This is a genomic window from Leifsonia sp. Y862, from assembly GCF_057669585.1.
The window spans coordinates 1,825,464-1,880,692 of sequence record NZ_JBYHFR010000001.1 but is presented as its reverse complement, the minus strand read 5'-3'; the positions used below and the strand labels follow the sequence as shown (position 1 = coordinate 1,880,692).

The window sequence follows — 55,229 nt, the reverse complement described above, 5'->3', positions numbered from 1 at the left end:
GAAGGCTGCAGCTCCCAAGGCTGCCGCTGAGAAGGCACCGGCCAAGGCAGCAGCAACCAAGGCTCCGGCCAAGGCTGCCGCTGAGAAGGCACCGGCCAAGGCCGCTGCCCCCAAGAAGGCCGCCGCGAAGGCTGAGCCCGCTGAGACCCGTGAGCACGTGCTGAAGGTACACCACCTTCGCCCCGCTCCCGGAGCGAAGAAGGCTAAGCAGCGCGTTGGTCGTGGTGAGGGATCCAAGGGTAAGACCGCGGGTCGTGGCACCAAGGGCACCAAGGCCCGCTACACCGTTCGTATCGGCTTTGAGGGTGGGCAGATGCCTCTGCACATGCGCACCCCGAAGCTGCGCGGATTCAAGAACCCGTTCCGCGTTGAGTACCAGGTTGTAAACCTGGAGAAGCTGGGCGAGCTGTACCCGAAGGGTGGCGACGTAACCGTTGCCGACCTGGTAGCCAAGGGTGCTGTCCGGAACAACGAGAAGGTCAAGGTTCTCGGTAATGGAGACATTACGGTTAAGCTGAACGTTGCAGTCGACAAGGTCTCCAGCTCAGCTGAGCAGAAGATCGTCGCCGCAGGTGGCTCAATCAAGTAAGTCCTAGACGCTGGTCGAGCTTGTCGAGGGCCACCTATCGAGTCATTCGGTGGTGGATTCTCGACAAGCTCGACTAACGCAATTAACTGGAGGCCTTTGTTGTTTAGCGCCATTGCGCGGATTTTCCGCACTCCCGACCTTCGCCGGAAGATCGGATTCACCCTGGGCATTGTTGCCTTGTTCCGTCTGGGCTCGTTCATCCCTAGCCCGTTTGTGGACTTCGGCAACGTTCAGGCTTGTCTTGCAGCCAACCAAAACGCCAGCGGCCTCTATGAGCTGGTCAACCTGTTCAGCGGTGGCGCACTGCTGCAGCTCTCAGTCTTCGCGCTGGGGATCATGCCGTACATCACGGCATCGATCATCATCCAGTTGCTCCGTGTGGTTATCCCACACTTCGAGACCCTGTACAAAGAGGGTCAGAGCGGCCAGAGCACGCTCACTCAGTACACCCGTTACCTCACGATTGCTCTCGCAGTCCTGCAGTCAACGACGCTGATCACAGTTGCACGAAGCGGTGCTTTGTTCGGCACGTCGTCTAGCGCAGAGTGCTCGCAGCTCATCACCAACGACGCCTGGTACGCGATCATGCTCATGGTCATCACCATGACTGCCGGTACCGGAGTCATCATGTGGTTCGGTGAGATGATCACCGAGCGCGGCATCGGTAACGGAATGTCGCTCCTCATCTTCACGTCGATCGCCGCTCGCTTCCCCGGCTCCCTGAGCTCCATCGGACAGCAGAAGGGTTGGGACATCCTGGCGATCACGATCGCCATCGGCATCCTGATCATCTTTGCCGTGGTGTTTGTCGAGCAATCGCAGAGACGCATCCCCGTGCAATATGCCAAGCGGATGGTTGGCCGACGCACGTATGGCGGCAACAACACCTACATCCCCATCAAGGTCAACATGGCGGGCGTGATCCCGGTTATCTTCGCCTCGTCGTTGCTGTACCTGCCCGCGCTCATCGCCCAGTTCAACCAGCCGGCTGCCGGCGAAGAACCTGCTGGCTGGGTCGTGTGGGTCACCAACAACCTCACCACGGGCAATCACCCGCTGTACATGCTCATGTACTTCCTGCTGATTGTCGGGTTCACCTACTTCTACGTCGCGATCACCTTCAACCCTGAAGAGGTCGCAGACAACATGAAGAAGTACGGCGGATTCATTCCGGGCATCCGTGCCGGACGCCCCACCGCCGAATACCTCGACTACGTGTTGACCCGCGTCACCCTCCCCGGTTCCCTCTACCTCGGTATCATCGCCCTGCTGCCGCTGATCGCGTTCACCGCGATCGGTGCAGACCAGAACTTCCCGTTCGGTGGCGCCAGCATCCTGATCATCGTCGGTGTCGGTCTCGAAACGGTGAAGCAGATCGACTCGCAACTGCAACAGCGTCACTATGAAGGGTTGCTGCGATGAGCGACACCACTACCGAACGTACCAAGGCACGCGGAGCACGACTCCTGATCGTTGGCCCTCCCGGAGCCGGCAAGGGCACCCAGGCCGCTTTCATCGGCGAAGCATTCGGAATCCCGGCCATCTCGACGGGCGATATCTTCCGGTACAACATCAAGAACGAAACCCCGCTCGGACTGAAGATCAAGGCAATCGTCGATTCGGGCGACTACGTCCCCGACTCGCTCACCAATGAGATCGTGGCCGAGCGTCTTGAGCACGACGACGCGAAGAACGGTTTCCTGCTCGACGGCTACCCGCGCACGCTTGATCAGGTCACCTTCCTGAACGAGCTGCTCGAGAAGCAGGGTCGCCCGCTGGAAGCCGTCGTGCGCCTCGTCGCCGACCAGGATGAAATTGTCGGACGCCTTACCAAGCGCGCGCTCGAACAGGGCCGCGTTGACGACTCCGAAGAGGCCATCAGGCACCGCCAGGAAGTCTACGTTCGCGAGACAGAGCCCCTCATCGATGTCTACCGCACGCAGGGCTTGCTGGTTGAGGTCGATGGACTCGGCGAGATCGACGAGGTCGCAACCCGTATCCGCGAGGCACTGGCCGCGCGCGGCATCGGCTCCGCCGAATAATCTGGCGTCACGCTATCAACCTGCAAGGAAAAGTAAGTTCATGAGTCTCCGTCGTTCGATTTACAAGTCGCCGGCGCAGATGCGCCTCATGATCGCGCCGGGGCTGGCCACAGCGGCATCGCTGCAGGCCGCCCGTCGCGTGATCAAGGCCGGTGCAACGCTCCTGGAGGTCGATGCGGCCGCTGAGGCCGCGATCATCGCCCTCGGTGGTAGTTCGAATTTCAAACTGGAGCCTGGCTACAACCACACGGTGTGTGCTTCGGTCAACGAGGATGTCGTCCACGGTATCCCGACGAATCGCGTACTGGTCCCCGGCGACATCGTCTCCATTGACAGTGGGGCGATCATCGAGGGCTGGAACGGCGACGCCGCATTCACCGTCGTCGTACCGGACCCGACGCGTCCGGAGCTTGTTGCAGAACGTGAGAAGCTCTCCGATGTGACCGAGGGATCCCTCTGGGCCGGAATCGCGCGCCTCGCGACAGCACGCCACCTCAACGAGGTCGGCCATGCGATCGAGGAGTACATCGAGGACCGGGGCACCTACGGGATCCTCACCGACTATGTCGGACACGGCATCGGTCGCTCGATGCACGAAGACCCGCCCGTCTTCAACTACCGGGTGCGCCAGAAGGGGCCTGACGTGAAGCCAGGACTCGTTGTCGCCATCGAGCCGATGGTGGTACTCGGGAGCATCGATACCCACGTGCGCGAGGACGACTGGACGGTGGCGACAGACGACGGATTGGCATCCGCTCACTGGGAGCACAGCGTTGCCGTTCACAAGGATGGCATCTGGGTGCTGACCGCAGAAGACGGCGGTGCAGCAGGGCTCGCAGCATTCGGCGTGAAGCCGACCCCGCTGGCCTGACCTGCGGTAGCGCCGTTCGGCGCCGCTACTGATCCATCACCCGCACGAGCTCGTCGATGAACGACGTGAAATCGTGGGTGCGTTTGATGAGTTCCTGCACAATGGTGCGGTCTGCGAAGACTTCGACGAACTGATCGAAGATGTTCTGGAACGTTTTGCGGCCAGACTCGCTGAACGCGATGAACGCGACGACATTGACCCTGTTCTCGCCCCAAGCCATCGGCACGTCATTGACGACGATTGCGATGGACGTGCGAACGGCGCTCATAGTCATGGAGTGCGGGACGGCGAGGCTGTCCGTGAACGCCGTTGACGACATCCGCTCTCGTTCGATTGCGCCGTCGATGTAGCGCTGGTCGATGATGCCGGCCGACATCATGCGGCTCCCGAGCGCGTTGATCATGGCGATCTCGTCCGTCGCGTGGAAATTGTGTAGAAACAGTCCGGGGTCGACGAACTGGCGCAGCTCGTCCCTGATCTGCGCACGCCTGCGCTGGCGCCGCACCCGACTACCGGCCTGCCTGATCCTGTCGACGTCGCTGTCGGTCAGGAACGGTTGAACCACGATCGTGTGCTCGGACAGGACAGGGGGAACGATCGTGGTGAGCACCAGGTCGGCGTCGAGCAGCGCCCAATCGACATCGGTGCGCGTGATGATCGTGACCACGTTCAACTCGGTGCCGAGGGCTCGCTCAAGACGCTGGAGGAACACGAGGTGCATGTCGTAGTAGTTCGGGATAACGATGGCGCAACTGATGAGCTCTGTGCGCCGTGACTGCTGCTCAAGGTGGGCGCCCACATGCATCGCGATGTACGCGATCTCGTCGTCGGTAATGACCACCTGCTGCTGGCGTTGGAGTTCGCTGGCGATGTAGACCGCCAATTCGTAGGTCATCGGGTATGCAGTCTTGATCGACCTGGTCAGCGGATTGCGGGAGTACGACTTCTCCTGGGCGCGATTGATGAGGTTGCGCACGTGCATGGTGAGCCGCACGATGAAGTCCTCGTCGGCGAGGTCGATGAGGTAGGCCTCGCTCGTCTGCTGCACGATGCGGCGCACGATGGCCAGGTCGCCCGGCGACACGAAACCGTCGACCAGCGAGGTGAGCGACAGATTGTTGCCTGGCGTGATCACCCTGCTCGTCAACAGCAACGTGAGGTAGTCCAGGTCGAGCGCGCTGAGTTCAACGGCGAAGTGGGTGGTCGTCAGCACCGCGAGCCCGCTGGCCAGCGAATCGCTGGGAATGTGCGGCGCTGCGGCATCAGGCCCTGACGCCTCCGGCGCGCGTTTCGCGACCCTGTCGAGCGCGATCGCAAGGTGGAGCAGCACATTGTCCAGACCGAATTCGTTCACAAAGTAGCCCTGCGACCCGAGCAGCTCGATGAGGTCGGTCTTGAAGTCGCCGAGCGCGTCGGCGGAGAACTCCCGTTGAATGGCCTCCAGCTGCACGAGCCCCCTGGCGCTCTCCTCGCGGAACATGCGACTGAGCAGACGGCGTCGCTCGGTCTCCGGACCACTGAGCGACACCACGCCGCCGCGCCGCTCCAGCGTGAGCGCTGTGTCTGGCAGGAGGGCGCGCACCTTGGCGAGGTCGCCCTCGATCGTCGATTCGCTCACGAACAGGGTTGCGGCCAGATCGTAGACGTCGAGCCCGGTCGGCGCATCGCTGAGGCGACGCACAATGTCGTACAGCCGAGCGTGCGGGGTAGGCACGTCTGTCGACCGAGACTCCGCCGCTGCCCTGAATGCGGCGTACGCGTCGCGGTCCAGACGGTAGCCGGCGGGGCCAGACTCGATGACATCGAGCGGATGCGCCGCAGCCTTCACACTCGTGACGTAACTGCGCACGCTTCGGGGCGTCACCCCGAGGTGGTCGGCAAGCTCGCCTGCCGTGACCCAGGCGGGCGCGAGGGTCAGGTAGTCCAGCATCCGTGCGCGTCTGTCGCTCATCGCGTACAACTCCAGTGTCGTAGCTGACAGTCAATCACTTTCGCTTGGGCCCCGCCCGAAATACCAGAAGTCTTCCGGGGGTGCGGAAGGAGAACTGGTGGCGTGGACACCAGCACGTTGCGAGGATCGATGTACCTGGTGAAAGGGCGATCGATGAAGATCATGGTGGTGTGCGGTGCCGGTGCGTCGAGCACCTTCGTCGCGCTCCGTATGCGGAGGACCGCAGCCGAGCGCCACCTGGCTGTTGAGATCTCCGCCGGCACGGAGGCCAACCTCCCCGCCGCATTCGGCGACCTCGACCTCGACGTCGTGCTCGTCGGCCCACACCTCGCAGACCGCTATGACGCCATCGCGGTGAGTGCTCGTGCGAGTGGGGTGGGGATTGCCCTGCTGCCTGCGACGGCGTTCACCGCCAGGGAAGGTGCCCTGGCTCTCGACCTTGCGCTCGCCTCTGTCTGGAGCGCATCGTGACCTCAGAGGAGAGCGGCCGCACGGCTGCCTGCATATGCCTTCTCGGCAATCATCGCTATGGTGAATCACAGATTGGACGTCCGGAATGGAAAGCCACGGAATGGTTGAACGCACTGTTCGAATCGGATCAGCGCACGGGTTGCACGCCAGGCCCGCGAAGCTCTTCACCCAAGCCGCAGCCGAGTCTGGAGCATCAGTCACGATCGCCAAAGCAGAAGGAAAGCCGGTCAACGCGGCCAGCATTCTCGGTGTCATCTCACTGGGAATCGACCACGGCGACGAGGTCACCCTCGTGGTCGAGGGCGACAGCGCTGACGCGGTTCTCGACGACCTCGTTGAACTTTTGCTCACCGATCACGACGGATAGCACCAGCACTCTCGCCGGCACGGCCAGCTCACACCCGACAGTCTTAGAGGAGCTGTGATGGAACTGCGTGGAATTGGAATTGGCCAGGGCATCGTCATCGGGCCGGTGGTGCGGATGTCAGACCCGTTGCCTGAACCGAGCGACGAGCCGAGCCTCCGTACGCCGCAGGAGGAGACCGACCGCACACACGCGGCACTCTCCGCCGTCGCTGCCGACCTCAACGATCGCGGCGCTCGTGCCGGTGGCGCTGCTCAGGACGTGTTGGAAGCCCAGGCTATGATGGCCGAGGATCCCTCCCTTGCCGACGATATCGCAGCTCGGCTCTCGACGGGCAAGACCGGCGAACGTGCAGTTTTCGAGGCATTCGCCGCCTACCGCGACCTGCTCGTTGGCATGGGCGGCTACATGGCAGAGCGAGCCACTGACCTCGACGATGTCTCACAGCGCGTTGTCGCTGAGTTGGCCGGTCTGCCGGCGCCTGGCGTTCCGGACCCCGGCCACCCGTTCATCCTCGTTGCCCGTGACCTGGCGCCTGCCGATACCGCACTCCTCGACCTCGACACGGTGCTCGGGTTGATCACGATCGAGGGTGGCCCGACCTCACACACGGCCATCCTGGCCAGGGAGAAGTCGATCGTCGCCCTTGTTGGCGTGCAGGATGCCGGCAAGCTCTCCAACGGAGACAACGTCATCCTCGACGCCGCGAACGACGTCGTGGTGACCGCACCCGGTTCGGCCGAGGTGGCCGATACTGAGGCCCGAATCGCCGCTCGCGCCGCTCGTATCAACGCGCCGCTCAGCCCTGGCGCGCTTGCAGACGGAACTCCAATTCCGTTGCTGGCCAACCTCGGCTCTGCCGATGGTGCTGCCAACGCGGTTGAACTCGGTGCAGAGGGCGTCGGCCTGTTCAGGACCGAGTTCCTCTTCCTCGGCGCGACGTCAGCCCCGACGGCCCAGGAGCAGCAGGAGCAGTACACCCGCATGCTGACGAACTTCCCGGGGAAGAAAGTTGTCGTTCGTGCCCTCGACGCCGGCGCGGACAAGCCGCTGGCCTTCCTGAACGACGCCCACGAGGAGAACCCGGCCCTCGGCCTGCGGGGGCTCCGCGCCCTGCGGATCGCTGAGGGCATCCTGCGCGACCAGCTCACGGCACTGGCGAAGGCCGATGCAGAGACGGATGCCGATGTGTGGGTGATGGCGCCCATGGTGTCCACCGTCGAAGAGACACGCTATTTCGTAGCTCTTGCCCACGAACTCGGCCTGAAGACGGCCGGCGTCATGGTGGAGGTTCCCGCACTGGCACTCCTGGCCGACCGGGTACTGGCGAACGCCGACTTCGCCTCCATCGGCACCAATGACCTGACCCAGTACACCCTGGCCGCCGACCGGATGCTGGGCACCGTGGCCGCATTCCAGGACCCCTGGCACCCTGCCGTGCTCCGTCTCGTCGCAGAGGTCGGCGCCGCTGGCGCCGACCTCGGGAAGCCTGTCGGAGTCTGTGGCGAGGCTGCCGCAGATCCCCTGCTCGCCGTCGTGCTCGTCGGCCTCGGCGTGACCTCCCTCTCGATGTCGCCCCCAGCCCTCGCCGACGTGCGCGCAGAGCTGGCCAAATACTCACTGGATGAAGCTCGACGCTTCGCCAGGATCGCGCTGGACGCCGAAGACGCGGCCAGCGCGAGAGCCGCGGTGCATGCCGCATCCATCCCTTAGCTGGAAGAGAACGATCATGACAACGACGTCAGCTCACTCCGATCAGAAACCAGGCGGTTTCCGCGTGGCGGTGCAGAAATTCGGCACCTTCCTCAGCGGCATGGTGATGCCCAACATCGCGGCGTTCATCGCATGGGGTCTCATCACCGCCATCTTCATCCAAACCGGCTGGCTGGCGCAGATCTGGGGGATCCTGGTTCCCCAAATCGGCGGCTTCCCCGCCGCGGACGGCACCGAGTACGTCGGCCTGGTCGGCCCGATGATCACGTACCTGTTGCCGTTGCTCATCGCATACACCGGTGGGCGCATGATCTACGGCACCAGGGGTGGCGTGATCGCGGCGATCGCGACCATGGGCGTCATCGTCGGCAGCGGCATCCCGATGTTCATCGGCGCCATGATCATGGGACCGCTGGCCGCGTGGCTGCTGAAGAAGGTCGACGCCATCTGGGCAGGAAAGATCAAACCCGGCTTCGAAATGCTGGTCGACAATTTCGCCTCCGGCATCCTCGGCACCATCCTGGCCGTCATCGGCTTCTACGCGATCGCTCCCGCCGTTGAGTGGATCAGCAACGTGCTCTCCACCGCCGTTGACTGGCTGATCGCCGCCTCCCTGCTGCCACTGGCCAGTGTTCTCATCGAACCGGGCAAGATCCTCTTCCTGAACAACGCCATCAACCACGGTGTGCTGACACCCCTTGGTGTGCAGCAGGCGCAGGAAACCGGAAAGTCGGTTCTGTTCCTGCTGGAGGCGAACCCCGGCCCAGGCCTCGGCATCCTGCTGGCGTTCGCATTCTTCGGCGTCGGGTTGGCCAAGGCGAGTGCACCGGGCGCCATCATCATTCAGTTCTTCGGTGGCATCCACGAGATCTACTTCCCGTACGTGCTGATGAAGCCGATGATGATCCTGGCCGCGATCGCTGGCGGCATGACCGGCGTCTTCGTGAACGTGTTGTTCCAGACAGGGCTGCGGGCACCGGCGTCCCCCGGCAGTATTTTTGCGATCCTCATCCAAACGGCCCCTGACAGTTACGTCGGGGTGATTCTCTCGGTGATCGCGTCGGCGACCGTGTCGTTCCTGGTCGGCGCCGTCATCCTGCGGGCCAGCAGGAAGCGAGACCTCGCGGCAGAGGGAGCGGGCGACCTGACCGCAGCGATCGCCCAGACAGAGGCCAATAAGGGCAAGTCGAGTGCCGTGCTTGGCAACCTGACAGCGGATGCCGCTGACGGTGCCGCTGCGGCCGGCACGGCCACATCGACCACTGTCGGTGCGGGTGCAGCTGGGGCTGCTGCTGCGGGCGCTGGCGCTGTCGGTGCGGCTGCGACAGGGGCTGGATCAGCGACAGCCGTCGCCGATCATCCGCTCACGAATATCGTCTTCGCGTGTGACGCCGGCATGGGGTCAAGTGCGATGGGGGCATCCGTGTTGCGCAACAAGCTCAAGAAGGCGGGTATCGGGGGAGTGACGGTCACCAACCAGGCCATCGCCAACCTTGACGGCAACGCCGACCTGGTGATCACGCACCAGGACCTCACGCCACGGGCGAAGCAGATCTCGCCGAACTCGATCCACGTGTCGGTCGACAACTTCATGAACAGCCCGAAGTATGACGAGGTTGTGAGCCTCGTGCAGCAGACGAACACCAACGAGGGAGCGTAGCGATGAGCCAGGACATCCTGCAGCCGTCCACGATTGTTGCTGCGGGAGTGGCAACGACGCGCGACGATGCGATCCGCGAAGCCGGAGCACTACTGGAGGCGGTCGGGGCGGTGAACGACAGTTACATCCCCTCGATGCTGGAGCGAGAATCATCCGTCTCGACCTACATGGGCAATTTTCTCGCCATCCCGCACGGCACCAATGAGGCCAAGGATTCGATTCTGCGTTCCGCGCTCTCGCTGGTGCGCTACGCGGAGCCGATCGACTGGAACGGTGAACCTGTGCGGTTCGCAGTGGGCATTGCCGGCCTGAACAACGAGCACCTCGAGATCCTGGCGAAGATCGCCACCGTGTTCTCGGATGAAGACGAGGTGCAGAAGCTCATCGATGCCGCGTCGGCCGCTGAGATATACGCCCTGCTCGAGGATGTGAACGAAGAATGAAGGCCGTACATTTCGGGGCCGGCAACATCGGTCGCGGTTTCGTCGGACTTCTCCTGCATGAGGCGGGCTACGAGGTTGTCTTCGCGGATGTGAACTCCGAACTGATCAATCAGCTGGCCTCCACCGGCCACTATGAGGTCGTGGAAGCCGGCATCCCGACCACGACACAGACTGTCGACAACTTTCGGGCGCTCAACAGCGCCATCCAGGAAGAGCAACTGATCGAGGAGATCGCAACGGCCGATGTGGTGACCACCGCCGTCGGGCCGAACGTGCTTCGGTTCGTCGCGCCCGTGATCGCTGCAGGGCTGGAACGGCGGGATTCTGCTCTGCCGCCGCTGGTCATCATGGCCTGCGAGAACGCCATCAATGCCACGGATGCCCTGGCCAAACACGTCTGGGCGAATGTCGCGCCTGACGGCTGGGACGAGGTTGCCCCCAGGGCTGCATTCGCCAATACCGCCGTCGACCGGATTGTGCCGACCCAGGCGGCCCATGCCGGGCTCGACGTCACGGTCGAGGCCTTCTACGAGTGGGTCATCGAACAGGGCGCGTTCGGCGGCAACCCACCGACGATCCCCGGTGCCAGGTTCGTTGACGACCTCGAACCATACATAGAGCGCAAGCTGTTCATGGTGAACACCGGGCACGCCACGATCGCGTATTTCGGTCACATCAATGGTGCGTACAAGGTCTCTGACGCCATGGGCAAGCCAGAGGTAGCGGATGTCGTCAGGCGCGTTCTCGAGGAGACGTCGACGCTGCTGGCGTCGAAGCACGGCCTCGACGCGGAGGACCTGCGCGCCTACCGGGAGAAGATCCTGGTGCGGTTCGCGAATCCTGCCCTGCCAGACAACGTGGACAGGGTGGGCCGCGAGCCGCTCCGAAAACTGGGTCGAAACGAGCGCTTCATCAAGCCGGCCGCGGAGATCGCCGAATCCGGTACGCGGCCGACGGCACTGCTTGAGGCGATTGGCGCTGTTCTGCGCTTCGACGTCGACAGCGACCAGCAAAGCGTCGAAATGCAGCACATGCTCGCCCGGCTCTCTGCGGAAGGATTCGTGACGGAAGTGTGCGGGCTGGAGGAGGGGCATCCGCTGTTTCCCGATGTGGTGCTCGTTGTTGCGTCTGTGCAGGACAACCCGTACATCGACGCGCTGTAAAGAGGCCGCGGGGCGTTAGCTGGGAACGTGGTGAGGGATTATAGGGGCGGATTGCGAAACGGCGCATCCGTCGCATAGGATAGACCCTTGGTGTCTGGCATCTCCTTGTGGAGATGGCGTTCACCGAAGTCCACGCATGACCAGCAACCAACAACTTGAGCGACAGTGAGTAAATGGCCAAAAAAGACGGTGTCATCGAAATCGAGGGCGCAGTAGTCGAAGCTCTTCCTAACGCGATGTTTCGCGTTGAGTTGACGAACGGCCACAAAGTCCTTGCCCACATTTCGGGCAAGATGCGTCAGCACTACATCCGCATCCTCCCAGAGGACCGCGTGATTGTTGAGCTGAGCCCATACGACTTGACCCGTGGCCGGATCGTTTACCGCTACAAGTAACGGCTGCTGTAAGTAACGGCCCGCGGCATCCTGCGGGCACGAAGACAGCGAACACAAGGAATCACCATGAAGGTCAACCCCAGCGTCAAGAAGATCTGTGACAAGTGCAAGGTCATCCGCCGTAACGGCAACGTGATGGTCATCTGCGAGAACCCGCGTCACAAGCAGCGCCAGGGCTAACCGATTGTTGAGCGTGTCGATTCTCGACAGGCTCAACCGGTTTCTGGGGCTCCAGTAGCCCCGACAAGCTCAACCAGCAGTATCAAAATAGCAATTCCGGGATCCCCCAGGGGAGACACCATCGGTTGGAGGCCGATGCACAGGAGTTGTTACAGACCTCCACTCACTCACAGGAGAAGCCACAATGGCACGTCTAGCCGGCGTTGACATTCCTCGCGAAAAGCGCGTGGAAGTTGCACTGACTTACATCTTTGGTGTTGGCCGTACGAGGGCCCTCAAGACCCTCGCCGACACCGAAATCGATGGAAACATTCGCGTTAAGGATCTGACCGACGAGCAGCTCGTCGCCCTTCGCGATTACATCGAAGGAACCTTCAAGGTTGAGGGTGACCTCCGCCGTGAGGTTGCCGCTGACATCCGCCGCAAGGTCGAGATCGGTAGCTACGAGGGTATTCGCCACCGCAAGGGCCTGCCCGTCCGCGGACAGCGCACCAAGACCAACGCTCGTACTCGCAAGGGCCCGAAGCGCACCGTAGCCGGCAAGAAGAAGGCGCGCTAGGCCTCGCCTAGCCCGTCTCGCCTTTAGGATTCAGGAGAAATCATGGCAGCACCCAAGTCGGCCGTACGGAAGCCGCGTAAGAAAGAAAAGAAGAACGTTGCTGTGGGCCAGGCCCACATCAAGTCAACGTTCAACAACACAATCGTCTCGATCACAGACACCACTGGTGCTGTCATCGCGTGGGCGTCCTCAGGTGGAGTTGGCTTCAAGGGTTCACGTAAGTCGACCCCGTTCGCCGCTCAGCTTGCTGCAGAGTCTGCAGCTCGCCAGGCCCAGGAGCACGGTATGAAGAAGGTTGACGTCTTCGTCAAGGGACCGGGTTCAGGTCGCGAAACTGCGATCCGTTCACTTCAGGCCGCTGGCCTGGAGGTCGGCTCGATCAACGATGTCACCCCGCAGGCGCACAACGGTTGCCGCCCGCCGAAGCGTCGCCGCGTTTAATTCCTTTCGTTGACCGGGTGGGCCCTTTCGAGGGTCTGCCCGTTCAGCACGAGAAGCTCGATTCCCAGCCTCTGGCTGGGGGTCGGGCTTTGATCACAACTTAAAACCTCGCTACAGAAGTGTCATATAGCGGACACTTAGCCGAAAGGAATCAATAGTGCTTATTGCACAGCGTCCAACGCTCACCGAAGAGAACATTTCGGAGTTCCGTTCACGGTTCGTCATCGAGCCGCTGGAACCTGGTTTCGGATACACCCTCGGTAACTCGCTTCGCCGCACCCTGCTTTCCTCGATCCCCGGCGCTGCTGTCACCAGCATCCGTATCGATGGTGTGCTGCACGAGTTCAGCACCGTTCCCGGTGTGAAGGAAGATGTCACCGAGATCATCCTGAACATCAAGGGTCTCGTCGTCTCCAGCGAGCACGATGAGCCCATCACCGCGTACCTGCGCAAGCAGGGTGCCGGCCAGGTCACGGCTGCAGACATCTCGGCTCCGGCCGGTGTCGAAATCCACAACCCTGAACTGGTTATCGCAACCCTCAACGACAAGGCCAAGTTCGAACTTGAACTGACCATTGAGCGTGGACGTGGATATGTTTCCGCGACCCAGAACCGTGCAGAGTACGCAGAGGCTGGCCAGATTCCGGTCGACTCGATCTACTCGCCCGTGCTCAAGGTGACCTACCGCGTCGAGGCAACTCGTGCCGGTGAGCGCACTGACTTCGATCGCCTCGTCGTTGACGTTGAGACCAAGTCGGCTATCACTCCCCGTGACGCCATCGCATCCGCCGGTCGTACGCTGACCGAGCTGTTCGGTCTGGCTCGCGAGTTGAACACTGCTGCTGAAGGCATTGAGATCGGCCCAGCGCCGGTTGATGCTGTGCTGTCGAACGAACTGTCGATTCCGATTGAGGACCTCGACCTGTCCGTCCGCTCGTACAACTGCCTCAAGCGCGAGGGAATCAACAACGTCAGCGAACTGGTCGCCCTTTCGGAGACTCAGCTCATGAATATCCGCAACTTCGGTCAGAAGTCAGTGGATGAAGTCAAAGACAAGCTCGTTGAGCTGGGTCTGTCGCTGAAGGATTCAGTTCCTGGCTTCGACGGCGCCCACTTCTACAGCGGTTACGACGAAGAGACCGTCTAAGGCCTGTCGTTCCCGACTGCCTTTTGATACTGGAGAAAACCAAAAATGCCTACACCCACTAAGGGACCCCGCCTCGGCGGTGGACCGGCGCACGAGCGCCTCATGCTTGCCAACCTGGCAGCTGCCCTGTTCACACACAAGTCGATCAAGACGACTGAGACGAAGGCCAAGCGCCTCCGTCCGGTCGCTGAGCGTCTGATCACGTTTGCAAAGCAGGGCGACCTGCACGCTCGCCGTCGCGTTCTCGCCACCATTGGTGACAAGAGCGTCGTACACGAGCTGTTCACGGAGATCGCACCGCTGGTCGCTGAGCGTGAGGGCGGCTACACCCGCATCACCAAGCTTGGTTTCCGTAAGGGAGACAACGCTTCGATGGTGCAGATCGAGCTCGTTCTCGAGCCCGTCAACCCGAAGCCGAAGAAGAACAAGGCTGCAGCTGCTGAGAAGCCCGCTGCCGCTGAGGTCGTCGAAGAAGCTCCCGCAGCCGAAGATGCTGAGGTAGTTGAGGCTGAGGTTGCTGACGCACCCGAGGCTGACGCTGCAGAGGCATCCGCTGAGGAAGCCAAGTAGTCTTCACCGCTTGAATTGAGGGGCCCGACTTCGGTCGGGCCCCTTTTTTGTGCGCCGGGGGCAGAGCTGCGTCGTGTCGTGTCGTGTCGTGCGCAGTGTCGCGAATACAGGAACGGATGCCTGAAAGCGGTCGTTCTGTCCTGTTTTCGCTTACAGATGGCCGATTCATCCTGTTTTCGCGACGGGTGCCAGCCCTGCGAGGCAGCGGCAAGCGCCGGCGCTAGTGCTTCGGCTTCAGGATCAGCCGGTTGGGGCCAGGCTGCTGGGCAGGCGGAAGTTCATCCAGGCGCTGCAGTGCGGCCTGGACGCAGTCCGCGTAGATGTGCCCGCCAGTTGGTCCTGGGTGGATGTTGTCATCGGCCAGAACATCGGTGTGCGGTGCGATCGCGCTTGACCAGTCGGCCAGTTCGATGCGCGAGGACCGCGCGGCGAAGTCGGCCAGCGTCTCGTTCACGCCGGGCGTCCACGTGCGCTCAGCGAAGGCGTTGACCATGATCAGCTGCCGGTCTGGTCCGATGGCAGAGCGGATGTCGACGAGGTCTTCCGGCTCGATGGGGCCATTCGTGCCGAGGCCGATCACCACGACGGGGCGCAGCTGTCCTGCCTGTTCGAGGCCCGCCAGGATCTCGGGCGCGGCCCGCATGCCGCGCGAAACGGCTGCGTCGATGACGATGCCGGGGAACTCCTCCTGGAGTTCAGGTGCAGAGGCCAGCATCACCGAGTCGCCGACTGCGGTGATCCGTTCGCCAGCCGGGGGAGCGGTTGCCTCAGGCGATGGTACGGCTGTGGGGGCCAGCCCCGACGCGCCAGGTGCGCCGCTCGCCGAGGAATCGGCAGCGGTACCCGAAGCCGGAGCCGGAGCGGCAGGTGCCGCTGCGTCCGCTGCCGCTGCCGCCTCCGCGTCTGCCTGTGCGGCCGCCAGTGCCTGCTGGCCGCGCTCGATCACGGCTTCCGCGCTGCTGCTGGTGGGTGCAGAGACGACGGCAGCCGTCGTTCCGAGGCCGAGCACCACGACGGCAGCCATGCCGGCCAGCACGACCTGGCGCTGTACGCGCGAGCCGCGGAGTCGGGCGCGCAGGCGGCTCAGGGCGCCGCGGTAGCCGAGTCGGCGAATGGGCTGCTCAACCCACCGATACGAGGCCTCAGCGGCGAGCAGGGTGAGAATCAGGGTGACAACGCCGATGGCGATGACTCGGCCGGCGGCATCCGCTGGTGTCGTGGTCGGCCAGGCGAGCTGCACGAGCACGAGAACCGGCCAGTGCCAGAGGTAGATGCCGTATGAACGGATGCCGATGGCGCGAAGCGGCGGAAGGTCGAGCAGCTGGCCGAAGCGGCCGCCTTGCACGGCGGCCCAGATCGCCACGGCGGTGAGCACGCAGGCCAGCACGAGGCCGCCCCGGTAGGTGAAGATGCCGTCGGAGGTGAGCACGACAGACAACACCCCAAGGCCGAGCAGGGCGCCGAGACCGATCAGCGGGCGGGCGCGCGCCAGCTGGCCGTGCGGCATGGCAGGGCGGCCGAGCAGCAGTGCGAGAGCCGCGCCGATAGCCAGGCCGAAGCTGTGGGTGTCCGAACCGAAGTAGACGCGGGTGGCATCGGCGCCCGGCTCCACCAGCACGCCCATCCAGACGGCGGATGCCGCGGCAAGCACGAGAACGATGGCCAGGCGAATGCCCGGTCGTCGAATCAGCAGCAGCGCGGTGAGTAGCAGTGGCCAGATGAGGTAGAACTGCTCCTCGACGGCAAGCGACCAGAGGTTGCGGAACAGCTCTGGCTGGTCGGCGGCGAAGTAGCTGGCGTTGCTTGCAATCGAGATCCAGTTGTAGCTGAAGGTGAACGCACCGATCAGCTGGCGACCGAGCGCGATGAGCACATCACCGCCGATCAGGAAGGCGGCGCTTGCACACACCAGAATGAGTGGCACCAGCGGCGGAACGAGGCGACGGAGACGGCGCTGCCAGAAGCGCGGCAGCGAGATATGGCCGGTTCTGGTTCGCTCTGTGAGCAACAGCCAGGTGATGAGGAAGCCGCTGATGACGAAGAAGACATCGACCCCGACGAAGCCGCCTGGCAGCAGCGCAGGGAAGAAGTGGTAGAGCAGTACGCCAGTCACAGCGAGGGCGCGAAGCCCGTCGAGGCCGGCAAGTCGACGTGGCCCGCCAACTGCGAGAGCTGTGCCAAGGGGGCGAGTCGGAGTGGGGTAAGCGCGTTTCATAACAATGTGGGCTCGAGCCCGGCCTCAACGATAACCCACCCCCGAGAGCACCGTTGCTGGGTGTGCGCTGAACGCGACCGCCGCATAAACTACCGTGGTGACACTCCCAGCCCTCTCCGACGCTTTCGCGGGACCACCGGCCACGGAGAACGCCGGGCTCACCCGGATGCGGTTGGACATCGCCTACGACGGCACGCTCTTCAACGGCTGGGCGAAGCAGCCAGACCAGCGCACCGTCCAGGGCGAAATCGAGGGCGCACTCGCCACGATTCTCCGACGACACCCGCCGACCCCACAGCTGTCCGTCGCAGGCAGAACGGATGCCGGCGTGCACGCACTCGGCCAGGTCGTACACCTCGACCTCACCGACGAGCAAGCAGCCGCGCTGGTCAGGCAGAAACGTGGCCTCGGCAAGCCCAAGCCGCCGCTGACCCTGGCCGCTGCCCTGAAGAAGCGACTGTCAGGCATCCTGAACAGCCAGCCGGACATCATCATCAGGAACGTCTCCATCGCGCCCGTCGGCTTCGATGCCCGCTTCTCCGCGGTCTGGCGTCAGTACGAGTACCGCATCGCCGACACGGAATCGTTCCGCGACCCGCTGCAACGGCTGCGCACCACGTGGTACCACGGCACGTTAGACGTCGAATTGATGGATGCCGCTGCCGCATCCATGGTCGGCCTGCACGACTTCGCGTCGTACTGCAAGCCGCGGCCAGGAGCCACCACCATCCGCACGCTGCAGGACTTCACCTGGCGCCGTGACTCAGACGGCGTCCTGGTGGGCTCGCTCCGCGCCGATGCTTTCTGCCACAGCATGGTGCGTGCCCTCGTCGGCGCAACCGTCTCTGTGGGGGAGGGCAAGCTCGACGGTGAACACCTCGCCGACCTGCGCGTGGATCGGGCACGCACCAGCGAGTTCAAGGTCATGCAGGCCCGCGGCCTCACGCTGATGCAGGTCGGATATCCCGAAGACGTCGAACTCGCCATCCGTGCGGTCGAGACCAGGGCGCGGCGCGCACTGCCCGCTGCGTAGTCGGTTCACTGCGCCACAGGATTGTGCATCGGGCCTCAATCGGCTAGCATGGACCCTTGGTGTCTGTGCGTTGCAGCCAGGCACACGAACGTGAGCCCTCCATCGATCGTGTTCTTCTTCTAGAACACACCCGGAGCGGGATTCACGAACACCTCCGTTCGAACAAGAAAGCAGCACTATAGTGACGCGCACCTACACCCCCAAGGCAAGTGAAGTCCAGCACGATTGGGTCGTCATCGACGCCACCGACATCGTTCTTGGCCGTCTCGCCAGCCACGCAGCCGTTCTCCTCCGCGGAAAGCACAAGGCAACGTTCTCTCCCCACATGGACATGGGAGACTTCGTCATCATCATCAACGCCGAGAAGATTGCCCTGACCGGCAAGAAGCTTGACCAGAAGATCGCCTACCGCCACTCCGGTTACCCGGGCGGACTGTCGGCACAGAACTACTCCGAGATGCTCGAGAAGCACCCGACTCGTGCAGTTGAGAAGGCGATTCGCGGCATGCTGCCGAAGAACTCGCTCGGCCGTGCGCAGCTGTTGAAGCTCAAGGTCTACGAAGGCGCAGAGCACCCGCACGCTGCACAGCAGCCGAAGCCGTACACCCTCGGCCAGGTCGCGCAGTAGCGTCGGCCCCCAGACTTCTCGACTCTAAGAAAAAGGATTCACACCATCGTGGCGAAGATCGCAGACCAGATTGACGCGGCTCCGGAGAGCTACTCGACAGAGACTCCCGTTGAAGCTGTAACCAAGGCGCCCCGCGCCGCACTCACCGTCCCCGGCGCAGCCGTTGGCCGTCGCAAGCAGGCTATCGCCCGCGTGCGTCTCGTTCCCGGTTCGGGCACCATCACGGTGAACGGCCGCGACATCGCGGACTACTTCCCGAACAAGCTGCACCAGCAGCTGATCAACGACCCGTTCAAGGTCCTCGACCTCATGGGCGGCTACGACGTCATCGCACGTATCTCCGGTGGTGGCCCCTCTGGCCAGGCCGGCGCACTGCGTCTCGGCATCGCTCGCTCGCTGAACCAGATCGACGAAGAGAACAACCGCGCGATCCTGAAGAAGAACGGCTTCCTGAGCCGTGACGCTCGTGTCAAGGAGCGCAAGAAGGCTGGTCTCAAGAAGGCCCGCAAGGCTCCTCAGTTCTCCAAGCGCTAACCAGCAAGTCGACTCAAGCAAACACACGTGCCTCGACTTTTTGGTACCGACGGTGTTCGGGGCCTGGCCAACCGTGATCTCACGGCTGGCCTGGCCCTGGGCCTCGCCCAAGCAAGCGCTGTCGTCCTGACCCAGGGACGACGTGCAGAACAACGACGCGCAGAAGGCCGCAGGCCGGTTGCCGTCGTCGCCAGGGATCCCCGGATCTCCGGCGAATTCATTTCATCCGCCGTTGCAGCAGGCCTCGCCAGCTCCGGTGTTGATGTGCTCGACGCTGGTGTCATCCCCACGCCCGCTGCCGCGTTCCTGATCTCAGACATCGGCGCGGACTTCGGCGTGATGGTATCCGCCTCGCACAACCCTGCTCCCGACAACGGGATCAAATTCTTCGCCTTTGGCGGCACCAAACTTCCTGACGACGTCGAAGACCGCATCGAAGCGCATCTCGACGAAGACAAGCTGACCCCCGTGGGCGGCGATGTCGGTCGTATCCGTCGGTTCGCCGACGCCGAAGACCGTTACATCATTCACTTGCTCTCCACGCTGCCGCATCGCCTGGACGGCATTCACGTCGTCCTCGACTGCGCCCATGGCGCCGCGTCCGGCATTTCCCCCCAGGTGTTCACCGACGCAGGCGCGAAGATCACGCTGATCGGCGCTGACCCTGACGGCATCAACATCAACGACGGTGTCGGCTCAACGCACCTCGACAACCTCGCACGGGCTGTCCTCGCGCACGGTGCCGATGTCGGAATCGCCCACGACGGCGACGCTGACCGGTGCCTCGCGGTCGACGCTGAGGGCAACATCGTCGACGGCGACCAGATCATGGCGATCCTCGCGGTCTCCATGGCAGAGCGCGGCGTGCTGGCTGACCGCACCCTCGTCGCCACCGTGATGAGCAACCTCGGCCTTCGCAAGGCCATGGCAGCCAACGACATCAAGGTGATCGAGACCAAGGTGGGCGACCGCTACGTGCTCGAAGAGCTGAACGCCGGCGGATACTCACTGGGCGGCGAGCAGTCCGGCCACGTGATCATGACCAAGTACGCCACGACAGGCGACGGAATCCTGACCGGACTTCACCTGGTGGCAGAGATGGCCAGAACGAAGAAGACGCTGGCCGAACTGGCATCCGTCATGACGGTCTTCCCGCAGATTCTCGTCAACGTGCGCGGTGTCAACCACCACGCACTGGCCCAGAACGACACCATCGCGCAGGCCGTACTCGAGGCCACGATCGAACTCGGCGACACTGGACGGGTGCTGCTGCGCCCCTCGGGCACCGAGCCGATGGTTCGCGTCATGGTCGAGGCAGCGAATCAACCGACTGCTGATCGCCTGGCTCACCAGCTGGCGGATGTCGTCAGCGCACAGCTCGCTCTCTAACAGCGCTGGCGTTTGTGTCCACCCCTCCGTTGGTCGAGGAGGCCGCCAGGCCGTCTCGAGACCTGGTTTCGAGACGCGGCCTCGTTCCTCGGGCGCTCCTCAACCAGCGAGCCCGCTAAACCTTGCGGAGCAACACCGTCGACACGGCGTGATTCGACCCCTTGCGCAGCACGAGTGTCGCCCGTGAGCGGGTAGGCCGGACGTTCTGCAGCAGGTTCGGCTCGTTGATGCTCGACCAAATGGAGCGGGCGCGTGCCCGAGCCTGCTCTTCGTCGAGCGTGGCGTAGCGGTGGAAATAGGAGTTCGGGTTGCTGAACGCACCGCGCTGCAGCTTGAGGAAGCGTTCTTCGTACCACCTGGCGATGTCCGCCGTGCGGGCGTCCACGTAGATGGTGAAGTCAAACAGGTCACTGACCGACAGGCCATGGCCCTTGGCGGGCGGCTGCAGTACGTTCAGCCCTTCGACGATCAGGATGTCGGGCTGCCGCACCACAATCTGCGCATCGGGAACGATGTCGTAGCTGAGGTGCGAGTAGAACGGTGCCCGTACTTCTTCTGCACCGCTCTTCACTGCGCTGACGAAGCGCAACAGTGCTCGCCTGTCGTACGACTCTGGAAAGCCCTTACGGTCCATCAGCCCGCGGCGCTCGAGTTCAGCGTTCGGAAAGAGGAAACCGTCTGTGGTGACCAGCTCGACGCGGGGCGTGTCTTCCCACCGGGCGAGCAGCTCACGGAGCAGGCGGGCAATCGTCGACTTGCCGACGGCAACCGACCCTGCGACGCCGATCACGAATGGTGTGCGCTTGGCGCGTTCCCCCAGGAAGTCGCTCGTCGCCCTGTGCAGCTGGCTGGCGCCGGCCGCGTACAGGTTGAGGAGTCTCGAGAGGGGGAGGTAGACATCCGTCACCTCGCTCAGCTCGAGAGGCTCTCCAATACCGCGCAATTGCACGATCTCTGTCTCACGCAGTGGGAGGGGCATCGTGGGGCCGAGGACGGCCCATGCGGCTCGATCGAGCTCCACGAATGGGGTGCTGTGACCATTGAATCCATGGCTCATCAGCGACTCGGGCATTTTCCCAAGCTTAGTCGGACTAAAATCGTCCCCATGTGCGGAATTGTGGGATATGTCGGAGACAACAAGAGCGTCGAAGTACTCATGGGAGGGCTGCGTCGCCTCGAATATCGCGGATACGACTCCGCAGGGATCGCGGTGATCGATGACGCGGGCACGCTGAACACGGTCAAGCGCGCCGGAAAGCTTGCCATGCTCTCGCAGGAGCTTGAACTGCACCCCATCAACAACGGCAGCACCGGCATCGGCCACACCCGCTGGGCGACGCACGGCGGTCCAACAGACCGCAACGCCCACCCGCACCTGGGTGACAACGGCCGCCTCGCCCTGATCCACAACGGGATCATCGAAAACTTCGCTCCGTTGAAAGACGAGCTGCTCGCGGAGGGCTTCACCTTCGAGAGCGAGACAGACACCGAGGTCGCCGCAGTGCTCCTCGGCCGTGAGTACCAGCGCGTCGGTGACCTGGCTGAGGCATTCCGCGCCGTGGTCTCTCGCCTCGACGGTGCATTCACCCTGCTCGCCGTGCACCAGGACTCCCCAGGCCTCGTCGTCGGCGCCCGCCGCAACTCCCCGCTCGTGATCGGGCTGGGTGATGGTGAGAACTTCCTCGGCTCAGACGTCGCCGCCTTCGTCGAATACACTCGTCGCGCCATGGCCATCGGCCAGGACCAGATCGTCCAGATCACAGCGGATGCCGTCACGGTAACCGACTTCGACGGTAACGCCGTCGAGACCGAAGAATTCGACATCGCCTGGGACGCCTCCGCGTCTGAGAAGGGCGGCTGGTCGAGCTTCATGGCCAAGGAAGTCTCCGAGCAGCCGGACGCCGTTGCGAACACACTGCGCGGCCGCATCGTGGACGGCGTCGTCGTCGTTCCAGAACTCGTCGAATTTGGCGACGACGTGCTCGCCGGCATCAAGCGCATCGTCATCATCGCCTGCGGTACAGCGGCGTACGCAGGCCAGACGGCCAAGTACGCCATCGAGAAGTGGGCGAAGGTGCCCGTCGACGTGGAGCTCAGCCACGAATTCCGCTACCGCGACCCCGTACTCACCGCCGACACGCTGGTGATCTCCATCAGCCAGTCCGGCGAGACCATGGACACGCTGATGGCCGTCAAGTACGCCCGCGAAGCCGGCGCAAAGGCCGTCTCGATCTGCAACACGCAGGGTTCGACGATTCCGCGCGAGTCAGACGCCGTCGTATACACACACGCCGGGCCTGAGGTCGCCGTGGCATCCACCAAGGCGTTCGTCGCCCAGATCGCCGCCCTCTACCTCTTCGCCCTGCACCTGGCGCGCGTGCGCGGCACGCTGAGCCATGCAGAGCTCGCCGAGCAGACCGCTGAACTGTTGGCGATCCCGGAGAAGATCGAGACCACGCTCGGGCAGGCCGAAGCGGTCAGCCAGCTGGCCAAGTGGATGTCAGACACCAGGGCTGTGCTGTTCCTCGGCCGTCACGTCGGGTTCCCGATCGCACTTGAGGGCGCGCTCAAGCTCAAGGAGCTGGCCTACATCCACGCAGAAGGCTTCGCCGCTGGTGAGCTCAAGCACGGCCCCATTGCGCTGATCGAGCCCGGCCAGCCGGTGTTCGTCGTCGTGCCGAGCCCGCGCGGGTCTGCCCACCTGCACCCCAAGGTGGTCTCGAACATCCAGGAGATCCGCGCCAGGGGCGCTCGCATCATCGCGATCGCCGAGCAGGGGGATGCCGCAGTGCTTCCCTTCGCCGACACGGTGCTGCACATTCCACTGGCCGCGCCGTTGTTCGAGCCGCTGCTCGCCGTCGTGCCGCTGCAGATCTTCGCGATGGAACTGGCCACGGCCAAGGGACTCGACGTCGACCAGCCGCGCAACCTCGCGAAATCCGTCACCGTCGAATAGCCAGACGATGATCAAGGGCATTGGCGTCGACATCGTCGACCTCGCCCGCTTCGCACGTCAGGTTGAGCGGACGCCGGGACTCATCCCTCGTCTGTTCACCGAGAGCGAACGCACGCTTCCCGTGCATTCGCTCGCTGCGCGATTCGCGGCGAAGGAAGCGCTGATCAAGGCGATGGGGGACAGCGCAGGCGTCACCTGGCACGAGCTGGAAGTGATCAGTGGTGCCGGCGGCAACCCGGAGTTCAGGCTGCAGGGTAAGGCGCTAGATGCGCTGACCGTCCGCGGGATCACCAGCGTTCATCTCAGCATGACCCACGATGCAGGCGTTGCCTGCGCATTCGTCGTCGCGGAGGGCGACTCATGAGTAGTTTCAGAGAAGCAGTCATCGACCTCACTGCGATAGCAGCGAACGTCACGCGGCTGCGCACGCTGGCCGGCACGCCACACACCATGGCTGTCGTCAAGGCCAACGCATACGGGCACGGCGCCATCCCCGTCGCACAGACCGCGCTGGCGGCGGGAGCAGACTGGCTGGGGGTCGCCGACATCGCGGAGGGCCTCGCGCTGCGTGACGGCGGCATCCACGCCCCGATCCTGGCCTGGCTGCACGACCCTCTGACCGACTGGACGCCGGCCATCCTGGCCGACATCGACCTGGGGGCATCCTCCAGCGCGCAGTTGCAGGGCATTGCTCGTGCAGCCGACGCGCATGGCCGTACCGCGAACGTGCAGATCAAACTGGAGACCGGCCTCAGCCGGAACGGCGTCTCAGAGGGCGACTGGCCAGAGACATTCGCGACTGCTGCCCTGCTCGAAGCGGCAGGCAGCATCCGTGTGCGTGGAATCTTCAGTCATCTCTCGAACGCGTCAGTCGCCGACGACGCCGCAGCAATCGCCTGCTTCGACCGCGGCTTGGCCGAGGCAGCCAGTGCAGGGCTGACGCCAACGCTGGTGCACCTGGCTTCAACCGCCGCCGCCATCCGGCTCCCGGCTGCCCGCTACTCGATGGTGCGCATCGGCATCGGGCTGTACGGGTTGTCGCCGTTCGACGATGCCACCTCTGCCGACCTCGGGCTCATCCCTGCCATGACCCTCCGCACCAGGGTGGCCGCTGTGCGCCGCGTTGAGCCAGGAACCGGCGTCTCCTACGACTACACGTGGCGTGCGCCAGAAGAGGTCACCCTGGCGCTCGTTCCGCTCGGCTACGCAGACGGCATCCCGCGGCAGGCGTCAGGCCGGGCACCGGTGACGATCAACGGGAAGACCTACCAGGTCGCCGGCCGCATCGCGATGGACCAGTTCGTCGTCAGCGTCGGTCAAGACCCCGTCAGCGTCGGCGACGAGGCCGTGCTCTTCGGCGACCCGGCAACGGGCGTGCCGAGTGCGACAGACTGGGCGGATGCCGCTGGCACCGTGAATTACGAGATCGTCACGCGAATCGGCAATCGGGTCGCCCGCAGCTACCTGCCGGTGGTCGACCGATGACCCCGTCATCCAGCCCTGAGCAGTCATCCAGCGCTGAGCAGTCATCCCACGCTGCGACGAGGGTCATCCCCGACGCGGATGCCATGCATGACTTCGGCCGCGAGATGGCCGACATCCTGCGGGCTGGCGACCTCATCGTGCTCACTGGCCCCCTCGGCGCAGGGAAGACCACGTTCACCAGGGGGTTGGGCGAGGCCCTCGCGGTGCGCGGTGCCGTGACCAGCCCGACGTTCGTGCTCGCGCGCACTCACCCGAGCACGATCGGCGGCCCGCCGCTGGTGCACGTCGACGCCTACCGGCTCACCAGCGCGGTTGAACTCGACGACCTCGACATTGACTTCGCCCGTTCCATCGTGGTGGTGGAGTGGGGTCGCGGCATGCTCGATGGCATCACAGACTCCTGGCTCGACATTGAGATCGAGAGGCCAGTGGGCGCTTCACAAGCGGAGGCACAGCCCGCCGAGTCGGCAGCGGATGCCGATGAGCTGGGCCTCGACCTCGACGAACCTCGCACCGTCACCATCAGGGCATACGGGCCTCGATGGGCAGACGCGAGCTGGGCATAGGCTTAACCAGTGCTTCTCGCCATTGATACCTCAGCAGGAACCAGCGTTGCCGTCGTCGACCGCGAGGCTGGGGTGATCGCTGAACGCGGCATCCCAGACACCATGCGGCACGCCGAAGTGATCGGCGACCTCATCGAACAGTGCCTGGCAGAGGCCGGCGTCGCCGTCTCTGCGTTGTCCGGTGTCGTCGCCGGCATGGGACCTGGGCCGTTCACCGGTCTCAGGGTCGGCATCGCCGCCGCGCGTGTGTTCGCCCTCGGGTCAGGCAAGCCGCTCGTTCCGATCGTGAGTCACGACGCCATTGCCTATGGGCGCTACCGCGCAGGGGAGGCTGGTCCGTTGCTCGTTGTCACCGACGCCCGCCGCAAAGAGGTCTACTGGTCTGCATACAGCGGCAGCGACGACGCCGGGCTGCCGGTGCGTGTAGACGGTCCGAGCCTGTCCAAACCTGCCGAGCTCCTCGAAGCGAACTTCGTTCACGCCGGCATGCCCCGCTTCGATGCCGCGGTGATCTCCGCCGGTGACCTCGGCATGGTCGCCGAATTGACGTTTGCCAACGGGCGACCGTTCGCGGCCGACGAACCGTTGTACCTGCGATCGCCCGACGTCACGCTCTCCGCTGGCCCGAAACGGGTGAGCTGAGTGAGTTGGCAGCTGCGCCGTGCCCACCCGGCCGACGTTGACGGCATCATGCTGCTGGAGACGAGCATCTTCGAGAACGACGCCTGGTCGCCGACGATGATGGCCAGGGACGTCGCTGACCCTGCCTGCTACTACCTGGTCGCCGTCGATCCGGACGAAGCGGTTCCCGATGACCAGAAGCGCATCGTGGCATACGCCGGACTGCTGGCCCCGAGGGGCGCGCAGGAGGGCGACATCCAGACCATCGCGGTGCACGAGGACGCCAGGGGCCATGGCCTTGGCCGGGTGCTCATGCAGAGCCTCATCACTGAGGCCCGAAAACGGGGTGCGCGAGAGATCTTCCTCGAGGTGCGCGCTGACAATCCAACCGCCCAGGGACTCTACGACCGGTTGGGCTTCGAGGCAGTCGGCACCCGCCGCGGCTACTACCAGCCGGACAACGTCGATGCGGTCGTCATGCGACTCCACATCGTCGAACCAACGGCGACACTTGCAGCAGAGGCATGAAATCAATGAGTGACACCGAACAACTGAATCGCACCAATCCGCTGGTGCTCGGCATTGAGACGTCGTGTGACGAGACCGGCATCGGCATCGTGCGGGGAACGACGCTGCTGTCTAACACGATTGCGTCGTCGATGGCAGAGCATGCGCGCTATGGGGGAGTGGTGCCTGAAGTTGCGGCCAGGGCGCATCTCGACGAGCTCGTCCCCTCCATCAACGCTGCGCTCGCCGAAGCCCGGATCAGCCTCGCTGACATCGACGCTATCGCTGTCACCAGTGGTCCCGGACTCGCTGGTGCACTCATGGTCGGCGTTGGCGCGGCCAAGGCGCTCGCCGTCTCACTCGGCAAGCCGATCTATGCGGTCAACCACCTGGTCGGTCACGTGGGCGCAGACGTCCTCAGGGTGACGGACGCAGGGGCAGCAGGCTCAGCGGACGCCGACCCCACGGATGCCGACCACGCGGTGGCCGACACCGAGCCGCTGGCGTACCCGACCATCGCGCTGCTGGTCTCTGGTGGCCACACGTCCCTGTTGCTCGTGCGCGACCTCGTGTCAGACGTCGTGTTGCTTGGGGAGACCATCGACGACGCGGCAGGGGAGGCGTTCGACAAGGTCGCGCGGGTTCTCGGACTACCGTATCCGGGCGGACCGCAGATCGACAGGGTCGCCGCAGACGGCAACCCCAAGGCAATCCGCTTTCCCCGCGGACTCAGCCTCCCCAAGGACATGGCCAAGCACCGCTACGATTTCTCGTTCTCCGGGCTGAAGACCGCCGTCGCCCGGTGGGTCGAACAGCGCCAGGATGCCGGCGAGCCGGTGCCGGTGGCCGATGTCGCTGCCAGTTTCCGGGAAGCCGTCGTTGACGTGCTGCTCACCAAGGCGGTCGCTGCCTGCAACGACTATGGCGTTCCGCGTCTACTGCTCGGTGGCGGTGTCGTCGCCAACGCCAGGCTGCGCGCGGTGGCAGTGGAACGCACGCGGGCGGCAGGAATCGCACTGCGCATTCCCCCGCTGTTGCTGTGCACAGACAACGGCGCGATGATTGCCGCTCTCGGCGCGCAGTTGATCATGGCCGGCCACGAACCGTCGACACTGGAATTCGGCGCGGATTCGACGCTTCCCGTCACCCAGATTCAGGTGTAGCGGCGCATTCTTCCCGTTCAGCGCGGACTGAGACTATCCTGATTGAGGGGATAACCAGCCGAAATGGTTGAATGACACCTGATTGACTCTCGGGTGTCACGCTGGCACCGCGAATGCCCGGCTTTCGGAAGGAGCCACGACATGACTGACCCGAATCGTCCTGCCACAACCCCACCATCCGCACCTGGATACCAGCAAGGTGCGCCTAGCCAGCCGTACGGTCAGCCCTACGCCCAGCCATACGGGCAGCCGGCATACGGTGAGCAGGTACCGCAGAACAAGTACAACGCGCTCGCCATCGTCTCTCTGGTGTCCGCCTTCTTCATCTCGCTCGTCGCGGTGATCACCGGCCACATCGCCTTGAGCCAGATCAAGCGCACCGGCGAACTCGGTCGCGGTCTCGCGATCGCGGGACTGGTGCTCGGCTACCTCGGGATTCTTGCCACCATCGTGGGAATCATCCTTGTGTTTGCATTCCTGCCATATATGGCCAGCATGTACCCAGGCACGTTCAACCCGGACAACCTTTACACCAACTAGCGCAGTGTGCGGTCGCGCCTGCTTGTCCGGCGTCGACCGCGATCAGCGTGTTGAAAGGACGACACCATCATGAGCGACCCACAGAACCCTGACGCTCCGCGCGTCCCAGAGGTGCCCGACGTCCCAGACGTGCCCGACGTGCCAGACGTTCCCCAGGTTCCGGACATTCCGGGGCCGGATGCGCCGCAGGTTCCCGACATTCCCAACCCGCTGGACGACAGGCCAACTGCGGCATCCGCTGCCGCTGCAGATCCCCGCGCGGCAGCGAACGCATCTTCCACGCCGTCCGAACCGTCTGCACCATCCGGCTCATCGACACCGCAGTCCGGCTCGCCATACGGCGGCCCGGCCGCACCACCCTCATACGGTGCTCCGACTCCGCCGCCGCCAGGATACGGTGCACCAGGCTACGGCGCACCGGGTGCCGCTCCATACGGGACACCCGCCGCCAAGCAGCCGGTGCTCAGCATCATCTCGCTGATCGCCGGAATCGTCGGCCTGCTCGGCTTTCCCGTCGTCTTCCTGCCGATCATCGGCGGCATCCTCGGCCTGATCATTCCCGCCGCCGCCGTCGTGCTCGGCTTCCTCGGCAGGTCAAAGGAGCCGCGGGCCAAGGCCATGTGGCTGACCGGAATCATCACCGGATTCGTAGGCCTGGCGATCGCCGTGATCAGCATCATCGGTTGGGCCATCGTCATCGCGACGATTCCCCCCGGTGGCTACCGGTACTATAACTAGCCGGCCAGTGTGGCCGTAGTTTCGATGGTGGGCGCCAGAACTCGGGGAGCCCTCCTGCGTTACGCGAGCGCCGCCTCGTGCGTGCGTTGTGCTTAAACCCGGAGGTCGCGTCAATGAACGGGCAACAGAGCGAGTCTGGGGCGCCCAGGGATGAGTTCAGTCTGGATCTCACCCGTCCTCCAGCGCCGGTTGAAGGTCAGCTCGATTACGAATCGACGGTGACGGCCCCCACCGAATGGGTGCCGTACGTCTACACGAACTCGGAGATCCAGGCGCTCACCGAGCGACGACAGCTCTCGAACGCGTCCGTCGTCTGTGGCGTGCTCGGCCTGGTGATCGCGGTGTTCGGCATGTGGGGCATCCTGGTCTCACTCGCTGCCATCATCCTCGCGCTCATCGGGCGGCGCACTGAGCGGATGGCCGGGCGAACCTGGCTGCTCGGTTTGGTCGCCGGCATCGTTGGCGTCGTCGTTGCAGCGGGCTGGATCGTGCTGATCATCGCCGTCTTCCCCGGCCGCGTGTAGCCGCGGCCCTGCCCTGCACTGCCGTGAGCCGCGCCTCGGTCTATACCGAGCTGGCCACCCGTTCCACCAGCAAGGCAACGCGCTTTCCAGCACGCCTCGTCATGATCAGCGTGGCTGAGGCGCTTCCGGTTGGCTTCAGCCGCACCCGCAGGGCAGCCGGGTCAAGGTCGACGCCGCGCTTCTTGATTTCGATGGTGCCGATATCGCGGGCTTTGAGTGCCTGCTTGAGCTTCTTTTCGTCGAACGGCAACTCGTCGATGACGCGGAATGCCGTGGCGAACGGTGATTCGATCAGGGTGTCAGACGTGAAGTAGGCGATCCCATCGCTCACCATGCCGGCGTCAGCGGATCGGGCCAGGTCTCCGATGAGCCTGGCGCGAATGACCGCGCCATCCGGCTCGTAAATGTACTGGCCCAATTCGGCGACATCCACGTCGTCTGCGTCGGCATCCGCTGTCATCTCCGCAACGCCGCCAGGCGTGAGGATGAGCGCGGAACGTCGGATGCCCTCCCTGGCCAGTACGCCGAACCACAGCCCCATTTCAACGAGCTGCCCGTCGACCGAGATCCACTGCGCTTCTGCCTCAGCTGGAATCAGGTCGCGATCGTGGCCTGGTCCGAGCTTGACGCCGATGGGGAGGGTTTTCGCGAGGCCGAACACGTAGTCGAGGGAGGGCGAGTAGTCCTCCGGTCTCGTCAGGCGAGACGTGTTCTTGTGGCCGGAGGTGCGCCTGGCCGGATCGAACCAGGCAGCGTCGAATCCGGTGAGGTCGAACGTCTCAGCGTCAGCGTGCTCGACGTGGGCCTGCGGGAACGGCGCCAGGTTGAAACTCGCGACGGTCGCTGTCACTTCGTCGGCGTCGACGGCGGTCACCGCGATGTCCATGGCAGCCATCGCCATCGCGTCGCCCCCGATTCCGCACCCGAGGTCGGCGACTCGATGGAGGCCCGCCCCTGCGAATCGGCCGGCGTGCAGTGCGGCAACGCGCAACCGGGTGGCCTGCTCGAGACCGGCTTCGGTGAACAGCATGCGCTGCGCGAACTCGCCGAACTTGCCCTGCGCCTTCGCGCGCAATTTGGATTGAGTGAGGACGGCTGCGACGAGCCCAGGGGAGTGCCCTGCCTTGCGCAGGTCGGCGACCAGGCGTACGACATCTGCGCTGGATTCGAAGGGGGGAAGTGAGTCAAGAAGACGCAGGCCCTCTGGTGATAACAGCTCGACGAGCTCTGAGCGATCCATTACGTCACGGTAGCACCGATGTCGGTGCCGCCATTGTCTGGCACTCACATTGCGTGAGTGCCAGATGCGCCCTAAACTCGAATTAGCACTCTCGACGTGAGTCTGCCAACCCTTATGTCTTAGTTAAGAAAGAGGTCAACCGTGTCGGTCTCCATCAAGCCGCTCGAGGATCGCATCGTCATCAAGCAGGTCGAGGCAGAGCAGACTACTGCTTCAGGTCTTGTCATTCCTGACACTGCCAAGGAGAAGCCCCAGGAGGGTGAAGTCGTTGCAGTAGGCCCCGGCCGCATTGACGACAACGGCAACCGCATCCCGCTCGACGTCGCTGTCGGCGACAAGGTCATCTACTCCAAGTACGGCGGAACCGAGGTCAAGTTCGGTGGGGAAGACCTGCTGGTCCTCTCGGCACGCGACGTCCTCGCAGTGGTCGTTCGATAGTTTCTCGCTTTTCTGGTCGGGCCCCTGATGCACAGCATCGGGGGCCCGACTTTTTTGTGCGCGGCAGGCGAATCGCCGACCCTAGGATTGACAGATGTCCGCAGACCCCCTCAAAACCCCTGCCGCTCCCTCCGCCGCACTCGCCGCCGCCGGCCGACCGGCCAGGAGTGAGCAGAGCAAGGGGCTGACCTATGCGGTCTCTGCGTATGCGTTGTGGGGCCTGCTGCCGCTGTACTTTCTGCTGCTCGTGCCGACAGGTGCCTTCGAGATCGTCGCGTGGCGCGTGCTGTTCTCGCTCGTCTTCTGTGCGCTGCTGATCACAGTCACGCGCAAGTGGGGAGCTCTCACCGCGGTGTTCGCGAAGCCGCGGGTCGTGTGGACGATGGGGCTGGCCGGTGCTCTCATCTATGTCAACTGGCAGACCTACGTCTTCGCTGCGGTCAGCGGGCACGTCCTTGAGGCCGCGCTCGGCTATTTCATCAACCCGATCGTCACGATCTTCCTCGGCGTCATCGTGCTCAGGGAGCGCCTGCGCGTGGTGCAGTGGATCGCGGTGGGAATCAGCGTGATCGCCGTCGGCGTTCTCACCGTCGGCTACGGCTCCGTGCCCTGGATTTCCCTGATCCTCGCCTTCTCCTTCGGCTCGTACGGCCTGATCAAGAAGCGCGTCGGCAACGACGTGGATGCCGTGACGGGCCTGACGCTGGAGACCGCGTGGCTCGCTCCGATCGCCATCATCCAGCTCATCGTCGTCGCCGCGCTGTCTGGGTTGACCATCGGCACCATCTCTCCATGGCACACGATGGGACTGCTTGCGGCGGGCGTCGCGACAGCGGTTCCGCTCCTCTTCTTCGCAGCGGCGGCCAGCCGACTGCCGCTCACCTTCCTGGGCTTGACCCAGTACATCGCTCCCGTGCTGCAGTTCCTGGTTGGGGTGTTCGTGCTGGGAGAAGAGATGCCGCCAGAACGGCTCATCGGTTTCGCTCTGGTCTGGGTCGCGTTGATTGTGCTGACGATCGACATGATCGTCTCCGGTCGCGCGCCGCGGCGCGTATCGCTCGAACCGGTCTAAGCGGCCGATACGCTCTGGATGCACCAGCCACCGAAAGGACCATGATGCTTCGCCGCACCGTTGCCGCCCTCCTGGGTCTTGCCGTCGTCATTCCGCTGGCTGTGACCGCCTGCTCGTCAGAGCCGTTGGCGCCGACGCCAACGCCGACGAGTGCGACCGCCAGGGTCGTTCCATCCGGCGACGGCGTGCTCCGCATCGGAACGCTCTTCCCGATGACGGGCGACGCTGCCGGATCCGGCGCCGCGCAGGTCGCTGGAGCCCAGCTGGCCGCCCGTGAAATCGCTGAGCAGGGCGGGGTGCGCGGGCAACCGCTCGAGATCATCCACCGCAATTCGGTCGGGGATCTCGTCACAGCGCTGGCCGACCTTGTCGCGCGCGGCGTCGACGTGCTGGTGTGGGATGTGACACGAGAGTTGCCTGCCGATGTGGCGTCATCCGCTCGCTCGTCAGGTATGGCCGTCATCTCACTGTATGACCTCGTGAATGGTGGCACTGCGCTTGCGGCCAGCGGCGAGTTCGGGATCCGACTGAACAGCGCCGATCCGGGGCTCGCGGAGACGACCGGAGGGTCCGAAGCCTACGACGCTGTCGTGGTGAGCGCCCTGGCTGCCGTGGTCAGCGACGACGATGGCGGCGCATCCGTTGCAGCTGGGCTGCGACAGGTGGCCTCAGGAGAGGTCGACTGCGCGTCGTGGGGGGAATGCCTGAGCATTTTGGCCGACGACCAGCACATCAGCTACGGCGGCGCGAGCGGGACGCTCACAGCTCTCACGCAATAAATACTCGCTCAGATCACAAATCGTAACGATTTGGGTCGGTTTACACGGTTGTTACATCGTTGTCTTGTTTCAGGTGCTTCCTGTCAATACTGTGACAGGACGGTAGCTAGTTGGCTGCTGTGTTCTCTTTAGTATCCCTAGCCCCAAGGAGCAACATGAGCGTATTCGCGAAGGCCTCGGCCTCCCGCTCAGTACGGGCAGTAGTCACTGGTATCGCCATGGTCGGCGTCAGCGCACTCCTGCTCACTGGATGCAGCAACAGCACGGCCGAGACACCCGGCGAGACCGCTTCGCCCGCCGCGAGCGGTGACGCGCAGCCGATCACAGCCGGCGACCGCGATCTCGCACTGAAGATCGGCACGATTCTTCCCCAGAGTGGCGCTCTCGCGTTCCTCGGCCCGCCCGAAGAAGCCGGTGTCAACCTGGCCGTTCAGGAAATCAACGAGGCAGGCCTCGGCATCGACATCGAAGCCATCCTGCGTGACTCCGGTGACACCACCACAGACACAGCAACTGTCTCGGTCACCGACCTGCTGTCGCAGAAGGTTTCGGCGATTGTCGGAGCAGCATCGTCCGGCGTCTCCAAGACCGTCATCGACACCATCACCGGTGCCGGCGTCGTGCAGTTCTCGCCGGCCAACACCTCGGCAGACTTCACCGACTACCCCGACAACGGCCTGTTCTGGCGTACGGCTCCCTCCGACGTGTTGCAGGGTGAAGTACTCGGTAACCTGATCGCTGAAGACGGAAACTCCACCCTCGGCCTCATCGTGCTGAACGACTCCTACGGAACCGGCCTCGCCGAGTCCGTTACCGCAGCATTTGAAGGCGCCGGCGGCAAGGTTGTCGCTCAGTCGCTCTTCAACGAAGGTGACTCCAACTTCGCATCGCAGATCTCCGAAGTGACGGCGGCCAACCCCGACGCGATCGCACTGATCACGTTCGACCAGGCCAAGGTCATCACCCCGGCCCTGGTCGGATCCGGATTCGCCGGCGACAAGCTCTACTTCGTCGACGGAAACCTGGCCGACTACAGCGCTGACTTCCCCGCTGGCCTCATCGCCGGCTCGAAGGGCACGCTGCCCGGCCTCGACACCGCAACGCTCGGTGACTTCACTGAACGCCTGCTGGCCATCGACCCGACGCTCACAGACTTCAGCTACGCAGCTGAGTCGTACGACGCCGTCATCCTCATCGCGCTCGCTGCATACGCCGGGAACGACACCGACGGTGTGTCTATCGGCAAGTACCTCCGCCAGGTCTCCGGCGGAACCGGTGAAGGCACCAAGGTCACCGACTTCGCAGCAGCAGTTGACTTGCTGAAGAAGGGCGAGCAGATCGACTACGACGGTTACTCCGGCCCGATCACGTTCGACGAGAACGGCGACCCGACCGAAGCAACGATCGGTATCTTCCAGTTCAACGAAGACAACACGTACAGCCGCATCAACTAGGCAGCGACGCGTGTAGGAAGGCCCCGGCTTCGGCCGGGGCCTTTCGTCGTGTGTGGGGAGAGTCGTGTGTGGGGAGAGGCGTGTGCGGGGGGAGGCGTGTGCGGGGGGAGGCGACAGCGTGCTCCCGCTCGCGTACCCGTGGCGCTCGCCGTTGGTCGAGGAGGCCGTTCACGGCCGTCTCGAGACCCAGCGAGGGTCTCTTGGGCGAATGGCCATCGTGGCCGTCAACGGGCGCTACAACGCCTCTGGCCTGCGCTCTATCGCGCGCCAGGATGTGTCTGCCGTTCCACGTGGGGGAGCGATGGACGGCTGTGGACGCCGGAGGACGTCGCTCGTTCGACGTGGGAGAGCGCAGCGGGCACACAGAAGCGTTGCCCCGCGCTCTGGGCGAGCGCGGGGCAACGGATGACGATGGTGGCGGTGGTTAGTCCTGGCCGAGGGTACCGAGGTAGAGGCCGATGACCTTGGGGTCCCGCAGCAGTTCGCGGCCGGTACCCGTGTAGGCGTCCGTACCCTGGTCGAGTACGTAGCCACGGTCACAGATCTGCAGGCAGCGCCTGGCGTTCTGCTCGACCATGATCGTGGTGACGCCGGCCTTGTTGATCTCCTTGACGCGCAGGAAAGCCTCGTCCTGGCGCACGGGGGAGAGTCCGGCAGACGGCTCATCGAGCAGCAGCACGTGCGGACCCATCATTAGTGCACGGGACATCGCGACCATCTGGCGTTCACCGCCAGAGAGTGACCCTGCCCGCTGGCCGAGGCGCTTGCTGAGCTCTGGGAAGATCTCGGTCACGAACTCCAGTCGTTCCGCCAGGCCCTTCGGCTTCTGGAACATTCCCATTTCCAGGTTCTCCTGGATGGTCAGGGTGGGGAACACGTTGTTCGTCTGCGGCACGAATCCGACACCCTTGGCCACGAGCTTGTTGGCCTTCAGGTTCGTGATCTTCTCGCCGCGGAGCATGATGTCGCCTTCGCGCACCTTGACCTGGCCGAAGATCGACTTCAGCAGCGTCGACTTGCCGGCGCCGTTCGGGCCGATGATGCCGATCAGTTCACCGTCGTATGCCGTGAGGGAACAGTCATTCAGGATGTTCACGCCGGGCAGGTACCCGGCAGTGATGGCCTGCACGTCGACGACAGGCACGCGCGTCTCCACGGGGGCGTCGGTGATCACCGGGTTAGAGAGTGTCATCGAGCAGCTCCTTAATCGCTTCAACGTGCTCTGGCTCGTCTGTGCCGAGGTCTTCATCGTGGTGCTGCCCGAGGTAGGCATCGATCACGGCCGGGTTCTGCATGACCGTGTGCGGGTCGCCCTCTGCGACGACACGTCCCTCGGCCATGACGACGACCCAGTCAGCGATGTGACGGACCATGTGCATGTCGTGCTCAACGAACAGCACGCTCATTCCCTGGGCCTTCAAATTCAGGATGTGATCGAGCAGCGACTGCGTGAGCGCCGGGTTCACGCCGGCCATCGGCTCATCGAGCATCACGAGCGTCGGGTCGCTCATGAGCGCCCTGGCCATTTCGAGGAGCTTGCGCTGGCCGCCGGAGAGGCTGGCTGCATAGTCGTCCTTCTTGGTGTCGAGCTTGAACCGGGCGAGGAGCTCTATGGCCTTCTCCCTGTTTGCGGCCTCCTGCTGACGCCACAGGAACGGAAGTATTGCCCGGAAGAAGTTCTCGCCGATCTGCGCCTTCGCCCCAAGCAGCATGTTGTCCATGACAGTGAGCAGGCCGAGTGCCTTGGTCAGCTGGAAGGTACGGATCTGACCCATGCGGGCCACCTTGTAGGCTGGGACGCCGTGTAGCGGACGCCCTTCGAAGTCCCAGGTGCCGGTATCGGGCTTGTCGAAGCCGGTGAGCAGGTTGAACAGCGTGGTCTTGCCGGCACCGTTCGGACCGATCAACGCGGTGATCGCGCCGCGCGGGATTTCGAGGTGGGCGACATCCACCGCCTTCAATCCGCCGAAGGTGCGACTCACGTTGTCGGCTACGACGATGGGGTCGCGCTTCTTGCAGCCGGGGACGGCCTCGCCGATGTGCAGGTCGACAGACTTGACCGGCTTTTGCGTGGGAATCGTGTCACTTGACAAAGGCCAACTCCTTCTTGTTTCCGAAGATGCCTTGCGGCCTGAACACCACGATCAACATGATCGCGACTCCAACCAGGATGAAGCGCAACTGGCCAGCCTGGATGCTCGACATGAACGGCAACCAGCCGGCCTCGACGGCCCTGGCGATGAAGCCGGAGAAGAATGACAGCAACACCCAGAAGATCATCGACCCGATGACGGGCCCCAGGATCGTTGCAGCCCCACCGAGGAGCAGGATCGCGTAGACGAAGAAGGTCAGCGACGTCTGGTAGTTCGACGGCACAACGGCGCGGGGCAGGATGAAGATCATTCCCGCGATGGTGCCGAAGACGCCACCGAGAATGAGCGACTGCATCTTGTATGAGTAGACGTTCTTACCGAGGGCCCTGACGGCGTCCTCGTCTTCACGAATTCCCTTGATCACGCGGCCCCACGGGCTGCGCATCAGCTGCCACGTGAACAGGCAGGCCAGGACGACGATGGTCCAGGCCACAATCCGCAGCCACAGGTCGTAGGCATTGAACGTGAACGGTCCGAATCCGTACGTGCCTTCCGGAATCGGGTTCAGCGCCGCGAACCCGCCCTTGTAGCCGCTCAGGCCGTTGGCCGAACCAGTGACCGCAATGAAGGTGTTCGTCGTGAACAGCAACCGCACGATCTCTGCGGCGGCAATCGTGACGATCGCGAGATAGTCAGCCCGCAACCGAAGCGTCGGAATGCCGAGAATCAAGGCAAAGATGACGGATGCCCCGATGCCCACAAGCACGGCTCCCCACACGGGGAAACCAAACGTGAGAATCGAGATGGCGTAGCCATATGCACCGAGTGCCATGAACCCGGCCTGGCCGAAGTTCAGCAGTCCGGTGTACCCGAAGTGCACGGCGAGCCCCAGTGCGGCAAGGGCGTAAGCCGCGGTGGTCGGGCTGATCAGCTCGACGGCCGCGTTGTTGAAAATTGCTCCCCAGTCCATCGGATGCCCCTCTAGCCAATTCTCTCTTTGCGACCCAGGATTCCCTGCGGCCGAAGCAGCAGGACCAGGATCAAGACGACAAGTGCGCCGACGTACTTCAGGTCGGAGGGAAGCCACAGCGTCGACAGCTCAACGAAGAGGCCAACGATGATCGATCCGATCAGGGCGCCGAATGCCGTGCCGAGCCCGCCAAGTGTTGTCGCGGCGAACACCAGCAGCAGGATCTGGAAGCCCATGTCCCAGCTGACGCCTGGGCGGAAGTACGCCCAGAGCACGCCGCTCAGGCCGGCAAGCGAACCGCCGAGAATCCAGACGATGCGGATGACACGGTCTACGTCGATTCCACTGGCTGAGGCCAGACTCGGGTTGTCGGACACCGCACGAGTCGCCTTGCCGATGCGGGTGCGCAACAGGAAGTAGGAGACGGCGAGCAGAACGACGATGCTGATGGCCATGCTCGCGATGTCGATCGGCGAGAGCCTGACAGGGCCTAGCTGCAGGTCGGCGAGTCCCGACCCTGGCAGCTGCTGCGTTGCGCCACCGTAGTAGAACTGGAACAGATAGCGCAGCGCCAGCGAGAGGCCGATGCTCACGATCATCAGCGGGATCAAACCCACGCCCCTCTTCCGAAGGGGCCGCCACAATGCGGCATCCATGCCCCAGCCCAGCACGCCGCTCAGGATGATGGCCATGATGATCGCCAGCCAGATCGGCCAACCGATGTTGACGCTGAACGTCAACGCCATCAGTGCGCCGAAGGTGATCATCTCGGCGTGCGCGAAGTTGCTGAGTCCTGTGGTGCCGAAGATCAGCGACAGGCCGATGGCAGCCAGCGCGAGCAGGAGGCCGAAGTTCAGGCCGTTGACCAGGCGGTTGAGGAACTGGTCGAAGAAGCTGACAGTAGTTCTGACGCCTTCTCCGAGAAAGAAGTTCACCGACTTCGTCTTGGTGAGGCCGAACTCAGCTTCGATGCTGCTGCCGCCCTTGGCCACAACAACACCGTCCGGCAGGGTGTCCTCGTCGAGGGTCACCGTGTATGTGGCCTTCTCAGGGACGCCAACCGCCCACTTGCCATCGTCGCCGGTTTTCACCTCAGACTTGAAGTCGCCGTCGGTCACGGTGATGAGCACGCCATCGATGGGGTCGCCGTCGAACTGGACGTTTCCCGCGATGAGATAGTCGTATTCGTCTGTACCGATCGAATCGGCGTGTGCCGGAGCGACGGAGAGCATGGACAGGGTCAGGGCTGCGAACAGAACACCCAGAAGCAGCACAACTGCTCTGGGCGAGAATCTGCGAGCCGTATGAATGAACTTCACCGCACCTCCATGGGGGCGCCCGCATGAACACTTCCGAGCGGGCCCCGGGTATCACCTGCCGACATCGATGTTGACAGTACGTGCCGATTATGTCGCAAATGTTTCGGCGGTGAGTACAGGAAGATACCGGCCTGCTCACATCGTGACATAAGCGGAATATGTGGCGGGGGCCGTGAACTGTCAAATCAGTTGCGCCAGAGAGCGGTTTCACGGCGATTTACGCTGCACGCCGCCGACGTTTCGATGGGATGTATCGATTGGTCTGAGGCGGAATGTTCTGCCCGTTATTTCGCTTAACATTGAAGGACCGGCTCTGCTCCATGGGCCGGCACACACCACACTTAATGCGCATATGCAAAGGGGACACATGGATCAGCCAGATCCGTTCGGTTTCACCGGGCTCACCTACGACGACGTCTTGCTCCTTCCAGGACACACGGACGTCATCCCGAGCGAGGCGGAGACCACGTCGCGACTTACGCGACGGATCAATGTGGCTACGCCCCTGCTCTCCAGTGCCATGGATACCGTGACCGAAACGCGCATGGCGATCGCCATGGCGCGTGAAGGCGGCCTCGGCATCCTGCACCGCAACCTGTCGATTGATGACCAGGCCGAGCAGGTCGACCTCGTCAAGCGCAATGAGTCGGGCATGATCACCAACCCCGTCACGACGACTCCCGACGCCACTGTCGCCGAAGTGGACGCCCTGTGCGGCCAGTTCCGCATCAGCGGGCTTCCGGTCGTTGATTCCAAGGGAATCCTGGTCGGCATCATCACCAACCGTGACATGCGCTTCGTCTCTGACACGAAGAAGCACACCACCCTGGTGCGCGAGGTCATGACCACCTCACCGCTGATCACCGGCAAGGTCGGCATGGCGCCGCTCGATGCTGTGGCGATCTTCGCCAAGCACAAAATCGAGAAGCTGCCGCTGATCGACGAGTCGGGCAAGCTGACCGGCCTCATCACGGTGAAGGACTTCGACAAGTCAGAGGAGTTCCCGAACGCCACGAAGGATGACGGCGGACGCCTGCGCGTCGGAGCAGCCATCGGTTTCTTCGGTGATGCGTGGCAGCGCGCCTCCTCATTGCTCGACGCCGGAGTCGACGTGCTCGTCGTCGACACCGCCAACGGCGACAGTGCCGGTGTGCTCGACATCATCCGCAAGCTCAAGTCAGACCCTGCATTCGCCGGTGTTGACGTGATCGGTGGAAACGTTGCGACCCGTTCGGGCGCCCAGGCCCTCATTGAGGCCGGCGCAGACGCAATCAAGGTCGGCGTCGGACCCGGTTCCATCTGCACCACGCGCATCGTCGCCGGTGTGGGCGTTCCGCAGATCACCGCCGTCTACCAGGCGTCGCTTGCGGCACGCGAGGCCGGCATCCCGGTCATCGCCGATGGCGGACTGCAGTACTCCGGTGACATCGCCAAGGCGCTCGTCGCCGGTGCAGACACCGTCATGCTCGGTTCGCTGCTGGCAGGAACAGACGAAAGCCCCGGCGAACTCGTCTTCGTGAACGGCAAGCAGTTCAAGGCGTACCGCGGCATGGGCTCGCTTGGCGCGCTGCAGACCCGCGGCAACAAGACCTCGTACTCGAAGGACCGCTACTTCCAGTCGGACGTTCCCACCGACGACAAGCTGATTCCAGAGGGCATCGAAGGCCAGGTTCCGTACCGCGGACCGGTCTCCGCTGTCGCGTACCAGCTGATCGGCGGACTCCGCCAGTCGATGTTCTACGTGGGCGCTCGCACCATCGAAGAACTGAAGAACAAGGGTAAGTTCGTTCGGATCACACCGGCCGGGCTGAAGGAATCGCACCCGCACGACGTGCAGATCGTAGTTGAGGCGCCCAACTACCGCAGGTAGTCAATACGCCGATACTGACGGGGTGGAATCGCTGGGCGATTCCACCCCGTTTCGTTTAAGCCACCGCTAAACCACTGCGGCCAGCCGTGACACAGCCTCGGTGAGAACGTCCGTCGAACAGGCGAAGTTCAAGCGCGCGAAGCCTGCTCCCTGCCTGCCGAACATGGGCCCTGAGTGCAGTGCGACCTTCGCCCGCTCCAGGGCGACGGCTGCAGGGTCGTCGCCCCAGCCGAGCACGCGGAAGTCGAGCCAGGCCAGATAGCTGGCGCGCGGCGGCGTGTGCTCGACGCCCGGCAGCTGCAGGGCGAGAAGCTGTGACAGCAGATTTCTGTTGGTCTCGATGGCCGCGATCACCCCATCCAGCCACGGTTCGCCCTCTGTGTACGCGGCAACGCTGGCGATAAGACCGAACTGGCTCGTTCGCCACTCCACCTCGTCCGGCATCCCGGCCACCACGGCGCGCATCTGTGAGGAAGCGGTGACCATGAGCGCGCACTTCAACCCCGCCAGGTTCCAGGCCTTGCTCGCCGACGTCAGGCAGATGCCGTGTTCAGTGGCCTCAGGCGACACCGTGAGGAAGGGCGTGAATATGCCATCGGAGTGCGTGAGTGGCCCGTGCACCTCATCGCTGATAACGGTGACGCCGTACCGTGCGGCCAGGTCGGCAACCGCAACCAGGTCTTCGACGGTGTGCGGATGCCCGATGGGGTTGTGCGGATTGCACAACAGATAGGTGCGGGCGCCAGCGGCGAACGCGCGCTCAAGTCCTCCGAGGTCGAGTGCCCAGCCGCCGAGGCCGTCCAACAGCGGTACCTCGACAATGGTCCCGCCCGCCTCTGGAATCAGGTCAAAGAACGGCGGGTAGACCGGAGGGTTGATGACGACGCCGTCGCCGGGGGAGATCACCCGGCGGATTGTCTCGACGATCGCCACACTGACATCCGTTGTACTGGTCACGTGGCCGGGATCGACGGACCATCCCCAGCGCCGGAGCGCAAAGCCCGCGAACGCCTCGGCGAGCGGATTGTCTGGCGCCACGTATCCGGTATCACTCCGGCGCACCGCGGCAATGAGCGCGTCGCCGATCACCGGGGCGAGCGGATAGTCCATTTCGGCGACGAACAGTGGAAGGACGTCAGTGTCGTAGTTCCGCCATTTCAGGCTGGTGCGTTCGCGGAGCAACAGGAGGGGATCGGCGGTGACATCCATAGCATCAGGATGCCGCAATCGCCCGGCGCGGTCGAGGGGCGGAATGGGCTGGCTGTGGCACCTAGAATGGACGGGTGAGTATGGAGATTGAAATCGGCCGCTCCAAGCGCGCTCGTCGTGTGTACGCCTTCGATGACATTGCGATTGTTCCCAGTCGTCGAACCAGAGACCCAGAAGATGTATCGGTCAGCTGGGGGATTGACGCCTACCAGTTCGATATCCCCTTCATTGCGGCTCCCATGGATTCCGTGGTGTCCCCGCAGACGGCGATCATGATGGGCCAGCTCGGCGGACTTGGCGTTCTCGACCTCGAGGGCCTCTGGACCCGGTACGAGAACCCCGAAAGCCTCCTCGCGGAGATTCGTACGCTGCCAGCCAACAAGGCGACAGCGCGCATGCAGGAGATCTACTCAGAGCCGATCAAGCCTGAACTCGTCACCCAGCGCCTGGCCGAGATTCGTGCCGCAGGCGTCACCGTTGCCGGAGCACTCTCCCCGCAGCGCACCCAGGAACTGTACGAGACCGTCGTCGCCGCCGGTGTCGACCTCTTCGTCATCCGTGGCACCACCGTTTCTGCCGAGCACGTCTCGAAGACCCAGGAACCGCTGAACCTCAAGAAGTTCATCTACGAACTCGACGTTCCCGTCATCGTCGGCGGCGCATCCACATACACCGCTGCCCTGCACCTGATGCGCACCGGTGCCGCCGGCGTTCTCGTCGGTTTCGGCGGGGGAGCCGCATCCACCACACGCGCCACCCTCGGTATCCACGCTCCCATGGCCACGGCCGTAGCGGATGTCGCCGGCGCTCGTCGCGACTACATGGACGAGTCGGGCGGACGTTACGTACACGTCATCGCCGACGGCGGCCTCGGAACGTCGGGCGACATCGTCAAGGCCATCGCCTGCGGTGCAGACGCCGTGATGCTCGGATCGACGCTGGCGCGCGCAACGGATGCTCCAGGCGGCGGATACCACTGGGGTGCTGAGGCGCACCACTCGCAGCTGCCCCGTGGCAAGCGCGTCGAGGTCGGCAGCGTTGCCCCGCTTGAAGAGATCCTGTACGGCCCCGCCCCCGTCGCAGACGGCACCGCCAACCTGGTCGGCGCGCTCCGTCGGTCGATGGCGACGACCGGTTACTCAGACCTGAAGGAATTCCAGCGCGTCGAAGTAGTTGTAGCGCCGTACCAAGTGAACTAGCGTCGATGTAAGTACCACCACCTTTCAGGATGGGAGTCAGCATGGGCACGCTTAATTCGGTGACACGGTCGGCAAAACTGGGGCCTGAAGAGCGCGAGGCCGCGCTGGCCAGGCTCAAGGAAAAAGAGCTGGACATCCTGGTGGTTGGTGGTGGCATCGTCGGTGCCGGCGCAGCCATGGATGCTGTCACGCGTGGATTGAGCGTCGGAATCCTGGAAGCGCGGGACTGGGCATCCGGCACGTCGAGCCGGTCATCCAAATTGGTGCATGGCGGCATCCGCTACCTGGAACAGCTCGACTTTCGGCTGGTGCGTGAAGCGCTGATTGAACGCGGACTGCTGTTGCAGGTGCTCGCGCCGCACCTCGTGAAGCCCGTGCGCTTCCTGTACCCGCTGAAGAAGCGGGTTACAGAACGGGTCTACGTGGGCGCTGGCATGCTGCTCTACGACATCTTCAGCTACACGGGCGGGCGCTCCCCAGGGGTGCCGCACCACCGCCACCTGTCGAAGCGACAGGTGCAGCGGCTCATGCCGAGCCTGTCCAACGATGCGCTGGTCGGCGGCATCACCTACTACGACGCCCAGGTCGACGATGCGCGCTTTGTGGCGTCGCTGGTGCGAACCGCTTCGTTCTATGGCGCCCACGCCATGAGCCGGGTGCGCGTCGAGGGCTTTATCAAGGTCGGCGAGCGGGTGGTCGGCGTGCAGGCGCATGACCTGCAGACCGGCGAACGGTTCGAGGTTCGCGCCAAGCAGGTCGTCAACGCCACCGGCGTCTGGACGGACGACACCCAGCGGATGGTCGGCGAACGCGGCACGTTCAAGGTGCGTGCGTCGAAGGGCATCCACCTCGTGGTGCCGCGTGACAGGTTCCAGTCGGCCATGGGGTTGCTGCTTCGCACCGAGAAGAGCGTGCTGTTCGTGATTCCGTGGGGTCGGCACTGGCTGATCGGCACCACAGACACTGACTGGCACCTCGACAAGGCGCATCCGGCGGCCACGGCTGCCGATATCGACTACCTGCTCGAACACGTGAACTCTGTGCTCACGGTGCCGCTGACCCGCGAAGACGTTGAAGGCGTGTACGCCGGGCTTCGACCGCTGCTGGCCGGCGAGTCAGACCAGACGTCGAAGCTGTCGCGAGAGCACCTGGTCGGGCATTCTGTGCCTGGGCTCGTCGTCATCGCCGGCGGCAAGTGGACCACATACCGGGTGATGGCGAAGGACGCGATCGACGCTGCTGTCGACGCGCTCGACGGGAAGATCCCGGAGTCGACGACGGAGACGATTCCGTTGCTTGGCGCAGAGGGTTACCAGGCGGCGTGGAACAAGCGCGGCAAGATTGCTCGCGCGTTCGGACTGCACCCGGCCCGCGTCGAACACCTGCTCAACCGCTACGGCACGCTGACGGATGAGATCCTTGATCTGATTCGGGACGACCCGTCCCTGGCGGATCCGCTGCCGGGCGCCGACGACTACGTGGGCGCGGAAATCGTGTACGCGGCCACGCACGAGGGCGCCCTGCACCTAGAGGATGCGCTGGCCAGGCGCACGCGCATCTCCATCGAGGCCTGGGACCGCGGTGTCTCGGCTGCCCCCGTTGCCGCCAGGCTCATGGCTGAAGCACTCGGCTGGGACAAGGAGCGGGAAGAACGCGAAGTGGCGGTCTACCTGAAACGGGTTGCGGCGGAGCGTGGATCGCAGGAGCAGCCTGATGACGCATCCGCTGATCGGGTTCGCCTGGAGGCCCCGGACATCGTCACGCAGTCTTAGGACCGGTACCTGCAGTCGCTATCCAGGGCTCACTTGGCCTTGGCTGCGGCCTTCATTGCCTTCTTCGTTTCGCGCACAGTGGCCAGCGATTCAGGGTCGACGATGTCGGCTACTGACCGGTGGCTGCCGGTCTCCCCGTATGCCCCTGCGGCGTCCTGCCATCCGCTGCCCGTGAAGCCATACTGTTTGCCGAGCAGGGCCACGAAGATTTTGGCCTTCTGGTCGCCGAACCCCGGCAACGCTTTCAGGCGCTTGAACACCTCTGCGCCGTTCGGCTCGTCGCGGGTCCAGAGAGCGGATGCGTCGCCGTCCCAGTCATCGACGATCGCCTGGCACAGGGCCTGCACGCGTCCGGCCATGCTGGCGGGGTAGCGGTGCACAGCAGGCGGCTGGCGGAAGAGCTCGGCGAACGCATCGGCGTCCTGGTGTGCGATGGTGGCTGCGTCGAGGGATCCCAGCCGCTCCTTGATCTTCAGCGGGCCGGAGAATGCGGTCTCCATTGCGATCTGCTGGTCGAGGAGCATGCCGATCAGCAGTGCAAGCGGATCGGTCGACAGCAGCTGGTCAGCAGCGGCGTCTCCGGTGATATGCAGGTTTCCAGTCATGGCTTCATCTTCGCAGCGATCGGCAGCGACGCACAGGGGCCGCGCCTGCCGGAGCACTCGCCAGCGACGCCGCTGGAGCACGGCCCGGCACTGGGCGATGACACAAAAACCCTCGGATACAATGGGTGAACCACCCTCTAGCCCCCAGGAGCCCAAACCATGGTTGACGTTCGGCGGGTCAAACTTCCCGGCGTAGGTGTGCTGCACACCTTCGTGACGGATGACGGGGGCAAGGTCGGCGTTATCGCCCACCGTTCCGGTCACAGCGATCTCATTACATTCGCGGATGACGAGGGCGGACCTGACGCCAGCAAGGTGTCATTGCGCCTCAGCGAGGACGAGGCGCACACGCTCGCCGAGCTGCTCGGCGGAACCCAGATCACCGAGTCGCTGACCGCGCTCGACCAGATCCCCGGCTTGTCCATCGACTGGTTCACCGTCGACTACGACGACCACATTGCCGGGCAGCCGCTTGGCAACCCAGCTGAGCGCGGCATCGCCGGTCTCACCGTGGTGGCCGTCGTTCGTGGCGAGTCCGCAAGCCCCGCGCCCGCCGCCGACTTCAAGGTGTTCCCTGGTGACACCCTTGTCGTCGCAGGGTCGCCCGAAAAAGTTGCGAAGGCCTTCGCGTTCTTCCGTAAAGGTGAAGTCAAAGCGAAGTCCGTCGACGCTCCGCCAGGGGGCTGAGTATGCACCTCGGCGAAGACCTCATCACCCTCGGCGTCCTCCTGGTTGTCGCCTATGTCCTAGGACGCCTCGGCAAACTCGTCGGGTTGCCGTCGATCCCGATCTACATGGTCGTTGGATTGCTTGCGAGCCCGTACACCGGCTGGTTCCCGCTCGACTTCCACGCGGCGGACATCGAACTCATCGCTGTGTTCGGCCTGATCCTGCTCCTCTTCAGCCTTGGCCTCGAGTTCGACCAGGAAGAGTTCTTCAATAACGCCGGAAAACTCCTGATATCGGGCGGCACCTACGTGCTGCTGAACATGGGACTTGGCTTCGCGTTCGGCATGATGGTCGGCTGGGGAACAAGAGAAGCCCTGGTCATTGCCGGTATGACCGGCACATCGTCGAGCGCCATCATCACCAAACTCCTCATTGAGTTGCGCAGGCTGGCCAACAAAGAGACGCCGATGATCCTCGGCGTCACGGTCGTCGGCGACATCTTCATCGCCATCTACCTCTCCATCGTCTCCGTCGTGCTGAGCGGCGAGACCGAGGTGTGGCCGATCGTGCTGCAACTCACCATCGCATTCCTCTTCCTCGTCGTCATGTTCTCCCTGGCGAGGTGGGGCGGGAAAGTGGTGTCGCGACTGGTGCGCACCAAGGACGACGAGCTGTTCACCATCCTCTTCTTCGGCCTCGCGGTGCTCTTCGCCGGCATCGGAGAGATCATCGGGGTGACGGATGCCATCGGCGCGTTCCTCATCGGCGTCGTGCTCGGCGCGAGCAGCTACCGGGCAAAGATCGAACGCGTCGCTGTGCCACTGCGCGACGTCTTCGCGGCCTTCTTCTTCCTGAACTTCGGACTGGCCCTGCACATCGACGAATTCGGTTCCGTCATCGGTGTGGTGCTGATCGCCGTCGTCATGACCTTTGCGCTGAATCTGGTGTCGGGGGCGCTGTTGGCCGGCCTGCACAAGATGGGCCCGCCAGAAGCCATCAACGCCGCAGCCATCCTGGTGAATCGGGGGGAGTTCACGCTGATTCTCGCCACGCTCTCGGTGGGAGCTGGACTCAACCATCTGCTGCAACCGTTCGCCGGCCTCTACGTGCTGCTGATGGCCGTGCTCGGGCCGCTGTTCGCCTCGAACTCCGAAAAAATCGGTGCCCTGTTCCGTGGCGGGAAGCGTCGACCGCCGACGCCGCCGACCCGTGATCGCATGCGCGAGGAAGAAATCGCCCTCGTCGAAGCCGTGGGCAACTCGCGCGGCAAGGATTCGACAGAGCGGGCGGTAGCGCGCGTGGTCGAACAGGCCAAGAGCCAGACCGGCGACGGCTCTGCCGCAGCACGCACGCCAGCAGCTCGTACGCCAGCAGCTCGTATACCCCCAAGCGATGCGCCGTCACCGAGCGCATCAGCCCCCAAGACAGACCCGATGGCTGAGTTCATCACAGACAAACTCGCAGGCGACAAGCCGAAGCGAGACGAACGGACAACGGACTACTCGTGATCAAAATGATGTTGCGCCCACGCTGGGTGGGCGCTCTTCTCCTTGCCCTCGCGATCGCCGCAGCTTTCGCGCTGCTCGGTCAGTGGCAACTTGAGCGAGCGATGGCGTCGATCCAGGTGGAAGAGCGCGCGACAGAAGAGGTGCAGCCGCTGACCGACCTGGTGCAACCTGACGGTCCGACGCCCATCGCGGCAGAAGCCCAGATCGTGACGCTCTCCGGTCACTACATCGCCGGAGACGAGCAGCTCGTCGCAGAGGCGCACCAGGACGATGCAATCGGCTGGTGGGTCGTCAGCCGCTTCGTAACGGACGACGACGTGAACATCCCGATCGTGCGCGGCTGGGCCGCCACGGAGGAGAAGGCCCTGGCGGCAGCGGACGCACTGGCAAAGTCTGACCAGGATGGGGCATCCGTCACGGTCACCGGCCGATTCCTGTCGAGCAACGCGCCAGTGCTGCCCGAAAAGGGTGGCGATCCGTTCATCATGACGACCGTGTCTGTGGCCGCGCTCATCAACCTGTGGACCGACTTCACCGACCAGTCGGTGTACTTCGGCTACGTGCTCGACTCGACGGCCCCAGCAGGGCTCGAAACCGTGCATTCTCCGGCTCCGGAGAAGGAACTATCCGTGAACTGGCTGAATATTTTCTACGCCGTCGAATGGGCAGTTTTCGCCGGTTTTGCCGTGTTCCTCTGGTATCGACTCGTGAAGGACGCGCTGGAACGTGAAGAAGAGGAAGCCGAGGCCGCCGCCCTGGCAGCAGGCGAGGGCACACCTCCTCCACCCGGCACGTAAACTGGACTAATGCCTCTCGAACCAAAGCCCGCCGACCTTCTGAGGATTCCTGGCGCGCTCAAGCTGTACAAAGTTTCGTCCATCATCACCGGTGTCATGTTGCTGCTGCTCTGCGCCGAAATGATTGCCAAGTACGCATTCGGCTACGAACTCGAACTCGGCGGCCCGAACGGCTTCCTGGCCCTGGTCCCGAACGACACCGTCACCGCGGTCAACCTCAGCACCGGCATCCTGATGGCCCACGGTTGGTTCTACGTGCTCTACCTCTTCAGTGACTTCCACCTGTGGAGCTTGATGCGCTGGCCATTCTCTCGTTTTATCCTGATCGCTCTCGGCGGTATCGTGCCCACCCTGTCGTTCTTCGTTGAAGTGAAGGTCGCCAAGGATGTCACTGCTTACCTGGCCGCACGAGAGCGCATCGCTACCAATGCCGGAGTCACGGCAACAAATGTGGAGGCATAACAAGTAATGAGCGAGCAGACAAGCCCGCAGCCGAGCGAGCCGTCGACAACCCAGCGCCCCGTGCTGGTCGTTGACTTCGGCGCGCAGTACGCGCAGCTGATCGCACGGCGCGTGCGCGAGGCATCCGTTTATTCAGAGATCGTGCCGCATTCGGTGACCGCAGCGGAGGTCCGCGCGAAGAACCCGATCGGCATCGTGCTGAGTGGCGGCCCCTCCAGCGTGTACGCAGAAGGTGCGCCAACGTTCGACCCGGCGATCTTCGACCTCGACGTGCCGATTCTTGGCATTTGCTACGGCTTCCAGGTGATGGCAACGGCGCTCGGCGGCGAAGTCGCGCACACCGGCGCTCGCGAGTACGGCTCGACACCGGTCACCGTCACGGATGGTGGCAACGCCCTCCTGGCCGACCAGCCGAGCGACCAGACGGTGTGGATGAGCCACGGCGACTCCGTGTCGAAGGCTCCTGAAGGCTTCACCGTTCTGGCCTCGACCGCATCGACCCCCGTCGCAGCGTTCGCCAACGACGAGCGTCGCCTCTACGGCGTGCAGTGGCACCCAGAGGTGAAGCACTCAGAGCACGGCCAGCACGTTCTCGAGAACTTCCTGCACCGCGCCGCCGGCATCCCGGCAGACTGGAACAGCGGCAACGTCATCGCAGAGCAGGTAGCTCGCATCCAGGCACAGGTCGGCACCGGCAAGGTCATCTGTGGCCTGTCCGGTGGAGTCGACTCCGCCGTGGCCGCAGCCCTCGTGCACAAGGCCGTCGGCGACCAGCTCGTCTGCGTCTTCGTCGACCACGGTCTGCTCCGCCAGGATGAGCGCCGCCAGGTTGAGGAAGACTACGTCAAGGCAACCGGTGTGCGCCTCGTCACCGTCGATGCCCGTGAGCAGTTCATCACAGCCCTCGCCGGAGTCAGCGACCCGGAGCAGAAGCGCAAGATCATCGGCCGCGAGTTCATTCGCAGCTTCGAGAAGGCCCAAGCCGACCTCATCGCGGAATCAGCGGCAGACGGCGACCCGATCCGCTTCCTCGTGCAGGGCACCCTGTACCCGGATGTCGTCGAATCGGGTGGCGGAAGCGGCACCGCGAACATCAAGAGCCACCACAACGTTGGCGGTCTTCCAGAAGACCTGCAGTTCGAGCTCGTCGAGCCGCTGCGCACCCTGTTCAAGGACGAGGTTCGCGCTATCGGTTCTGAACTCGGCCTGCCAGACGTCATCGTGCAGCGCCAGCCGTTCCCCGGCCCAGGCCTCGGAATCCGCATCGTCGGCGAGGTCACCCAGGAACGTCTCGACCTGCTGCGTAAAGCGGATGCCATTGCTCGCGAAGAGCTGACAAACGCCGGTCTCGACCGCGAGATCTGGCAGTGCCCCGTCGTGCTGCTGGCCGACGTTCGCTCGGTGGGCGTTCAGGGCGACGGCCGTACATACGGTCACCCGATCGTGCTGCGCCCTGTCTCGTCTGAAGACGCGATGACCGCCGACTGGACCCGCCTGCCGTACGACGTGCTGGCGAAGATCTCGAACCGCATCACCAATGAGGTCGATGGGGTCAACCGCGTCGTGCTCGACGTCACGTCGAAGCCGCCGGGAACTATCGAATGGGAGTAGTGGAGGGCTTTTAGCTCTCCGCGGGGGAGCGGTGGCGTCGTCATCCGCTCCTCAGCTCAGACAATGACGAAGAAGGCCGGGCCACACCGGTTTGCAGATCGGGTTACGAACTGCAGGCACGTGGCCCGGCCTTCTTCGTCATAACTCGGCACCCCGCGGATGGCGACGCCACCGCTTCGCGATGAGCTCTGCGCGGAGAGCTGGGCGCGCGGAGAGTTGGGTGCGTGGGTCACGTTGAGCGCAATGAGTGCGTTGAGCGCGGTTGGCTGCGGCTGTTCCTTCATGCGTCGCAGGAATACCATGCGGGGCAATGGCCGCGGCCTCGCGGCTATCCCGGATAGAAAGGCACCGCTGTGACCAAACCTACGATCGTTCTCGTCCACGGAGCGTGGGCCGACGCGTCTAGTTGGAACGCCGTTGCAACCGAACTGCAGAACCAGGGCTTCACGGTCTTTGCTCCGCCGAACCTGTTGCGTGGTGTCGCCTCTGACGCCGCCTACATCGCGTCATTCCTCAGCCAACGCACGGTCGGCCCTGTGGTGCTCGTTGGCCACTCCTACGGCGGGTTCGTCATCACCAATGCCGCGGCCAACGGCGGAGACGTGCGTGCGCTCGTGTATGTGGATGCGTTCATCCCCGATGAAGGCGAGTTCGTCTTTCAAATCCTCGGCGGCTCCGGATCGGCGCTCGCCGTTCCCGATCCCACCACCGTCCTCGACGTTGTCGGGTATCCCGGCGCGCCAGAGGGCGACGCCGAAGCATTCCTCAAGCCCGCCACTGTGCATAACTCCTTCGCGCAAGACCTCGCAGAGGCAGACCGTAGCCTCATCGTCGCAACTCAGCGACCGATCACCCTCAGCGCCAACACGTCACCCTCTGCCGCACCCGCGTGGAAGACCATTCCCAGTTGGGCGGTAGTCGGCACCGAAGACAAGGTGATTCCGCCGGCAACCCAGCGCAGCATGGCAGAGCGCGCCGGAGCGACCATCACTGAAGTGGCGGCCTCGCACGTCTCAATGGTGTCGCAACCATCGGTCACCATCGACGCAATCCTCGCGGCCGTCGCCGCTGTGGGCGTGCCGGTTTAGCGCTGCGCTGCAGGTGCGCAGCTGCGCGGGAGCTGTACTACCCGCGCGGCTGCGTATGACCCGCGCAGCGCTCGCCGAGCGCATCTCACTGCTGGTGGCCTTCCTCACCCTCTGGGGAGAATGACGAAGGGCCGGTCTGTACCAGACCGGCCCTTCGGTAACGCTGTGCTGCGTGCTAGTCGCGCGCGATGGCGAACATGCGCAGGATCTCGAGGTACAGCCAGATGACGGTGACCATGATGCCGAAGGCACCGCTCCAGCCGTACTTGCGAGGGGCGCGGTTCTGCACGCCGCGCTGGATGTAGTCGAAGTCGAGCACCAGTGAGTACGCGGCCATGATGACGACGAATACGCCGAGGATCAGGCCGAACGGGATGCCAGTTCCGAGGAACTCGGCGCCGCGCAGGCCGAACGGGTTGTCGATGGCGCCGAATGCGCTGAGGCCGAAGTTGACCAGCGAGAACACCAGGTAGCCGACGATGGCGATCAGGAAGACCTTGGTGGCCTTCTTGGAGGCACGGATCTTGCCGCTCGCGAATAGTGCGAGCGTGACTCCGACGACCACGAGGGTGGCGAGCACAGCCTGGATCACGATGCCGTCGAAAGCAGCCTCGTAGATGGCGGAGATACCGCCGACGAAAACACCCTGGGCGGCCGAGTAGGCCAGGATGAGCGCCGGTGACGGTTCCTTCTTGAAGATGTTGACCATGGCAAGGACGAAGCCGATGATGCCGGCGACGATCATGATGCCGGGAGACGCGAAGATCCAGCCGAGGGCGGCGCCGGCGAGCAGCACCACGAAGGTGAGCGCCGACTTCACAACGGTGTCTTCAACCGTCATGCGGTCGGTGTCAGACGAATTCGCGGCCGGGCGGTTGTAGATGTCCTGCAGTTCCGCTGCAGACACCGTGGCCACCGTCGATGCCGACGAGGAGTTGAACGCGGGATTGCGCGAGAATGCGGGATTGTCGAGTGCCATGGTTTCCTCTGCTCACAAACAGCTGGGGTATGTACGCACCGTAGTCAGCGCGCACGACCAATCTACCTGAGAGTCCTTACAGATTTTCTGGGTATTCGCCGAATAGTTGCCAGCCACCAGCCGGCCCATGCTGCGGCGATCGTCACGAGTGAACCGAAGAGCAGCATGACCCAGCTGAGCGAATAGGAGTCGAGGGTGGCTTTGAACACGAAACTCGCCATGATCGGGAGTATCAGAGTGACGTAGCTCAGCAGCGGCCGATGTCGTACCAGCAGCCATCCGGCCAGGAGCACGGTGAATGCGCCGGCGAAGTCGGGGCCGGCCCGCAGCACGAGGCCGGCCAGCAGGCAGGGGAGCAGCACGATCAGTCGCCGCCAAAGCGCGCCCGGCATGACGAGCCAGCCGATGAGCTGCACGAACGGGCCGATACCGAGCAGCGCGAGCGTGTATGAGCTCATCAGGTTGGAGAGGCCGACGCCGATGAGAATCAGGGACAGGCCCACCCAGAAGCGGACGCGACGTCTGTCCAGCACAGGCTGGACAGTAGTCGTCGGCTGGGTCACGGTAGTCATTGCATCAATTCTGGCAGTCGCACGGATATCTTGGACTCATGCCCCGGCACCCACTCTCGCTTCCCCTCGTCATCGGCCACCGTGGCGCCCCCGGCTATCGCCCTGAGCACACCCGCGCCGCATACGACCTGGCATTCGCCCTCGGCGCCGACGCCGTTGAACCAGACCTGGTGGCGACCAAGGATGGTGTGCTGGTGATTCGGCACGAGAACGAGATCTCAGGCACAACGGATGTCGCCTCCCGGCCCGAATTCGCCGACCGACGTGCCACGAAGAGCATTGACGGTGTCACACAGACCGGCTGGTTCACCGAAGACTTCACCTGGGCAGAGCTCAGTACCCTCAGGGCCAGGGAACGCCTCCCTGCTGTCCGCCATTCCAGCGCGACGTTCGACGGGCTGTTCCCGTTGCTGAGGCTCCGCGACCTGTTCGATATCGTCGATGCCGCAGGGGAGTCGAGCGGGTTGTGGCGGGGAATCGTGGCGGAGATCAAGCACGCCACGTATTTCGACTCGATCGGGCTGCCCCTCGACGAACTGTTCGTCGATGAGGTGCGGCGCGCCGGGTGGGATACCGGTGACGGACGGCTGATCGTGGAGAGCTTCGAACGCACGGTGCTCACAGCGATCGACGACCGCGGCATCACAGCCAAACGAATCTACCTGATCGAGGCATCCGGTGCCCCCTTCGACGAGGTCAGTGCGCGAGGTGCTGCCGCTGCCGCCGACTACTCGGCATCGTTGACGAAGGAGGGGCTGTATTCCCTCGCCGGACAGGTCGACGGTGTCAGCGTGGACAAATCGCTCATCCTGCAGGAGGACGAAGAGCACACCGTGACTGGGGCTTCGGAGCTCGTCGACGACGCCCATGCCGCCGGCCTGGAAATCTACTGTTGGATGCTGCGCCCAGAGAACAAATATCTGGCGAAGTCGTTCAGGCAGGGCACGGTGCGTGCGAACTTCGGCAACTGGCAGGGCGAGTTCCGCACCATCATGTCGACGGGCATCGACGGCGTATTCGCCGACTATCCCGACCTTGCTGTGACGGTGCGCGACGAGCTCGGGGAGTGAGCCGAATCGGGGGCTGCAGCCGCGCCCAGCGTCCTCGGCTGGCTGTCAGTGGCAGCGCCTAGAATTGAAGACGATATGACGACGCTCTCTAACCCTGACGAATCCACCGCAACGCAGGTCGTGGGCGCGCCCATCATCGTGGGCGAACAGGGGCGCGACTACAACGGGAGTTCGCTGCTCGACGGACTGAACCCGCAACAGCTCGTTGCCGTGCAGTACCGCGGGCCAGCGCTGCTCATCATCGCTGGGGCCGGCTCTGGCAAGACCAGCGTGCTCACCCGCCGCGTGGCCAGCCTGCTCGAGAGCCGCGAAGCCTGGCCGAGCCAGATCCTCGCCATCACGTTCACCAACAAGGCTGCAGCGGAAATGCGCGAGCGGGTCGAGAGCCTGGTGGGGCAGAGCGCCCGTGGCATGTGGATTTCCACGTTCCACTCCGCCTGCGTTCGCATCCTGCGCCAGGAAGCAGAGAAGGCCGGGCTCAGCAGCACGTTCAGCATCTACGACTCCTCAGACACCAGGATCACCCTGAAGCGCATCATCAAGTCGCTCGACGCCGACACCCTCGGCTTCACCCCGGCCAGTGCGTCATCCAAGATCTCCAAGCTGAAGAACGAACTGATCGACGCCGACGCATACTCTCGCGACGCCAACATGAGCGACCCGCAAGAGGTCATGTTCGTCGAGATCTTCCGGCAGTACACGCAGCGCCTTCGTGCCGCTAGCGCGCTCGACTTCGACGACCTCATCGGCGAGACCGTCTACCTGTTCCGCGCCTTCCCGCGCGTCGCCGCGCTGTACAGGCGCCGGTTCCGCCACGTGCTGGTCGACGAATACCAGGACACCAACCACGCGCAGTACTCGCTCGTGCGTGAGCTCACTCGCCCTGTGGAGCCAGACCTGGCAGAAGAACTCGAATCCCAGGGCCTGCACGTGCGCAATGTGCAGGATGCCACCGGCGCCATTCCAGGCGCCTCGCTCACCGTCGTCGGTGACTC

General features: G+C 63.9%; 58 protein-coding genes (2 of these 58 cut by a window edge). 45 read left to right on the top strand and 13 right to left on the bottom strand.

The window, feature by feature from the left end; translation table 11 throughout:
• The 4 genes from rplO to map form a co-directional block, all read left to right on the top strand.
• Positions 1-589: the 3' portion of a 50S ribosomal protein L15 gene (rplO, locus tag AC25Z0_RS08900; RefSeq protein ID WP_488132932.1), read on the top strand. It extends 68 nt beyond the left edge of the window; 589 of the gene's 657 nt are visible here — the last part of the coding sequence; its start codon lies off the left edge, out of view; it ends in the stop codon at positions 587-589.
• A gap of 99 nt (positions 590-688) precedes the next feature.
• Complete coding sequence (gene secY, locus AC25Z0_RS08895) at positions 689-2,011, top strand: preprotein translocase subunit SecY (protein ID WP_488120599.1); 1,323 nt, start codon at positions 689-691, stop codon at positions 2,009-2,011.
• On the top strand, positions 2,008-2,631 hold the full coding sequence (locus AC25Z0_RS08890) for an adenylate kinase (RefSeq protein ID WP_488132931.1): 624 nt from the start codon (positions 2,008-2,010) through the stop codon (positions 2,629-2,631). The genes secY and AC25Z0_RS08890 overlap by 4 nt, the downstream gene beginning before the upstream one ends.
• Positions 2,632-2,671: 40 nt before the next feature.
• A complete protein-coding gene (gene map / locus AC25Z0_RS08885) occupies positions 2,672-3,502 on the top strand; it encodes a type I methionyl aminopeptidase (RefSeq protein ID WP_488132930.1) in 831 nt (276 codons plus the stop codon).
• Between the two features lie 25 nt (positions 3,503-3,527).
• On the opposite strand, the gene AC25Z0_RS08880 is transcribed toward map, so the two are convergent.
• The gene (locus AC25Z0_RS08880; RefSeq protein ID WP_488132929.1) at positions 3,528-5,453 is read right to left on the bottom strand and encodes a BglG family transcription antiterminator; all 1,926 of its coding nucleotides are present in this window, start codon (positions 5,451-5,453) and stop codon (positions 3,528-3,530) included.
• Between the two features lie 102 nt (positions 5,454-5,555).
• Here AC25Z0_RS08880 and AC25Z0_RS08875 point away from each other — a divergent pair, with 102 nt between their 5' ends.
• The 12 genes from AC25Z0_RS08875 to rplQ all read left to right on the top strand — a co-directional run bounded on the left by AC25Z0_RS08875 (position 5,556) and on the right by rplQ (position 14,559).
• Positions 5,556-5,924, top strand: a complete 369-nt coding sequence (locus AC25Z0_RS08875) for a PTS sugar transporter (protein WP_488132928.1) — start codon at positions 5,556-5,558, stop codon at positions 5,922-5,924.
• Positions 5,925-6,024: 100 nt separating this feature from the next.
• On the top strand, positions 6,025-6,291 hold the full coding sequence (locus tag AC25Z0_RS08870) for an HPr family phosphocarrier protein (RefSeq protein ID WP_488120604.1): 267 nt from the start codon (positions 6,025-6,027) through the stop codon (positions 6,289-6,291).
• A 57-nt stretch (positions 6,292-6,348) separates the two neighbouring features.
• A complete protein-coding gene (gene ptsP / locus AC25Z0_RS08865) occupies positions 6,349-8,001 on the top strand; it encodes a phosphoenolpyruvate--protein phosphotransferase (RefSeq protein WP_488132927.1) in 1,653 nt (550 codons plus the stop codon).
• A 16-nt stretch (positions 8,002-8,017) separates the two neighbouring features.
• On the top strand, positions 8,018-9,661 hold the full coding sequence (locus AC25Z0_RS08860) for a PTS mannitol transporter subunit IIBC (protein ID WP_488132926.1): 1,644 nt from the start codon (positions 8,018-8,020) through the stop codon (positions 9,659-9,661).
• A 2-nt stretch (positions 9,662-9,663) separates the two neighbouring features.
• On the top strand, positions 9,664-10,104 hold the full coding sequence (locus AC25Z0_RS08855; RefSeq protein WP_488120607.1) for a PTS mannitol transporter subunit IIA: 441 nt from the start codon (positions 9,664-9,666) through the stop codon (positions 10,102-10,104).
• Positions 10,101-11,267, top strand: a complete 1,167-nt coding sequence (locus tag AC25Z0_RS08850; RefSeq protein ID WP_488132925.1) for a mannitol-1-phosphate 5-dehydrogenase — start codon at positions 10,101-10,103, stop codon at positions 11,265-11,267. The genes AC25Z0_RS08855 and AC25Z0_RS08850 overlap by 4 nt, the downstream gene beginning before the upstream one ends.
• A gap of 173 nt (positions 11,268-11,440) precedes the next feature.
• Positions 11,441-11,662 carry a translation initiation factor IF-1 gene (gene infA, locus AC25Z0_RS08845; RefSeq protein ID WP_022883252.1) on the top strand — a complete coding sequence of 74 codons (222 nt, stop codon included), beginning with the start codon at positions 11,441-11,443 and terminating at the stop codon, positions 11,660-11,662.
• Between the two features lie 66 nt (positions 11,663-11,728).
• Entirely contained in the window at positions 11,729-11,842 is a 114-nt protein-coding gene (gene rpmJ, locus AC25Z0_RS08840; protein WP_022883251.1) for a 50S ribosomal protein L36, read from the top strand.
• 184 nt (positions 11,843-12,026) lie between these two features.
• On the top strand, positions 12,027-12,401 hold the full coding sequence (rpsM, locus tag AC25Z0_RS08835) for a 30S ribosomal protein S13 (RefSeq protein ID WP_488120609.1): 375 nt from the start codon (positions 12,027-12,029) through the stop codon (positions 12,399-12,401).
• A 42-nt stretch (positions 12,402-12,443) separates the two neighbouring features.
• Positions 12,444-12,842: a 30S ribosomal protein S11 gene (gene rpsK / locus AC25Z0_RS08830; RefSeq protein ID WP_488120610.1), complete on the top strand. Its 399-nt coding sequence runs from the start codon at positions 12,444-12,446 to the stop codon at positions 12,840-12,842.
• 157 nt (positions 12,843-12,999) lie between these two features.
• Positions 13,000-13,989 (top strand): DNA-directed RNA polymerase subunit alpha, encoded by a 990-nt coding sequence (locus AC25Z0_RS08825; protein ID WP_488120611.1) that lies wholly within the window; start codon positions 13,000-13,002, stop codon positions 13,987-13,989.
• Positions 13,990-14,034: 45 nt separating this feature from the next.
• Positions 14,035-14,559, top strand: coding sequence for a 50S ribosomal protein L17 (gene rplQ, locus AC25Z0_RS08820; protein WP_488132924.1), 525 nt, complete (start codon positions 14,035-14,037; stop codon positions 14,557-14,559).
• Between the two features lie 220 nt (positions 14,560-14,779).
• Here the strand turns inward: rplQ and AC25Z0_RS08815 are convergent, their stop codons facing one another.
• Entirely contained in the window at positions 14,780-16,774 is a 1,995-nt protein-coding gene (locus AC25Z0_RS08815; protein ID WP_488132923.1) for an acyltransferase family protein, read from the bottom strand.
• Positions 16,775-16,940: 166 nt separating this feature from the next.
• Between AC25Z0_RS08815 and truA the strand changes: the two genes are divergently transcribed.
• From truA to glmM, 4 genes are all read left to right on the top strand, one after another.
• Entirely contained in the window at positions 16,941-17,807 is an 867-nt protein-coding gene (truA, locus tag AC25Z0_RS08810) for a tRNA pseudouridine(38-40) synthase TruA (protein WP_488133129.1), read from the top strand.
• A 181-nt stretch (positions 17,808-17,988) separates the two neighbouring features.
• Positions 17,989-18,435, top strand: coding sequence for a 50S ribosomal protein L13 (gene rplM / locus AC25Z0_RS08805; RefSeq protein WP_488120614.1), 447 nt, complete (start codon positions 17,989-17,991; stop codon positions 18,433-18,435).
• A 48-nt stretch (positions 18,436-18,483) separates the two neighbouring features.
• Entirely contained in the window at positions 18,484-18,969 is a 486-nt protein-coding gene (gene rpsI, locus AC25Z0_RS08800) for a 30S ribosomal protein S9 (protein ID WP_488120615.1), read from the top strand.
• A 27-nt stretch (positions 18,970-18,996) separates the two neighbouring features.
• Entirely contained in the window at positions 18,997-20,358 is a 1,362-nt protein-coding gene (gene glmM / locus AC25Z0_RS08795) for a phosphoglucosamine mutase (RefSeq protein WP_488120616.1), read from the top strand.
• Between the two features lie 115 nt (positions 20,359-20,473).
• On the opposite strand, the gene coaA is transcribed toward glmM, so the two are convergent.
• On the bottom strand, positions 20,474-21,430 hold the full coding sequence (gene coaA, locus AC25Z0_RS08790; protein ID WP_488120617.1) for a type I pantothenate kinase: 957 nt from the start codon (positions 21,428-21,430) through the stop codon (positions 20,474-20,476).
• A 33-nt stretch (positions 21,431-21,463) separates the two neighbouring features.
• Here coaA and glmS point away from each other — a divergent pair, with 33 nt between their 5' ends.
• From glmS to AC25Z0_RS08740, 10 genes are all read left to right on the top strand, one after another.
• Positions 21,464-23,314: a glutamine--fructose-6-phosphate transaminase (isomerizing) gene (gene glmS / locus AC25Z0_RS08785; RefSeq protein ID WP_488120618.1), complete on the top strand. Its 1,851-nt coding sequence runs from the start codon at positions 21,464-21,466 to the stop codon at positions 23,312-23,314.
• A 7-nt stretch (positions 23,315-23,321) separates the two neighbouring features.
• Positions 23,322-23,678 carry a holo-ACP synthase gene (locus tag AC25Z0_RS08780; RefSeq protein ID WP_488120619.1) on the top strand — a complete coding sequence of 119 codons (357 nt, stop codon included), beginning with the start codon at positions 23,322-23,324 and terminating at the stop codon, positions 23,676-23,678.
• Positions 23,675-24,799 carry an alanine racemase gene (gene alr / locus AC25Z0_RS08775; RefSeq protein ID WP_488132922.1) on the top strand — a complete coding sequence of 375 codons (1,125 nt, stop codon included), beginning with the start codon at positions 23,675-23,677 and terminating at the stop codon, positions 24,797-24,799. The genes AC25Z0_RS08780 and alr overlap by 4 nt, the downstream gene beginning before the upstream one ends.
• Entirely contained in the window at positions 24,796-25,365 is a 570-nt protein-coding gene (tsaE, locus tag AC25Z0_RS08770) for a tRNA (adenosine(37)-N6)-threonylcarbamoyltransferase complex ATPase subunit type 1 TsaE (RefSeq protein WP_488132921.1), read from the top strand. The genes alr and tsaE overlap by 4 nt, the downstream gene beginning before the upstream one ends.
• Before the next feature lie 9 nt (positions 25,366-25,374).
• A complete protein-coding gene (gene tsaB / locus AC25Z0_RS08765) occupies positions 25,375-26,007 on the top strand; it encodes a tRNA (adenosine(37)-N6)-threonylcarbamoyltransferase complex dimerization subunit type 1 TsaB (RefSeq protein WP_488132920.1) in 633 nt (210 codons plus the stop codon).
• The gene (rimI, locus tag AC25Z0_RS08760; protein WP_488132919.1) at positions 26,008-26,514 is read left to right on the top strand and encodes a ribosomal protein S18-alanine N-acetyltransferase; all 507 of its coding nucleotides are present in this window, start codon (positions 26,008-26,010) and stop codon (positions 26,512-26,514) included.
• A gap of 5 nt (positions 26,515-26,519) precedes the next feature.
• The gene (gene tsaD, locus AC25Z0_RS08755) at positions 26,520-27,656 is read left to right on the top strand and encodes a tRNA (adenosine(37)-N6)-threonylcarbamoyltransferase complex transferase subunit TsaD (RefSeq protein WP_488132918.1); all 1,137 of its coding nucleotides are present in this window, start codon (positions 26,520-26,522) and stop codon (positions 27,654-27,656) included.
• 141 nt (positions 27,657-27,797) lie between these two features.
• Positions 27,798-28,196, top strand: coding sequence for a DUF4190 domain-containing protein (locus AC25Z0_RS08750; RefSeq protein ID WP_488120625.1), 399 nt, complete (start codon positions 27,798-27,800; stop codon positions 28,194-28,196).
• Positions 28,197-28,265: 69 nt separating this feature from the next.
• Positions 28,266-28,934, top strand: a complete 669-nt coding sequence (locus AC25Z0_RS08745; RefSeq protein WP_488132917.1) for a DUF4190 domain-containing protein — start codon at positions 28,266-28,268, stop codon at positions 28,932-28,934.
• A 113-nt stretch (positions 28,935-29,047) separates the two neighbouring features.
• Positions 29,048-29,458, top strand: coding sequence for a hypothetical protein (locus AC25Z0_RS08740; protein WP_488132916.1), 411 nt, complete (start codon positions 29,048-29,050; stop codon positions 29,456-29,458).
• Between the two features lie 40 nt (positions 29,459-29,498).
• Here AC25Z0_RS08740 and AC25Z0_RS08735 read toward each other — a convergent pair whose 3' ends face one another.
• Positions 29,499-30,698, bottom strand: coding sequence for a class I SAM-dependent methyltransferase (locus tag AC25Z0_RS08735; protein ID WP_488132915.1), 1,200 nt, complete (start codon positions 30,696-30,698; stop codon positions 29,499-29,501).
• Between the two features lie 141 nt (positions 30,699-30,839).
• Between AC25Z0_RS08735 and groES the strand changes: the two genes are divergently transcribed.
• From groES to AC25Z0_RS08715, 4 genes are all read left to right on the top strand, one after another.
• Entirely contained in the window at positions 30,840-31,136 is a 297-nt protein-coding gene (groES, locus tag AC25Z0_RS08730) for a co-chaperone GroES (protein ID WP_021763071.1), read from the top strand.
• Positions 31,137-31,230: 94 nt separating this feature from the next.
• Positions 31,231-32,208 (top strand): EamA family transporter RarD, encoded by a 978-nt coding sequence (rarD, locus tag AC25Z0_RS08725; RefSeq protein ID WP_488120629.1) that lies wholly within the window; start codon positions 31,231-31,233, stop codon positions 32,206-32,208.
• 41 nt (positions 32,209-32,249) lie between these two features.
• Positions 32,250-32,987, top strand: coding sequence for an ABC transporter substrate-binding protein (locus AC25Z0_RS08720; RefSeq protein WP_488132914.1), 738 nt, complete (start codon positions 32,250-32,252; stop codon positions 32,985-32,987).
• Positions 32,988-33,142: 155 nt separating this feature from the next.
• Complete coding sequence (locus tag AC25Z0_RS08715) at positions 33,143-34,441, top strand: ABC transporter substrate-binding protein (protein WP_488132913.1); 1,299 nt, start codon at positions 33,143-33,145, stop codon at positions 34,439-34,441.
• A 424-nt stretch (positions 34,442-34,865) separates the two neighbouring features.
• Here the strand turns inward: AC25Z0_RS08715 and AC25Z0_RS08710 are convergent, their stop codons facing one another.
• The 4 genes from AC25Z0_RS08710 to AC25Z0_RS08695 are packed head-to-tail and all read right to left on the bottom strand — an operon-like array spanning position 34,866 to position 38,736.
• The gene (locus AC25Z0_RS08710; protein WP_488132912.1) at positions 34,866-35,633 is read right to left on the bottom strand and encodes an ABC transporter ATP-binding protein; all 768 of its coding nucleotides are present in this window, start codon (positions 35,631-35,633) and stop codon (positions 34,866-34,868) included.
• Entirely contained in the window at positions 35,620-36,519 is a 900-nt protein-coding gene (locus AC25Z0_RS08705) for an ABC transporter ATP-binding protein (protein WP_488120896.1), read from the bottom strand. Before AC25Z0_RS08705 ends, AC25Z0_RS08710 begins: the two co-directional genes overlap by 14 nt.
• Before the next feature lie 4 nt (positions 36,520-36,523).
• Positions 36,524-37,504 carry a branched-chain amino acid ABC transporter permease gene (locus tag AC25Z0_RS08700; protein ID WP_488120633.1) on the bottom strand — a complete coding sequence of 327 codons (981 nt, stop codon included), beginning with the start codon at positions 37,502-37,504 and terminating at the stop codon, positions 36,524-36,526.
• An 11-nt stretch (positions 37,505-37,515) separates the two neighbouring features.
• The gene (locus AC25Z0_RS08695; RefSeq protein WP_488120897.1) at positions 37,516-38,736 is read right to left on the bottom strand and encodes a branched-chain amino acid ABC transporter permease; all 1,221 of its coding nucleotides are present in this window, start codon (positions 38,734-38,736) and stop codon (positions 37,516-37,518) included.
• Between the two features lie 454 nt (positions 38,737-39,190).
• Between AC25Z0_RS08695 and guaB the strand changes: the two genes are divergently transcribed.
• Entirely contained in the window at positions 39,191-40,693 is a 1,503-nt protein-coding gene (gene guaB, locus AC25Z0_RS08690) for an IMP dehydrogenase (RefSeq protein ID WP_488120634.1), read from the top strand.
• 66 nt (positions 40,694-40,759) lie between these two features.
• Here the strand turns inward: guaB and AC25Z0_RS08685 are convergent, their stop codons facing one another.
• Positions 40,760-41,902, bottom strand: coding sequence for a MalY/PatB family protein (locus AC25Z0_RS08685; protein WP_488120635.1), 1,143 nt, complete (start codon positions 41,900-41,902; stop codon positions 40,760-40,762).
• Between the two features lie 80 nt (positions 41,903-41,982).
• On the opposite strand from AC25Z0_RS08685, the gene AC25Z0_RS08680 reads away from it, so the two are divergent.
• Both AC25Z0_RS08680 and AC25Z0_RS08675 read left to right on the top strand, forming a co-directional pair.
• Positions 41,983-43,101: a GuaB3 family IMP dehydrogenase-related protein gene (locus tag AC25Z0_RS08680; protein WP_488120898.1), complete on the top strand. Its 1,119-nt coding sequence runs from the start codon at positions 41,983-41,985 to the stop codon at positions 43,099-43,101.
• Positions 43,102-43,142: 41 nt separating this feature from the next.
• Complete coding sequence (locus AC25Z0_RS08675) at positions 43,143-44,873, top strand: glycerol-3-phosphate dehydrogenase/oxidase (protein WP_488120636.1); 1,731 nt, start codon at positions 43,143-43,145, stop codon at positions 44,871-44,873.
• A gap of 29 nt (positions 44,874-44,902) precedes the next feature.
• Here AC25Z0_RS08675 and AC25Z0_RS08670 read toward each other — a convergent pair whose 3' ends face one another.
• On the bottom strand, positions 44,903-45,478 hold the full coding sequence (locus tag AC25Z0_RS08670) for an HhH-GPD-type base excision DNA repair protein (protein ID WP_488120637.1): 576 nt from the start codon (positions 45,476-45,478) through the stop codon (positions 44,903-44,905).
• A 159-nt stretch (positions 45,479-45,637) separates the two neighbouring features.
• Between AC25Z0_RS08670 and AC25Z0_RS08665 the strand changes: the two genes are divergently transcribed.
• The 5 genes from AC25Z0_RS08665 to guaA are packed head-to-tail and all read left to right on the top strand — an operon-like array spanning position 45,638 to position 50,525.
• Positions 45,638-46,165: a cation:proton antiporter regulatory subunit gene (locus tag AC25Z0_RS08665; protein ID WP_488120638.1), complete on the top strand. Its 528-nt coding sequence runs from the start codon at positions 45,638-45,640 to the stop codon at positions 46,163-46,165.
• A gap of 2 nt (positions 46,166-46,167) precedes the next feature.
• The gene (locus tag AC25Z0_RS08660; protein ID WP_488132911.1) at positions 46,168-47,655 is read left to right on the top strand and encodes a cation:proton antiporter; all 1,488 of its coding nucleotides are present in this window, start codon (positions 46,168-46,170) and stop codon (positions 47,653-47,655) included.
• Positions 47,656-47,660: 5 nt separating this feature from the next.
• Complete coding sequence (locus tag AC25Z0_RS08655; RefSeq protein WP_488132910.1) at positions 47,661-48,452, top strand: SURF1 family protein; 792 nt, start codon at positions 47,661-47,663, stop codon at positions 48,450-48,452.
• Positions 48,453-48,461: 9 nt separating this feature from the next.
• Positions 48,462-48,914 (top strand): DUF3817 domain-containing protein, encoded by a 453-nt coding sequence (locus AC25Z0_RS08650; protein WP_488132909.1) that lies wholly within the window; start codon positions 48,462-48,464, stop codon positions 48,912-48,914.
• 6 nt (positions 48,915-48,920) lie between these two features.
• On the top strand, positions 48,921-50,525 hold the full coding sequence (gene guaA, locus AC25Z0_RS08645) for a glutamine-hydrolyzing GMP synthase (protein ID WP_488120641.1): 1,605 nt from the start codon (positions 48,921-48,923) through the stop codon (positions 50,523-50,525).
• A gap of 56 nt (positions 50,526-50,581) precedes the next feature.
• Here guaA and AC25Z0_RS08640 read toward each other — a convergent pair whose 3' ends face one another.
• Positions 50,582-50,827 (bottom strand): hypothetical protein, encoded by a 246-nt coding sequence (locus AC25Z0_RS08640; RefSeq protein WP_488132908.1) that lies wholly within the window; start codon positions 50,825-50,827, stop codon positions 50,582-50,584.
• A gap of 51 nt (positions 50,828-50,878) precedes the next feature.
• Here AC25Z0_RS08640 and AC25Z0_RS08635 point away from each other — a divergent pair, with 51 nt between their 5' ends.
• A complete protein-coding gene (locus tag AC25Z0_RS08635) occupies positions 50,879-51,613 on the top strand; it encodes an alpha/beta fold hydrolase (RefSeq protein ID WP_488120643.1) in 735 nt (244 codons plus the stop codon).
• A 175-nt stretch (positions 51,614-51,788) separates the two neighbouring features.
• On the opposite strand, the gene AC25Z0_RS08630 is transcribed toward AC25Z0_RS08635, so the two are convergent.
• Together AC25Z0_RS08630 and AC25Z0_RS08625 are read right to left on the bottom strand one after the other, a co-directional pair.
• On the bottom strand, positions 51,789-52,592 hold the full coding sequence (locus AC25Z0_RS08630) for a Bax inhibitor-1/YccA family protein (RefSeq protein WP_488132907.1): 804 nt from the start codon (positions 52,590-52,592) through the stop codon (positions 51,789-51,791).
• Positions 52,593-52,654: 62 nt separating this feature from the next.
• The gene (locus AC25Z0_RS08625; protein WP_488132906.1) at positions 52,655-53,164 is read right to left on the bottom strand and encodes a hypothetical protein; all 510 of its coding nucleotides are present in this window, start codon (positions 53,162-53,164) and stop codon (positions 52,655-52,657) included.
• A gap of 38 nt (positions 53,165-53,202) precedes the next feature.
• Between AC25Z0_RS08625 and AC25Z0_RS08620 the strand changes: the two genes are divergently transcribed.
• Positions 53,203-54,234, top strand: coding sequence for a glycerophosphodiester phosphodiesterase family protein (locus AC25Z0_RS08620; RefSeq protein WP_488132905.1), 1,032 nt, complete (start codon positions 53,203-53,205; stop codon positions 54,232-54,234).
• Positions 54,235-54,309: 75 nt separating this feature from the next.
• Positions 54,310-55,229: the 5' portion of an ATP-dependent helicase gene (locus tag AC25Z0_RS08615; protein WP_488132904.1), read on the top strand. 1,549 nt of this gene lie beyond the right edge of the window; only the first 920 of its 2,469 coding nucleotides appear in the window; its start codon is at positions 54,310-54,312; its stop codon lies off the right edge, out of view.

Excerpts from the sequence above, each read along its gene's own strand:
- AC25Z0_RS08660 (WP_488132911.1), top strand. The coding sequence starts at position 46,168 with ATGCACCTCGGCGAAGACCTCATCACCCTCGGCGTCCTCCTGGTTGTC.
- AC25Z0_RS08630 (WP_488132907.1), bottom strand. The coding sequence starts at position 52,592 with ATGGCACTCGACAATCCCGCATTCTCGCGCAATCCCGCGTTCAACTCC.
- rplQ (WP_488132924.1), top strand. The coding sequence starts at position 14,035 with ATGCCTACACCCACTAAGGGACCCCGCCTCGGCGGTGGACCGGCGCAC.
- AC25Z0_RS08665 (WP_488120638.1), top strand. The coding sequence starts at position 45,638 with ATGGTTGACGTTCGGCGGGTCAAACTTCCCGGCGTAGGTGTGCTGCAC.
- AC25Z0_RS08640 (WP_488132908.1), bottom strand. The coding sequence starts at position 50,827 with ATGGTATTCCTGCGACGCATGAAGGAACAGCCGCAGCCAACCGCGCTC.
- AC25Z0_RS08625 (WP_488132906.1), bottom strand. The coding sequence starts at position 53,164 with ATGACTACCGTGACCCAGCCGACGACTACTGTCCAGCCTGTGCTGGAC.
- AC25Z0_RS08780 (WP_488120619.1), top strand. The coding sequence starts at position 23,322 with ATGATCAAGGGCATTGGCGTCGACATCGTCGACCTCGCCCGCTTCGCA.
- AC25Z0_RS08710 (WP_488132912.1), bottom strand. The coding sequence starts at position 35,633 with ATGACACTCTCTAACCCGGTGATCACCGACGCCCCCGTGGAGACGCGC.
- AC25Z0_RS08880 (WP_488132929.1), bottom strand. The coding sequence starts at position 5,453 with ATGAGCGACAGACGCGCACGGATGCTGGACTACCTGACCCTCGCGCCC.
- AC25Z0_RS08745 (WP_488132917.1), top strand. The coding sequence starts at position 28,266 with ATGAGCGACCCACAGAACCCTGACGCTCCGCGCGTCCCAGAGGTGCCC.
- AC25Z0_RS08815 (WP_488132923.1), bottom strand. The coding sequence starts at position 16,774 with ATGAAACGCGCTTACCCCACTCCGACTCGCCCCCTTGGCACAGCTCTC.
- AC25Z0_RS08650 (WP_488132909.1), top strand. The coding sequence starts at position 48,462 with ATGCCTCTCGAACCAAAGCCCGCCGACCTTCTGAGGATTCCTGGCGCG.
- infA (WP_022883252.1), top strand. The coding sequence starts at position 11,441 with ATGGCCAAAAAAGACGGTGTCATCGAAATCGAGGGCGCAGTAGTCGAA.
- guaB (WP_488120634.1), top strand. The coding sequence starts at position 39,191 with ATGGATCAGCCAGATCCGTTCGGTTTCACCGGGCTCACCTACGACGAC.
- truA (WP_488133129.1), top strand. The coding sequence starts at position 16,941 with ATGCGGTTGGACATCGCCTACGACGGCACGCTCTTCAACGGCTGGGCG.
- AC25Z0_RS08620 (WP_488132905.1), top strand. The coding sequence starts at position 53,203 with ATGCCCCGGCACCCACTCTCGCTTCCCCTCGTCATCGGCCACCGTGGC.
- AC25Z0_RS08855 (WP_488120607.1), top strand. The coding sequence starts at position 9,664 with ATGAGCCAGGACATCCTGCAGCCGTCCACGATTGTTGCTGCGGGAGTG.
- AC25Z0_RS08680 (WP_488120898.1), top strand. The coding sequence starts at position 41,983 with ATGGAGATTGAAATCGGCCGCTCCAAGCGCGCTCGTCGTGTGTACGCC.
- map (WP_488132930.1), top strand. The coding sequence starts at position 2,672 with ATGAGTCTCCGTCGTTCGATTTACAAGTCGCCGGCGCAGATGCGCCTC.
- alr (WP_488132922.1), top strand. The coding sequence starts at position 23,675 with ATGAGTAGTTTCAGAGAAGCAGTCATCGACCTCACTGCGATAGCAGCG.
- rpsM (WP_488120609.1), top strand. The coding sequence starts at position 12,027 with ATGGCACGTCTAGCCGGCGTTGACATTCCTCGCGAAAAGCGCGTGGAA.
- AC25Z0_RS08890 (WP_488132931.1), top strand. The coding sequence starts at position 2,008 with ATGAGCGACACCACTACCGAACGTACCAAGGCACGCGGAGCACGACTC.
- AC25Z0_RS08695 (WP_488120897.1), bottom strand. The coding sequence starts at position 38,736 with ATGCTCTCCGTCGCTCCGGCACACGCCGATTCGATCGGTACAGACGAA.
- AC25Z0_RS08685 (WP_488120635.1), bottom strand. The coding sequence starts at position 41,902 with ATGGATGTCACCGCCGATCCCCTCCTGTTGCTCCGCGAACGCACCAGC.
- glmS (WP_488120618.1), top strand. The coding sequence starts at position 21,464 with ATGTGCGGAATTGTGGGATATGTCGGAGACAACAAGAGCGTCGAAGTA.
- AC25Z0_RS08720 (WP_488132914.1), top strand. The coding sequence starts at position 32,250 with ATGATGCTTCGCCGCACCGTTGCCGCCCTCCTGGGTCTTGCCGTCGTC.
- AC25Z0_RS08750 (WP_488120625.1), top strand. The coding sequence starts at position 27,798 with ATGACTGACCCGAATCGTCCTGCCACAACCCCACCATCCGCACCTGGA.
- AC25Z0_RS08870 (WP_488120604.1), top strand. The coding sequence starts at position 6,025 with ATGGTTGAACGCACTGTTCGAATCGGATCAGCGCACGGGTTGCACGCC.
- tsaE (WP_488132921.1), top strand. The coding sequence starts at position 24,796 with ATGACCCCGTCATCCAGCCCTGAGCAGTCATCCAGCGCTGAGCAGTCA.
- rpmJ (WP_022883251.1), top strand. The coding sequence starts at position 11,729 with ATGAAGGTCAACCCCAGCGTCAAGAAGATCTGTGACAAGTGCAAGGTC.
- AC25Z0_RS08655 (WP_488132910.1), top strand. The coding sequence starts at position 47,661 with ATGATGTTGCGCCCACGCTGGGTGGGCGCTCTTCTCCTTGCCCTCGCG.
- AC25Z0_RS08740 (WP_488132916.1), top strand. The coding sequence starts at position 29,048 with ATGAACGGGCAACAGAGCGAGTCTGGGGCGCCCAGGGATGAGTTCAGT.
- rpsK (WP_488120610.1), top strand. The coding sequence starts at position 12,444 with ATGGCAGCACCCAAGTCGGCCGTACGGAAGCCGCGTAAGAAAGAAAAG.
- tsaD (WP_488132918.1), top strand. The coding sequence starts at position 26,520 with ATGAGTGACACCGAACAACTGAATCGCACCAATCCGCTGGTGCTCGGC.
- AC25Z0_RS08860 (WP_488132926.1), top strand. The coding sequence starts at position 8,018 with ATGACAACGACGTCAGCTCACTCCGATCAGAAACCAGGCGGTTTCCGC.
- ptsP (WP_488132927.1), top strand. The coding sequence starts at position 6,349 with ATGGAACTGCGTGGAATTGGAATTGGCCAGGGCATCGTCATCGGGCCG.
- AC25Z0_RS08715 (WP_488132913.1), top strand. The coding sequence starts at position 33,143 with ATGAGCGTATTCGCGAAGGCCTCGGCCTCCCGCTCAGTACGGGCAGTA.
- AC25Z0_RS08675 (WP_488120636.1), top strand. The coding sequence starts at position 43,143 with ATGGGCACGCTTAATTCGGTGACACGGTCGGCAAAACTGGGGCCTGAA.
- guaA (WP_488120641.1), top strand. The coding sequence starts at position 48,921 with ATGAGCGAGCAGACAAGCCCGCAGCCGAGCGAGCCGTCGACAACCCAG.
- AC25Z0_RS08850 (WP_488132925.1), top strand. The coding sequence starts at position 10,101 with ATGAAGGCCGTACATTTCGGGGCCGGCAACATCGGTCGCGGTTTCGTC.
- AC25Z0_RS08735 (WP_488132915.1), bottom strand. The coding sequence starts at position 30,698 with ATGGATCGCTCAGAGCTCGTCGAGCTGTTATCACCAGAGGGCCTGCGT.
- coaA (WP_488120617.1), bottom strand. The coding sequence starts at position 21,430 with ATGCCCGAGTCGCTGATGAGCCATGGATTCAATGGTCACAGCACCCCA.
- AC25Z0_RS08700 (WP_488120633.1), bottom strand. The coding sequence starts at position 37,504 with ATGGACTGGGGAGCAATTTTCAACAACGCGGCCGTCGAGCTGATCAGC.
- rarD (WP_488120629.1), top strand. The coding sequence starts at position 31,231 with ATGTCCGCAGACCCCCTCAAAACCCCTGCCGCTCCCTCCGCCGCACTC.
- AC25Z0_RS08670 (WP_488120637.1), bottom strand. The coding sequence starts at position 45,478 with ATGACTGGAAACCTGCATATCACCGGAGACGCCGCTGCTGACCAGCTG.